The organism is Planktothrix tepida PCC 9214 (assembly GCF_900009145.1).
Taxonomy (GTDB): domain Bacteria; phylum Cyanobacteriota; class Cyanobacteriia; order Cyanobacteriales; family Microcoleaceae; genus Planktothrix; species Planktothrix tepida.
Window position 1 is genome coordinate 1 of the sequence record NZ_LN889801.1, and the last position, 55,879, is coordinate 55,879.

A 55,879-nucleotide genomic window follows, 5' to 3' on the forward strand; every position below is an offset into this window, starting at 1 on the left:
GTGTCAAACCGTCCAATCTTCTGTTTTCAAACCAGGAACTTTGCTAAAGTCCCTAACATTTCTAGTTAATAATATTAAGTTACGAGACTCGCTGTAGGAAACTAATGTGGTCGGTGTCGAGCAGATATTTCACAATTCTTGATTACCTTGAATAATGGGTTGATCAGCTTGACGAAAAGCAAAGATCATAAAAATATTTAATAAAAAAATAGGGAACAAGAATAAAATTTTTATTTTGAATTGTATTAAACTAAAAGTAACTCTTAGAAAAGGGTAATGGTAATGGTGACACTGCAACTCAAACAACTTAGCGTTCCCCCTGGACAGCGTGTGCTATTTGTGGATGTAAGCTGGCAAGATTTTGAGGCGATTTTAGCGGATTTGGGCGAACATCGGGCGGCGCGAGTCGCTTATTGTCAAGGAATTTTGGAGATTACGAGATAGGATAGAATTATAGCGTTGATAATATTCTATGAGAGATAAGAAAAGAGTTTGCCACTGATACAGTTAACATATAATAGAAAGGGCGATCGCATCATCTTTACCTGTTCATCTCAACTCCCACGCCCAAACAAAGCTATAATTCTTGTTAAAGTTATTACTAAAGTCTCTATTGATAGGGAAAATCTTTCTAAAACAGACATTTGAACTACTGATAAAATGGCTCGTAATGGAGAACGACGAGCTTTAAAAAGTATAGCTGTTAAAAAAATAGCTGAAAGTAAAATTATAAAATTTAGAGATAAAATTAGTGTGGTTTTATAGGAACGTTGATTAATACAATCTCCTAAAATATTTAAACATTGATTATCATCAGTATTGAAAATAACAATATTAAATACTAAGGCTACAATAGAGAATAAAATTCCTATAGAGAAGACAACCCATAATTTTGATTTATTATTTAAAAATTTAATATCCCATACTTTCACTGATTCATCAATACTGCTACTCGCTAATATCTGGTCTGTAGGACTAAACGCTAGAGAAGTAACAACCTGTGAGTGGCTCTCAATTGTGGAGATCAGGTTTTTCTTTTTAAAGCCCCAAATTTTAATCGTTTTATCAAAGCTTCCACTTGCTAAGGTTTTTTCATCACAGCTAATTGCTAAACAAGTGATGGAGCCTTGATGTCCCTTCATTTCGTAGATGAGATTACCTGTAATATCCCATATTTTAATCAAGTTATCATGACCACCACTAATTAGAACTGGCTTTTTAGAACTAAACAAAATACTATAAGTTCCACCGCGATGACCGAGAAAAGTACGATCAATTTTTCCTGTGCTTAAATTCCAGATTGTTATATTACCATCATCACTAGCACCAGCTAAAAATTTCCTATCTTCACTAAAACTAAGAGAACGAATACAGCTTTCATGACCTGATAACGTTAAGATTTCCGACTTTGACTTGATATTCAAAACTTTAATGAAGTTATCTACTCCTGCGATCGCTAATAACTGACTATCATGACTAAATTTAATAACTACAACAGAATTTAATTTAGATCCAAAATCAAAAAGTTTTTCTCGTTTATGTAGATTCCATAATTTAATCGGTTGATTTCCACTAGCAGTTGCTAAGAATCTTTCGTCTTGGCTAACATCAAGCGCAGTGATCGCTTGATCATAAAAGTTAAATTCAACAAAGTTTTTTCGTTGATCTTTATTGATTTTAACAACCTTACTGTTTAACCAGTCCCAAAAGGTTATAAAACCATCTCCTCTACTACAAATCAATTTTCTTCCTTGGTTTGTAAATGCAACCTGGAAAAAACCATAGGGTATAGGAGACAATAATTGATCGCCAATAAAAATTTCTAGGGTTGGTAAAACTGGCTGAGTGCTAGAAGGATAATTTCTAATAATTTTAGCTATATTTTCTTTGCCATTTTTCAGTGATTTATGAAGTGATTCAACAGCTTGAGAGGCTTTTTTCTGCATTTTTTCTGTTGTTTCAGTTGCATTTTTAGAAATAACATCTTGAACTTCTGAAATCTGTTTAACAGTCTCTTGAATTTCTTTAGTCTTGTCCCTAAATTTCTCAGCAATCTTTTCTGGAGATTCAGGAATTTTCGTTGTGAGTTTATCAACGCTATCATTCAGTTTTTGGGTAGCGTCGTTAACTGCATTTTCGCCTAGTTGTTTAAGTTTGTTTAAGGGATTATCCAAGATATTTGCCAGGGGAAGGAGATTTACATAACAAAGATTATAAAACTGAGCTATTGTATTCAGATTAAAACCTATACAAAACTTCAATATTGAGTGTTGAGAGACAGAATGAGATCCGACTAAAAAGCCTCCTGTGAATCAGAGGAGGGTTAGCAAAGGTATAAGAAAAAGAGCTTCTAAAGTTGCTTCACTTCCGAAACTAACAAGGATAATATATAATTGATAAAAAATAAGTTTCGCTACAACTGTTGATTATGTTCGGATTTTCAAAGCTTTTGGATCTCTCCGACTATGAAAAATTGCCGTTATAATCACCCGACTCGATACAATCCGATAGTAAACAAGATAAGGGAAGCGACGCACCACAGACCGCCTAACATCACGATAAACTATTGGATAAGACTCTGGCATCTGGCAAATGCGATTTAATACCTCGTCTATAGAATCCAAAAAATCATCACCTAGTCCGGTTTGCTGATTTTCATACCAATCATAAGCTTCATTAAGTTCTTCACGAACTTCTGGTCTAAATACTAGGACATAATTCATGATTTTTTTATTTTCTTTTAATTGAAGCTTTTATATCCTCCCAAGTCATCACATCATCTGGATTGGTTTCATAAGCAGTAATTCGATGATCAAGTTCTTGTTTCTCTACATCTGTCAAATCAAGATAAGTTTGCTCTTCTGCTATACTATCCCAAATTGCTTGTACAAGACGAATCCGGTCTACAATACTCAGAGATGTAATTTGATTTAAGGTAGCAGTAAGATCCATGTCCATTACCTAGATAGAAGGTTTTACAACTGATACACTCAAAATATAACAGAAATAATGTTAACTATCATTTCTTGTTTAACACTGGGTATTGATGACATCTGTTTAACCATTACTCTATTGTTGATTTAAGCGATCGCTTCGCTCTTAATCTTATTATAATTCCTAAATTAAAAACCCTCCCCGAAATTACGGAGAGGGTCACAAAGGATGTTTTTACAGTTGTTTTACTTCCGAAACTAACTTAGCAACAACATCCTTAGCACTGCCAAACAACATCATGGTTTTGTCTTTGTAGAACAAATCATTTTCCACCCCAGCAAACCCAGTATTCATACTGCGTTTAATCACAATGGTATGTTTAGCTTTATCGACATCCAAAATTGGCATTCCATAAATGGGGCTATTTTTATCTTCCCGTGCGGCCGGGTTCACCACATCGTTTGCTCCGATAACTAATGCCACATCGGTTTGATCAAACTGTGGATTAATGTCATCCATATCATATAACTGAGGATAGGGAACATTCGCCTCTGCTAACAGTACATTCATGTGTCCCGGCATCCGTCCCGCCACAGGATGAATGGCATATTTAACATCCACCCCATTACTTTCTAATTGATCCACCAACTCCTTAACACTATGCTGGGCTTGGGCTACAGCCATACCATAACCGGGGACAATGACCACAGAACGGGCATATCCTAACATCATCGCCCCTTCTTCGGGGTCAATACTGCGAACCGTTTGATCGGTTGCAGTGCCTCCACTGGCAGCCCCAGAACCGGCTTCTCCTGTGCCAAACCCAGCAAATAGCACGTTCGTTAAAGAACGGTTCATCGCCTTACACATAATCACCGTTAAGATAATCCCCGATGCCCCCACCAACGCCCCAGCAATGATTAACAGGTTGTTCATCACAACAAACCCGGCGGCAGATGCGGCTAACCCCGAAAAGGAGTTTAACAGAGAAATCACAACGGGCATATCACCGCCACCAATGGGGATGACAAATAACACGCCTAATATTAGAGAAATGAAAACTAACCCTAAAAAGACCGCCACATTAAACGGGGTTAGGCAAATATAAACACTACCCAAACCAAAGGCAACAAACAGCAGAATATTAAACTGTTGTTGTAGGGGAAATAAGATGGGAGAACCACTCATAATTCCCTGTAATTTGGCAAAGGCAATCATGGAACCTGTAAAGGTTACACCTCCAATTAATACCCCTAAAATAGCCGTAATGGTTGTGCCTAAAGGGGGAGATTCTGCTAAAGCTAAATACCGCCAAAATTCTCCCACCGCTACCATGGAAGAAGCTGCACCCCCTAAACCATTGAGTAACCCCACCATTTGGGGCATTTCTGTCATTTGAACTTTATACGCAATTACTGCCCCAATAACTGAACCAATAATTAAGGCGAGAGCGATCATTTCATAGTTCAAAACTTGCCGATCTAACAGGGTGGCAACAACGGCAATTAACATCCCAATAGCTGCCCATAAATTGCCGTTTCTGGCTGTTGCTGGAGATCCTAATTTTTTTAATCCAAAGAAAAACAAGGTGACAGCCACTAAATAGCTGAGTTGTATTCCCGTTAAACGAATATCCATTAGGCTTTAGCCTCCTTTTTCTTAAACATTTCCAGCATTCGATCTGTGACTAAAAAGCCACCGACAACGTTAATCATGGCGAGAATAATGCCAATAAATCCAAGAATCACGGTGACATTCCAATCGCGATCGCCCGCAATAATTAACGCGCCTAAAACGGAAATTCCTGAAATCGCATTAGCCCCAGACATTAAGGGTGTATGCAATGTCGGCGGAACTTTGGTAATCACTTCAAACCCCGCAAAGGTCGCTAAAACAAACACAAACAATGCGGAAATTAAGGTTTCAGTAGTCATAATTTCAGAACAATTGACAGTTAACTGTTTACAGGAGACTGTTGATGATTGAGGCTTAAGGCTTGTTTAACTCTTTCGGAACGAATTTCACCGTTATGAGTTACACAAGCTCCATCGAGAATATCATCTGCAAAATTGAGGTTGAGTTGCTTCTCTTTGTTAATCATTAATGTTAATAAAGCCGAGAGATTTTTGGCATAAACTTCGCTGGCATGAATGGGCATCGAAGACGGTAAATTAATCGGCCCAATAATCGTTACACCATGTTTAACCACATCTTTTCCCGGTTCGCTGCATTCACAATTTCCGCCTTGTTCGGCTGCCAAATCAACAATTACCGAACCCGGTTTCATGTGGGCTACCATGTCTTCTGTTACTAATACAGGTGCTTTTCTACCGGGAACTTGGGCCGTTGTCACCACCACATCAGAGGCGGCGACGTGCTGCGTCAGAACTTCACGGGTGCGTTCCTTGGCTTTTTCGGAGATTTCCTTGGCATAACCGCCTTCAGCAACGGTATCTTCCTCCAGGGACACATCCACAAATTTGGCCCCTAAACTTTGGACTTGTTCTTTAACTTCGGGACGAATATCAAACCCTTCGACAATAGCACCCAGCCGTCGGGCGGTAGCGATCGCTTGTAACCCAGCAACCCCGGCTCCCAAAATCAACACCTTAGCGGGACGAATGGTTCCGGCAGCCGTTGTTAACATAGGGAAATATTTCGGTAAAGCCGTTGCTGCAATTAATACCGCCTTATATCCCGCTAAGTTCGCTTGAGAAGATAAGGCATCCATGCTTTGGGCGCGACTGGTACGGGGGATCAGTTCCATACTAAAAGCGGTAACGTTCTGGGCTGCGAGTTTCTGAACTAATTCAGGATTTCCCAAGGGGTTTAAAAAGCTAATTAACACCCCCCCAGAACGCAGTTGAGACACTTCAAAGTCTTGCAAGACCCCCACTTTCAACAGCACATCTGCCTCACGCCAAACGGTACCTTGATCAGCGATTTTTGCCCCCACCTGTTCATAGGTGCTATCGGAAAAACAAGCCCGTTCCCCAGCCCCAGCCTCCACCCACACTTCCACGCCTTGTTTCACCAAACGAGCAACAACATCAGGGATGAGGGCGACTCGCCGTTCATCGACCTGACTTTCTTTAGCAATACCAATTTTCATAAAATCTCCTCATAATTGTGTTCACTGTTAACGATTAGCTTGACTGTTGACTGTTGATGATTGACTTTGAAAAGTCAGCGAACCCTGGTAGGCGTAGCATTCCTTCTCCTGTCGCCCCTACTTCCCCTACTCCTCCTCTCCCCCTGCGATCTTTCCTCTCTATCCCGAGTTGTGTAACAATAGAGTTCTAATTTTGCATCGTAAAGCTAAATGCCTGATTTGGATTCTTATCTTTAACTTGTCTTTATCTAGTTCAGAAAACTTAAACAAAATTTCACTGTGTTACGGGAGTGTGTATGCGACAACTATTTTCTGCGATCTTGATTACGGGTTTGGCGGTGACGGGTTTAGCTGAAATAACTCAAGCCCAAGGTTTACCGGGTATTACCTTACTCAGTGGCCCCGATAAAACCAATATTTTAAATTATTTTCTTGAAAGCGGACGTTCAGGGGAGTGGGATCGCTACAAACTCAGACTTCCAGCCGATAAGTTGAACTTAGCGATCGCAGAAGTTTCCATCACCTATCCCGACTATTACAAAGGGACGATAGATCCCGACCGGGTACAAATTCGGGTTCAAAATAAACCAATTCCCTTAGAAGAAGTGATTTGGGATAAAGAAAACCATATTATCCAAATTTATCCTCAAGAACCGATTCCGGCGGGTACGAAAGTTGAAATCGTGATGTCTAACGTCAAAAATCCCACCTTTGGGGGGGTTTTCAACTTTAACGCCAATATTCGTACCCCTGGAGATGTTCCCATGTTGCGTTATGTCGGAACTTGGATTTTGAGTATTGATGATTAATCTTCGTTGCCAGAGTGCCCATTGTTAAGAGGGATCAGTCCCGATTAACAGATTACTGTGAAGCCGGGAGAGAAAGTCCAACAATTGTGATATACTGAAAAATTGTGACTTTTGATTAAAAATTAACGAAAAGGCACCGGAGGTAAGCAATGGCTCAACAAACCCTGCAAGGAACAAACCGCAAAAAGAAAAGAGTTTCTGGCTTCAGGGTAAGGATGCGGACAAAAAACGGCCAAGCCGTGATCAAAGCCCGTCGCAAAAAAGGACGGGCACGTTTAACGTTTTAATTCCTTGCTCCGAATTAAAGACACCCTATTGCTATTCCCACGAACTCATGGCGATCCCGATGGTCAAGCTGAGGGAAATGGGTGAATTTGTGGGTGGCAGTACCTGATTCATGTTACCCAAAATCAATCGACTCCGACATCCCAAAGACTTCAAAGCCGTCTACAGCAAAGGACTGCATCGAAAAACCCCTCATTTGACCTTGAGGGCGTTACGAGGTCAACCTTATAGAACAGAAAAGAATTTAACAAACTCCGCCTCTGTTCACCCGACTCGGATGGGAATTTCCATTAGCCAAAAAGTCAGTAAACGGGCTGTTGTCCGAAATCGGATCAAACGCCAAATTCGGGCAGCTTGGCATCAGTTTTTACCCCAGGTATCCCCCGGTTGGGATGTGGTGATTGTCGTCAAACCAACAGCCGATCAGTGCAATTATGCAGAAATTCTGCAAGAATTAAAACAGTTGTTGGTAGAAGCAGAGGTTTTAAATGGGTATACGGGAGGAAAGTTTTTATGAAGGAGGCCCCGCTATCGGCGACCTCATTATCAATCTATTAATAGGGCTGACGATTATTGGCATCCCTCTCACCATTGGGGCAATTGTCCGGGCGTTATGGCTGCGCTATCGCATCACCAATCGCCGGATATCCGTCATGGGTGGATGGATGGGTCAAGACCGTACTGATATCGTCTATTCAGAAATCGCCAAAATCGCGAAAGTTCCTAGAGGATTTGGGGCTTGGGGGGATATGGTATTGACCCTAAAAAATGGTTCTCGTCTGGAACTCCGGGCTGTTCCTCGTTTTCGAGAAGTCTATGACTTTATCCTAGAAAAACTCTCGCCCCAAGCTCAAAAAGCCAGTGCTGCGATGAGCCGATGATCTTGATATGGGACAACATCGCCCTTAACAGGATTGAGTTCCTTCCTGTTGAGCCTCAACGCTGATCAATCAACTGGGTTGTCACCCGCCTATCGGTCAAGTGTTGGCGAATGGTTCTTAAAATTAATCTATATTCAATCCAAGCAGTTCAATAAACTCAAAAGAATGGACTTTGGTATCGGGTTTCTTTCCAACAATGTGATGTTGCCGATCCTAGATTTTTTCTACGGGATCGTGCCGAGTTACGGTTTAGCGATTGTGGCGTTAACCTTAGTGGTGCGCTTCGCGCTTTATCCCTTGAATGCGGGTTCAATTCGCAATATGCGGCGAATGAAAGTAACCCAACCGTTAATGAAAGAACGGGTTGACAAAATTCAACAACAATATAAAGATGACCCGGAAAAACAACGGGAAGAAATGAGTAGAGTCTACAAAGAATTGGGAAATCCCTTAGCCGGATGTTTCCCGCTTCTGATTCAAATGCCCATTCTCTTCGCGTTGTTTGCCACATTACGGGGTTCACCCTTTTCAGACGTTAACTATACGGTTGATGTTCAAATTTTTCCCCGTGAACAAATTCAACAAATTCAACCCCAAGCCTACGCCACTAAACCGCAAAACTATTATTTTGCTGATGGAATTCATGCCTCTGTTGTGGCAATGATTCCCAGTGGAAACCGTTTAGGCGTTGGAGATCAAGTCCCCGTTGAACTCCAAACCGTTGAGGGTAAACCCTTACAAACGGAATTAGCTCAATATCCAGATGTGCATTTAACCCCCACCTGGAAAGTTCTCAAAGGAGAAGACAAAATTCAAGTCAATGAAAACGGTCAAATCATTGCCTTGGCTCCTGGAGATGCCAGTATTCAAGTGGGCTTGAGAGGATTAGCATCGGATAAAGGATTCTTGTTTATTGATGCCTTGGGTCGCGTGGGAGCCGTTGATCCCGATGGTACGATTCACTGGGATATTGTCGGCATGATTCTAGCCTTTGGGGTGTCTTTATACCTCAACCAAGTCCTCTCTGGACAAGGGCAAGGTTCCAGTGGGAATCCTCAGCAAGATACAGTGAATAAAATTACTCCGGTAATTTTTAGTGGGATGTTCTTCTTCTTCCCCCTCCCCGCAGGTGTGTTGCTGTATATGCTGGTTGCCAATATCTTCCAAACCATTCAAGCCTTTATTTTATCGCGGGAACCCCTGCCTGAAAACCTGCAAAAAATTGTGGAAGAATCCAATAAAACCGCTAAATTGGCGACGGCGGAAGGGGAAGAACGAGAAGCGTTACCCTTTGAGCCGAGACGTTCTAAGAAAAAGGCGCAATCCTAGCAATGAACAACAGCGATATACAACAGGGTCAAGAGTGGTTGGAGGAATTGCTCAAATTAGGGGGCGTTCCTTCCACCGTCAAACCGAGTTTAGAGGCAGACTCCTGTTGGTTAACGATAGATGAAGTCAATCTCACCCCCGAACAAGTGGCTATTTTGGTGGGCCAGGATGGGGAAGTTTTAGATGCGATTCAATATTTACTTAACGCCATTCACAACCTAGGCAAAGAGGACGAAGAACGCACCTCTTACACCGTAGAACTGAACGGATATCGAATTCGACGTCATTTAGAACTACGGGCTTTAGCTGATCATGCCGCGAATCGTGTCCGTCAAACGGGCGGGGAAGTGGAAATTAAGTCCCTTTCCTCGGTCGAACGGCGTCTGATTCATCATTTTCTCGAAGAAAGCGATGATTTAGAAACCTATAGTCGGGGACAAGATCCCGACCGTCGTTTGGTGATTAAAATAAAGGGCTAGACGAGGACTTCTTGTTTAGCCTTGTTTATTGTTGGAGGGTTTGAAAGTAATTATGGACTCTATCTATATCCCTCATTTACTGAGAACACAAAACCGATCTTTAGAATTCGAGTTTCAAGAGTTTTTTCCAGACCTAGAAACCTTAACTCCGGTTCGGGGTCGGATGCGAGTGAGCCACAAAACCACTTATCTTGAAGTTGTGGTACAAGCTGAAACCATTGTCACTCTCACCTGTGACCGATGTTTAAAACAATATAATCATCGGTTAAAAGTAGATACGTCCGAATTGATTTGGTTGGATGTTTCGGCTGATCAACTGGATACTGCAACGGGTGAAGTGGAAATTTTGCTGGATGAACCAGTAGAAAGTTTACACCCCCAAGGTGATTTTTTAGCTGGGGATTGGCTGTATCAGCAATTATGCTTGGCTCTGCCTCTAAGACAACTCTGTGATGGCCCCTGTGAACCTCCAAAACCGGCTGCAATCGAACCCCAGACCCTTGTTGACGGGCGCTGGGCTGCGTTACAAGCTTTGAAGCAAAATCTACCAAGTTGAGGGATCTGTCCGTGGAACAGGCATCTTGCCTGTTAACCTATGAAAACCTGTTAATCTGTTAAAACCTGTTAATCTGTTAAAACCTGTTAACAGGCTGCTATTAACAGGCAAGATGCCTGTTCCACGGATTCTACACTCCTGTTCTTTCTATGAGCAAATTCAATGAAGAATTGAAGCTACTATTGCGATCGCGCTACGCGATTATTTATATCCCGACTTTAGAAGAAGAACGAGTTGAAACTGCGATTAAACAAGCCGCCAAAGAACAAGGAAATCGTGCGGTTTATGTTTGGGATTTTGTTGATGGATATCAAGAGGGAAATCCTAATGATTTAGGGGCTGGAAAGCGTAATCCTTTACAAGCGTTAGAATTTATAGAAAAATTACCGGAAGCAATGCCAGCAATTTTTGTTTTAAGAGACTTTCATCGATTTTTAGAGGATATTTCGGTTTCTCGGAAATTAAGAAATTTAGCGCGAAATTTGAAATCTCAACCTAAAAATTTAATCATTATTTCCCCTCAAGTTTCAATTCCATCTGATCTCAGTGAAGTTTTAACGGTATTAGAATTTCCCTTACCCAATAAAACTGAGATCAAAACAGAAGTTGAACGATTATTAATGGCAACGGGACATCCGATAGAGCCTCGGTTACTCGATGAAATGGTACGTTCTTTTCAAGGATTGTCTTTAGAAAGAATTCGGCGAATTTTAGCCAAAGCGATCGCCACCCATGGAGAATTACAAGCAGATGATCTGGAATTAATCTTAGAAGAAAAACGCCAAACGATTCGCCAAACTCAAATTTTAGACTTCTATGCAGCCCAAGAAAATATTTCCGATATTGGAGGGTTAGATAATTTAAAAGATTGGTTATTAAGGCGGGGAGGAGCATTTTCTGAACGGGCAAGACAATATGGTTTACCTTATCCCAGAGGATTATTATTAGTCGGAATTCAAGGAACCGGAAAGTCCTTAACTGCAAAAGCGATCGCCCATCATTGGCATTTACCGTTATTAAGATTAGATGTAGGGCGTTTATTTGCAGGGTTAGTGGGAGAATCAGAATCTCGTACCCGACAAATGATTCAATTAGCAGAAGCGTTAGCACCTTGTGTGCTGTGGATTGATGAAATTGATAAAGCCTTTTCAGGAGTAGATGGAAAGGGAGATTCAGGAACAACGAATCGGGTATTTGGTACATTTATTACATGGTTAGCCGAAAAAACCTCTCCCGTTTTTGTAGTTGCAACTGCCAATAATATTCAATCTTTGCCTGCGGAACTGTTAAGAAAAGGGCGATTTGATGAGATTTTCTTTGTGGGATTACCCTATCAAGAGGAACGAAAAGCAATTTTTGAAGTGCATCTATCTAAACTCCGACCTCAGAGTATTAAAAATTATGATATTGAACGGTTAGCTTATGAAACTCCTGATTTTTCGGGGGCGGAAATTGAACAAACTTTAATTGAAGCCATGCACATTGGCTTTAGTCAAAACCGAGATTTCACAACCGATGATATCTTAGAAGCCGCGAGTCAAATTGTTCCCTTAGCCCGAACTGCGAAAGAACAAATTCAGTTTCTTCAAGATTGGGCGGCGGCGGGAAAAGCGCGTTTAGCGTCTCGACAGAGTAGTTTAAATCGTCGTTTGTCCAGTTGATGAGATCAAGAAACCGGGTTTCTAACCTATTTTTTCCTGAAAAACCCAGTTTCTGTCCTTGTCCAGTTGATGTTATCATGGTTGTTTTTAATCCTGTTAAAAATTCATGTATAGACCTGCTCCCAAAACTATGAATCTTTATGGTGTTTTTAAATTTATCGTTGGCTTTTTTCTGGCTATTTTAATTTTAGCGGGTGCAACGGTAGCAACAGCTTTATATTTTGCAGCGCGTTTAGCAGAACTTCCAGAACGTCCCACCTTTCCCAATGATAACCCCAAGGCAAAGGTCGCTTCAAAAGCAACAACTCCTCAACCTCAAGCTACTCCCACACCCACCCCAACCCCAGCAGAAGAAAAGCTGGAACCCGGTGCTTATCGAGCAATTGTGACACAGCCCATTGGTTTAATTTTACGCGATAGTCCTAGTACAGACGCGAACCGAATTGGGGGAATTGCTTATAACGAAAAAGTGGTGGTGTTAGGAGAAAGTGAGGATAAAGGATGGCAAAAAGTTCGGGTTTCTCAGGATAGCGATCGCACCGGATGGGTTAAGGGAGGAAATACAGAAAAAATTGAATCAGAAAACTAATATTTAATCAAATATGGTGAATCAATCTCTAAATTTTCTCCTGTTGAGATGGAGGATCTTCTTCAAAGTTCTCCCCTTTGTTGTCTTATTTTGCCTAATGAAATGGATAACTCATCAATTAGGATGGCAACTGGGAACCTTTGATAGTCAGATGGGTTCCTTGTTAGCTGCGGTAACATTTATTGTCGCTTTTATGTTAGGTGGAACCTTAAGCGATTATCGCATTTGTGAAGATATTCCCATCCAGATCGTTAATGCTATTGAAACCATCCAAGATAGTAACCTTTATTTAGCTGCTAGAAAGCCAGAATATGATCCTCAACCTCTGACTCAAGGGTTATTTGATATTGTTAAATCTATTTTACTTTGGTTAGAAAAAGCAGAACCTCTTGAACAGATTGAAAAAAATCTAACCGATTTGAATCAATTATTTGTTACTTTTGCTATCAATTCTGATGCTCCCATTGTCGCTAGAATTCAAGGGGAACAAGCTAAAATTCGAGTGTTAGTTACCAGAATAGAACGAATTCGAGATACAGAGTTTATGACTCCAGCCTATTCCTTACTCAAAATTCTTTTAGTTTCTTCTCTCTTAGCTTTATTACTGATAGAAACTCCTGAATTTACCATTAATTTAATGATTTCTGGACTCATTAGTTTATCCTTATCCTATATTCTGGTTTTAATTTATGACCTCGATAACCCCTTTGAATATGATGGAAAATCGAGTGCGGATGTTGACTTATCTCCTCTAAAAAAACTGTTAGAACAGTTACAACCGAATCCGTTACAAGGTTTAGTCTTATCAAACACCTTAATAGGTAGTGCTATACCCGGAAACGAAAAATAATTAGTCTTCGGGTGTAATTCCTAATGCTCGTAATTGTTCTGCTAACCGTTCCGCTCGTTGGCGTTCAGTTTCCGCCCGTTGACGTTCAGTTTCCGCTCGTTGACGTTCAATTTCCGCTCGTTCATTCCCGGTTAATAACAAATTTCCTTCACTATCCCACCAGCGCAACCAAGGTAATTCTACATTTTGATATTCACCTTGCCAAATTCCTAATTCAACATTTAGGGACGGGATCAAATAATGTCCGCGTTCATTTTGGGGCAGAAGTTCAAAGCGATTTTCTATCAAATGATAGACTTCAATACTAGCTTTTTCAACTTCATAAATTCCGTAAAATGCTGGACGAATGACTTGCTCATAAATCCAAAATTTACCCGGTTTTTTGCCTTGCGGTTCTGCTGTCCATAAGGATGTTTTATCCCGTTCTTCTGAACCATCCCCAGAGACAAATTCTACAATAATTAAAGGGGCAACATATTCTTGCCAAAGCACATAGGAACGTCGCATTTGACCGTTTAAACTGGGGAGAACATTAGGAACATAAAACCAATCTGGTGCTTCTGCTCCCCGTTGAGGTGGGTCTGTAATTCGCCAATAAATCCCACTATCTTGACCAATACAATAGTATCCGTCGGGATGAATATTTTGCAGAATCGGGTTAATTGAGTCTGTGAGTAAAATACTTTGAGGATGTTCTTGAAAGTTTTTCACAAAGGTTCCGTCTGAGTCAGGGAGTTGGGTGTGGTCAGGTAAGGTTGTTGTGAGTGGTTCGGGGGGGAGTATTGTTGTCATCGTAATATTAAAAATAAGGTTAAATTTAGGATAGCAACATTAGGCGTTTATATAATTTTATAAGTTTACCACAAATTGGCTCAATTGTCTGATTTAGCAGGGAACAGTAAGCAGTGAATGAGTTTCAGGATGTAGAAGTGTCCTAACGGTAATCCGTAGCACTATATTATTGTCCTGTAGGATGATGTTTCTTAATATTAATAACCTTAAAATTAAATAAAAGATTCAATAATTTACAGGATTCTGTTATAATGAAATTCTATTTGAATAAAAATCAGTAATTCATCTCCGGTCATCATACTTTATTCTTAATTCAGCCAACCTGATGCAAATTACTAAAACCTTATTTCAAAATAAAATTCTCAATAATGCAATCCGAAATTTTACTTTTCCTGATGATTTGCTAGACCGCCATGAAATTCTTCAACGTTGGATTAATACCCTAAAAGCAGGAACACTCGAAAAAGTTAAAGAAACATCTTTACAGGGGGATTTTTTAAAAGATATTTTTCAGGATATTTTAGGATATCGGTCTGTGATTTCAGGAGAAGGGAAAACCTGGGAAATTCATGCGGAACAAATGATTTCTGATGGAGGTGGGTTTGCTGATGGTGCATTAGGATTATTTACTGCAAGTGAAGGGAAAGCAGGAAAGGTTAAACTTCAGGGTAAAATTATTGCACCCATTGAATTAAAAAGTGCTAAAGGCGATTTAGATCGACCTGCACCCGGACGCAAACTCTCTGCGGTTGAACAAGGTTGGCAATATGCGAATTATACAGAAAATTGTCGTTGGGTGATTGTCTCTAATTATCGAGAATTACGTCTTTATCAACTCACGAAGACACCCGCTTATTTTGAATGTTTTTTATTAAGTGAATTAGCAGAAATCGCTAATTTCAAAAAGTTTTATTACTTACTCTGTCGCACTAACTTTTTACCCAAAACCGGACAACAACAATCGATTATCGATCGGTTATTGGCAGATTCCGATACCGCACAACAAGAAATTACAGAACAACTTTATCAAGATTATTATAATGTTAGAATTAATCTTGTTAATCATTTTTGCTTTACTGGTCTTAAAAATATCCCAAATCGAGATAATATTTTAATTGAAAAAGCTCAAAAAACCTTAGATAGAATCTTATTTTTAGCTTTTTGTCAAGATCGAGGATTATTACCTAAAAATACCCTCAATAATGCTCATGATCACAAAGATCCTTATAACCCTAGACCTATCTGGGATAATTATAAATCAGTATTTTCTTGGGTTGATAAAGGCAATGAAGATCCACCGATTCCGGGTTATAATGGGGGATTATTTGAACATGATCCGTTATTAGATGAACAGTTAACGGTTCCTGACCCCCTTTGTACACAACTCAAAAATTTAACGAAATATGACTTTGAAACAGAAGTTTCTGTTGATATTTTAGGGCATATTTTTGAACAATCGATTACGGATTTAGAAGCTTTAAAAGCTAAAACTCAAAACCAAGATTTTAACCAAAAATCAGGGAAACGCAAAACCCAAGGGATTTTTTATACTCCAGCCTTTATTACTCAATATATTGTGCAGGTTGCCTTGGGAGGGTATCTCAAACAAAAAGAAGATGAATTGCGCGATCGCTTTCAATTAAATACTACCACAAAAATAACTAAAAAGCAACAAAAACAGGCAGAAATTGAATTTTGGCAAACCTATCGAGATCAAGTTTTAAAACAAACCAAAGTTTGTGACCCCGCTTGCGGTTCTGGAGCATTTTTAATCGCGGCTTTTGATTATTTATTCCAAGATTATCAACGAGTTAATCAAGCCTTATCTTCCCTAGTAACAACATCAGAACCAGAGTTAGAACGTTTAGATACAATGATTTTAACTCAAAATTTATATGGAGTTGATTTATCGGCGGAGTCGGTCGAAATTACTAAATTATCGTTATGGTTAAAAACGGCTGAACCTGGAAAATCCTTAACCGATTTAGATCATAATATTAAACAAGGTAATTCTATCATTGCTGATGCTGACTTTACGGAAAAACCCTTTAACTGGGAAACAGAATTTCCTGAAGTTTTTGCTCAGGGGGGTTTTGATGTGGTGATTGGAAATCCTCCCTATGTCCGACAAGAATTATTATCCTCGATAAAACCCTATTTAAAAGATCATTATCAATCCTATAATGGAGTGGCTGATTTATATGCTTATTTCTATGAAAAAGGGTTAAATATCCTCAAACCCGCCGGAAAATTATCTTATATTGTTACGAATAAATGGTTAAAAGCAGGTTATGGAGAACCCTTGCGTCGGTTTTTTATTGAAAATAGCATTTTTGAGCAAATTATTGATTTTGGACACGCCCCAATTTTTGAGGATGCAGATACTTTTCCCTGTATTATATCCGTTTATAAATCTTACCCTTCTCAAGAGTTAGCAACTAAAACAGAGGTTAAACTTTGTTCAGTCCCTAGAGAAAAATTAACCAATATTAACTTAACTCAATATGTCCATAATGAAGGTTATGATGTTGCTTGGTCAAGATTTACAGCCGAATATTGGAGTTTAGAACGTCCCGACGTTGAGGAGTTAATGAAGAAAATTCAGCGTGTGGGAATTCCTCTTAAAGATTTTGCAGGAGTTAAACCGTTATATGGGATTAAAACCGGGTTAAATGAAGCATTTTTAATTGATGATGAAACTAAAAATAAAATTGTTCAAGCTGATCCAAAATCTGCCGAAATTATTAAACCTTATTTACGAGGTCAAGATATTAAACGGTGGAGTCCAGAATGGCAAAATTTATGGATGATTTATACTAACTCCGAAGTTGATATTAATTCTTATCCCAGTGTCAAACAACATTTAAGTCAATATAAGGATAAATTAGAAAAGAGAGCTAGTAAACAAATTTGGTGGCAAATAGAAGCTTCTCCGACCTATTACCAGAATTTTTTAGATCCAAAACTAATTATCCAACGCATAGCATTTTATCCTAGAATAGCTTTTGATGATCAGAGTTTATTTATTAATGATTCAGCTTTAATTATTCCGAGCGATAATTATTGGATATTGGGATGTCTGAACTCTCCTGCTAATTGGTATTTAAGCTTTCGTTGTCTACCCCATAAAAAAGATGAAGCATTAGCAATGGATATTCCTTATGTTCAAAATTTTCCTATTGCACCACTGACTAATATAATGTCTGTCGAGTATGATTGTATTGTCCAAAGATTAATTGAAATCACAAAAATTAATCAAACTGCTAATGATGATGTTTTAACCTGGCTACAAATTCAATATAAAGTTAAAAAAATTAGTCGAAAACTAGAAAACTTTGCCGATCTGAGTTTTGAAGAATTAATCGAAGAAGTGATCAAACAATTACCCAAAAGTAAATCATCTGACCCTTTAGGAGTCAAAGGATTAAAATCCATACGAGAAGCTTATCAAGAATATGTACCCGCCATTCAATCTCGCAAACAAGAAGCTTTAACCTTAGAAAAACGGTTATCAGATTTAGTGAATCAAGCTTATCAATTAACCCCTGAAGAAATCGAATTAATGTGGAAAACAGCACCCCCTAGAATGCCTTTTTATCCCCATTCATAAATTGATCACAGGGAACAGAGAGCAGGTTTAAATAGATTGCTATATAGCAATCCTATTTGATTTGTGGTAGGGGTAATTCATGAATTACCCCTACAGTAAGGGTTTTAGTCATAGAGGTTATTACAACCAATTTAGGCTTGCTATAGTTTCTTAAAAAAATCTCGAAAATGGGAATGATATAACCGATAATAGATTTCATTATTAATCATTTCAATTTGCAGAAATTCGATCCAATTTTCTAAGATTAATTCAATATCATATTCATCCTCATTGAATTGTTGGGCGATCGCTTCTAGGGTAATACCTTGCTGATTTTGGCTTAAACCTGCAATGATTTTTAATTGTAATTCCGTTGGGTTTCCTGCGGTCATTTGTTGCCAAAGGCTTTGATAATAGGCGGTTAGCCGGGACGGGGTTATGTGTTGGAATAGATTTGCGGTTTCTGAATGCTCCTGAAGGGGAGAAAAAGAAGATAAATCGGACATCAAAAAAGCAATCCATTCTGAAATATATTTAAAGTTATTTTCGCTATTAATTTTGAGCCATTCTAATCCTAGTTCCGGTTGAATTTGCCATCGATTTAAACTTGCTTGAAAGCCAGGATTATGAATAAAAAGCTGTAAATAAGCTTGAATATCCTGTTGATTTTCTGAGGAATAATTGCTTAAATCTAAGATTTGGCTAGGGGTTTCGGTTAATAACCCCGATTTGATTTTTAGATAGGGACGACGGGAGAGAATAAAATAGACTTTTTCGGGTAAATAACGGGGTAAATATAAAAGATTTGACCCGACGGTTTGACGGGTGATGTCAATGCGATCAACTCCATCAATGGCAATGATTAACCGTTGTTCGGGGGATAATTTTTCGCTAATTTTTTGTAAAATAATTGAGAATAACCAACCGCCCTGGGGGGAATCTTCCAGTAAGGGAATATCGGTTAATTGATAGCGATTAATTAACTGATGGCAGAGAGTTTCCAAGGTGCGATCGCTGAAATTCGGGTCTAATTCTGTTGTCGTAAAAATTAGATCGGGATACAGGTTAAGCAACTGCACCAGAATGGCAGTTTTTCCCATACCTGGATAACCCACCAGGGTAAAATATCCCCGTGAATAGCGGTTAATAAACTGTTTGATGGCATCAAAAACAAAGTTTCTGCCTGTGAAATTCAGGCGTTTTTGTTGCAAAAATTCCCCCAATTCCGGTGAATTGGAATAGGCCTCAAGAGGAGTCGGAGAACGAGAGCGATTAGGATTGATCATTCTATTCAGCTAATAAAGACCCACAATTTCTAAAATGTGTATCTGCCCCAAGCTGTCACCCGCCACAATCTTTTGACCATCGGGTGTGAAAGCACAACAGTTAAAGCCACCATCGCCCCAAAAGGTGATCATCTCCTGTCCGGTAGCCACATCCCACAGTTTCAGGGTGTTATCGTCTGAAGCAGAAACCAACCACTCCCCTTTGGGACTGATGGCCACTGCCCTTACCCAATCCTGATGTCCGGTGAGGGTACGACTTGACACTCCCACCCCTGCGCTACGCTAAAGGGGTGGGATTCTCGTATCTAGTCCAGTCAAGCAGAGACAGTTGAATATACTCTTGTTTGACTGTATTCACCGAGTTCAGGGGTGTGCCAAGCACCCCATCAGTTAAACCGGATGAATCCATTACAGAAGCATCTCTCTGTAGGTCTAACTGACAAGAAAAACCGTCCCATTGAGCTAGGTTTTTCGCAGCATTCAAATCAGAGTTATGGTAGTGACCATTAGGGCAATTGAAATCATGTCGATTTCTTTTACCAATAAAACCACAGGTTGAACAGGATTTGGAAGTGTATGGCGCAGGTCTTTTAATTAATTTCAATCCTTTAAGAGCCAACTTATAATTAAGTTTCTGTTCCAAAGAATAATAAGACCAATTATGTCGAGATTCACCGGAATCAGAACGAGATTTTTGGCTCTGTTTCATTGTGCTTCGACATCCTTCTAAATCCTCAATAACAACATCAGCATTATGGTATTCGGCAAAACGAACAATTCGACGGCTGATTGTATGATTGATTGCATCCATCCATCGTCGTTCTTTTTTGTCCCATTTCTTTAATGCTCGAAACTTTTTAGCTTCTTGAAGTTGTTTTCTTCGTTGTTGAAAATAACGTCTCCGATGCTTAACGCTTTGACCATTAAAGAACTTACCAAAACCCTGTTTAGGTGCAACTACCGCTAAATTATTCTGTCCTCGGTCACATCCTAATCTTTTCTCCGTCTTAACTTCTGGAACATCCTCAGTAATTGACAGATAGGCATACCACTTATTTCGATGTTTAATTAATTTAAAAGAACCCCCTTGAATTGTTCCCTCTAACAATCCGTCTAAAACAGGTTGCCAATGGGGAGATGCAACTTCAATGGGAATTCTTTTTTCACCTTTAAGGGTTGGAAAACTAATTGAATAAGTATTCCCTTTTAGGGTTAACTTCCAGTTTTGGTTGTTAACTTCCACAGGAAGAACTTTATATTGTTTGGTTTTACGACCTGTGGGTGATGTGGTATGTCGGATTACTTGGTTAACAAGGGCAGATTTTAACTCGGACATAATTTTAGCTGTTGTCATTTTACGCCGTTCTTTAATCGGCAATGACAACAGCTTGTTGGCAACCCGTGTGTTTTCTGCCGTCATTTGCTCAAACACCTGAGCTTTACAACGGTTGAGATCCACGAATTTCAATTTAATCGTCCGAGTTATTTTTGTCATGTCATCCATGATAACATAAGGTTGATGAATCGTGTGTATCGACAATGACAGAAAATCAATATAGAAGAAAAAACACATCAGTTAGTCTGATCAACTATCATTTTGTCTTTTGCCCAAAAAGGAGGAAAAGGGTGTTGGTTAACGGAGTGAGCAGAAGATTAGAGGAAATTATCTACCAAAAAGCAAAAGAGCTAGAATGTGATGTCCTAGCTCTGGAGATAATGCCTGATCATGTGCATTTATTTATTAGTTGTCACCCTTTGATTGCTCCACATCAAATTATGTTCAGAATCAAAGGGGCATCATCAAGAATATTAAGAAAAGAATTTCCTCATTTACTTAAACTACCTTCTTTGTGGAGTCGAAGCTATTATTGTGGGACGGCTGGTTCTGTTTCTAGTGAAACTATCAAAAAGTATATTGCTAACCAAAACTCTCACTAGCCTTCACTCCGCCTAAAGGCGGGTATTCTACATCCCACGCTTGAAAGACGTGGGCTTTGAATACGGTTATTGTAAGCCTGTACCGGGAGGAGTTAAACTGGGGGTGAGGGGACGCAAGCAAGGGCTATCCTGAGATTGGCAAGATTGGGTGAGTAGGGATTGAATGGCAGGTAACGTCTGAAAAGGTTGCAACCGTCCCCAGAGTTGGCTGATCAGTTGATTTGGGTCTTGACGGAGGATATGGGCGGAGAGGGTGAGGGTTTCCTGAAGGCGTTGCAGGGCGGTGTCGGTGTTACGATCAGCGTCGGGGGCGTTGATTAACCCAGGTTGCGATCGCAGTTGATAATCCTCAATCAGAGAATCAATGCCAAATTCGGGATGGGCAATTTTAGCGGAGAGAAAATCAAAATCCGTTAAAATTCGATAGTATTTTTTCAGATTATTATTCTCCAGACTGATGCGAGGAGCTTGCAGTTGAATCCGTTGTTTACTGGGGGAAACGTGCGTAAAGGATTGGTAAAAATTACGCTTTTTTTTATTCTTCTTCATTGTTGTTATCCTCCCCCTCATTATCATCCCAAAAGCCATCTGTATAGCGATCTAAGAGTTGGTTCGCTTCTCGTTTAATCACCGTTTGTTTCGAGAGGAAATCCGCAAAACTTTTATGATAAAGGGTATAACAGATTTCGCCTTTGTAGGGATAACTTCTTAAAAATCCCATCCAATCTTTACTTTTTAAAACGTTCTCCACATCATAAACGGTTTGATTTTGGGTACAGTTTGCGATCGCTTCTGCACTCACAGGTTTATTAATTACAGACAGCATCGCTAAAACCACTGCTTTTAAACGGTTTCGCGGTTGATCCATTCCCAACCGTTGCCAATGTTTATAATAATATTCCTCTAACCCTTTTGGGAGTTCGTTGATCCTTAAATTAGGATAATATCCTTTACTGATGTCGGGCAAAACAAAGCGCAAATACATAAAATTATAATCACTTTTTTCCGTTAAAACCTCAATAAATTCTTCTTGAGTCATTCCGGCTTTGCTAATCCAATCTTGTAAATTTTGGCAATGTTCAGGATCATGGGTGATAAAACAACGAATATAGCCTCGAATATCATTTTTAGTTAACATTTTATATTTTTCCTCCCTGAGATCTAAAATCTGTTCGAGTCCTGGGGCGACAGAAAACCGTTTTTCTTCCTGAGAATAAGGGCGACGAGTCATCAGGAAATACACATTTTTAGGGAGGGTATAAGGTAAATAAAGCAGGTTTCCAGCACCTTCCTGTTGCACTTCGTCTAAAGCATCCACCACCAGAACTAATTTTTCATCTTTTAAATCGTTATTGTTAACAGTTTCTAATAATTTCGGTAAATCAAATTGTTCAGCATCTTTGAGGTTAAACCGTTGAATCAGTTGTTGACGAAATTCGGTTAAAAATAACTCAGGAGAAGTTCTCCCGCTAGACATATCATTAAAATAATGTATCGTTTGATAATCTATTGTATATTTAGCTGCGATCGCACTTTTCCCCATCCCCGGTTCACCAATAATAACAAAATATCCTCGCTCTTTCTGGGTTAAAAATTGCTGAAATTCATCAAAAACAAATTCTCGACCGTGAAAGTTTTTAACCTTCTCTTCAATTAAAGATTCAAACCCCGTTGTTAACTTTTGGGGAGGATGGGGAATAGGAGGATCATTTTGTTGATAAAATTGTTGTCTCAGATATTGATGTAATTTATTAGATTTACCTGCGCCTTTAATTTCCTTTAATTCAGGGAAAATATTATCGAATTTTTCATAAATTGATTGCATTCGTTGTTTAATAGCCTCTACACCATATTGAAGATATTTTGCCACAGATGCTTGATCAGATCTTTGTTCTTCCGATGGAAAATATTGTAACAAGGTTTCCCTTTCCTTAATTGATAAACCCTGTTTAATTGCAATATTTTTAATAAAAGTTTCCCACTCCATCACCCAGTTCCTCCGTTAGTCGTTTTTCAATCATAACATCAAAAGCCTTGAAATCAATTTCAGGCTAAAAGCTCCAACCCGTTAAAACGGGTTAAGAAAGACAAGTCTTGAGTTATCTTTAGATAACGTAGAGACGCGCCATGGCACGTCTCTACAGCCCGAAATGCAAGTTCAGGGCATGATAACTTAAGTTGACACTAATGTGTCCCACCTCGCCCCCACAAAGCTGTTTTAACAGGTTAATGAAATTTTGTATTTCATGACCTCACCTAGAATATTAGGTTAGTTTGCTAATTGATATTATATCTAGCAATTGGGATAAATTCTTGAAAATTAGCTGAGTTTACACTTTAATTACCTCTTGATTACACCTCAATTACCTTTACACTTTTTACACCTCAAATACATTAATTGCTATACCTTTTTCTATTGCTAATCCCTAATAAATGGATATGATAAAAATATAGAAAGCAGACCAAGAGGTAACACAATGGAATTTGAAAGCCTGAAAGAAATTTTAATGAAAGATCCCAGAGTGCAAAGATTAATTGCTCAACAAAGTTCTGATAAAAATAAAAATTCCCTAATCCTTCAACCCGGAAACTTACCGTTAAAACAGTTAAAAATTGCCCAGGTGATGCCCCATTCTATCCGTTTAATTATTCCTTCAAAAGATTGCAATTCTCAACCCATTCCCAACACCGAAAAATATCAGGAAATGGTCAAACATCGTTTTAGTCAATGGTCTGGAGGCTATACCGATAAATCCGGTGAAGGCGGTTATTGTTCTCAAAGCGGTGGTTTAATGCGGGAAAATATTACCGAAGTTGAAACCTGGATGACAGAAATGCAACTGTTACAGCATTTGGATGAGTTAGAAGGTTTAATGGCTTTTTTATTAACAGAAATGAACCAAGAAACCCTGATGCTGATTGTTGATCACTGCGCTGTTTTATTAGCGTTGTAAGGATTATGGGCGAGGTCTTCTCGCCTCTACAGTGACATTTATTTTAGCACTAATTGACTCACATCTCAACAGTAAATCAATAGAATTGATTGATAATAACAGGAGGCAAAACAATGATTTTAACAGTCAAAGATGATCAAAATCTTATCCGCAAAACTGATAACTTTCTCGAACAGTTAAACGAATTAAAACTCGATGAAAGCTTAAGCTTAATTGATCAATATTTGAGCCAATTTACAGCAACCGAACTCTTAGCATCGAAAGAATGGTTAAGACAGGAAAAGTTTTATCGTAAACCGATTTTACAATTAACATCTATGAGTGTGATTGCATTTTTATGGAATCCCAGTGATATCACAGAATATCACCGCCATCATAATTATCAAAATGGATTTTCCCATGCTTTTATTAAAGTATTAAAAGGAAAAGCCTTTCATGAAGTTGCAGAAATTGTTGATGAAACTAAACCCTTTATTAAACTTCGTCAATGTTATAGCGAAATTGTCAAACCAGGAATGATTACCCAAGTTCAACCCGAACAAGCTCACGCTTTAGGTAACTTTGGATGTGGACAAATGTTGAGTATTCACCTGTATATTACCCCTGTTAAAAACGTCGATGAACAATTTTGTTTAATTTCCTAAAACTTAGAAGTCTGGGTGAGATATTCCTCACCCCCAAAAACAAATTACAATCAGAAGGTAAAACTATCATGAAAAACAATAATTTTCAAACAGAATGTACAAGTCCTTTCTGTCTGTGGGTAGAAGATGTTAAATACCCTAATCAACATTTTGTTTGCTTAAAATGTACCCGTGAACGCTGGATTAATCGTCCCTTTGATTTCACAAATTTGGTTATTATTGTGAGTGCTATTTCTCTTTTAATCCTGTTAATTGCTCGTCCCCAGTCTCCGCAGCCTCAACCTCCCATTCAACCTAATATTGGAGAAGAAACCCTCAATCCTCGTTATCTTTAATCGTTAATTCTCCTACAGATTGATTAAGAAAAGTATCCAAATTTAAAGCTTAATTGCAATTTCAGTCAAAACTGATAAAATTTTTCGGTCTAAGTGATAGGGTTAAAGCCATTCAAACATAACGGCTTTAATCTTACTCACCTAGATTATGAACCCTAAACCTTCACAACGCGATCCCCTAGAATCCGCCGTCACCGCAGCATTAGGCGCGGGTGTAGCCACTTCTTTTGCCGTCAGTCAAGGTCAAAGTCCTTGGGTTGCTCTAGGAATTACAGCCTTTGCTGCTATTGTTGCGTTAATTTGCGATCGCGCAGGGCTAGTTTAAACCTCACTTTTAACCCTGATCTACAATGGGGGGAACAAACCCTTCTACAAAGAATTTTGTGGAAGGTTGAAGTTGATGAATAATTTTTCCCCCAAAAACAATGATTGAATCCTATGCGTTTCTAGCTTTAGCCTTAACCTACGAAGATCCAACATCTGATCCATTCCCAGAATTGAATTATGTTAATTGGAAAAAGCTTTCCAGCCAAACCTATCGCTATTTTCTCGCTTTAGGGGTAGCTTTTTCGGTCTTAACGGTCGCTCAAACAGCCCAAGCTTTGGTCATGTCTGGAGATTCGGGAACCCAAGTCCGCCAAATTCAACAACGTTTACAAGAACTTGGGTATTTTAATGCGAATGTCACAGGTTATTTTGGCAGCCTGACTCAAGATGCGGTGATTCGCTTTCAACGAAATGCAGGTTTATCCGCCGATGGCATTGTCGGCCCCCAAACGCTCAGGGCTTTGGGATTAGTCAGCAGCGAACCGTCTAATCCTGGCAGTAATCGAGACTTAATTGGTCTGGGACGGGGAGACAGTGGCCCCGGCGTTTCAGATTTACAGAGACGGTTACAAACCTTGGGTTATTTTAACCAACAACCCACAGGTAACTTTGGAACTGTCACGGAAAATGCCGTAATTCAACTCCAGCAAGACTACAATCTTCCAGCAACGGGTTTGGTCACAGAAGCTACCCTCGCTGTCCTCAATAGTGGCCTTAATTCTGGTCAGAATGTTGTTTTTCCTGGTACAACCTTACAACAAGGCGATCGCGGATCTGCGGTTGCCACATTACAACAAACGCTACAAAACCTCGGCTTTTATGATGGCAATATTACAGGATATTTTGATGACCAAACAGAAGTAGCTGTTCAACGGTTTCAACAATCTCAGGGGCTCTCTGCCACTGGAGTCGTTACATCCACAACATTAGTGGCTTTAAATCTTTATGTTCCTGGGGTTCCCTCTAATCCTCAGTTTGATAATATTCTTCGATTAGGGAGCCAAGGCTCTGCTGTTCGGATATTACAAGGACAACTACAAAGACTAGGATATTACACGGGGATAGTCGATGGTGTATTTGGTCGATCTACCCAACAAGCTGTGATCAATTTTCAACGCGCTTATGGGATTACCGTAACGGGAGAAGTGGGGCCGACTACTACGTTCTATCTAGCAAGTGCAAGAACAGCCAACACCTCTACTCCAATGTTCACTCCTCCCTCTCAAATCCCCATTGTTCAACATCCTATGGCTCCTGTAACCAGTCCTTTATCAACGGTTTATTTTGGAGATAGCGGAGCAGAGGTTAGAAAAATTCAACGGCGTTTACGCGAGTTAAACTATTATAATGGCCCCATTAATGGCTTCTTTGATACTGCAACTCAAGAGGCTTTAATTTGTTTTCAACGCTCCTCTGGAATTACAGCCACGGGAATTGCTGGCCCAACAACTCAAACCTATTTGTTTAATATTCAACCCCTTTCTGCAACCCCAACTCGTACCGTTTTAGTCGCACAAATGGCTCCGCCTATTTCCGGTTCAACCAACATTCAACAGTTGCAACAAACATTAAGAATTCAGGGACTTTATAATGGCCCTATTAATGGAATTTACGATAGTTCAACACAACAAGCTGTTGCACAAGCCAGAGCTTTTTATGGCCCTAGTGCAGATACCATTCTATTTGGAGGGCAATAAATAGTAACTCCTTTTGACAACAATTACACGGATTGAATACAGGTTTTAATAAGTCTTATCTTTCCCTAATCGTCCTAATTTAATCTGTGCAATCTGTGTAATCCACCTAATCTGTGTTCCCATTTTCCGTTAACTCATAATCCATTTCAAAATTACAATCGGCAATTGCTTTAGAACAAGTCCAATTACTAGAAATTAGCGACGGCCAACCCATGCGTAAAGCTTCATGACAAATGGTATGAATTGTTAATTGACAATCTAATAAATGAAACCCCGATTTCTCCGCTTGCTTCATGCTGGTTTTAGAAATGGAATCATTTTTAAATTCAATCGTTTTATTACACTGAACGCAAACTAAATGATGATGGTGATGGGGATAAGGTTGATTAATTTCATAATGTTTATGGCCTTCAGCCAATTCCAATTCGCGTAAAATTCCCATCCGGGCCATTAACTTCAAAGTGCGATAAATTGTTGATAAACTAATCGCTTCTCCTCGACTTTTTAATAAATTGTACAGATCCTCCGCACTTAAATGATTTCCTTTCGGTAAATTCTGAAAGACCTGCAAAATCGTTTCCCGTTGGGGAGTTAACCGCCAGCCTTTATCATTGAGTTCGGATTTAAACGAGACTGCTGTATATAAAGCCATACGTTAAACTGTTTTCAATAAAGCTTGCATACTGACAATAATACACAACAAATTTCCTGATTGTCAAAAAAAACCAGCTATTGAAAATAGCTGGCTTAAGAGTTCAGAGTAACAGATTTTAAATTCTGACTGCGGGCTGCTCTGGTGTTCTCAGATTAGCTCAGGGACTCCAGATAATCCCGAACCCGGTTACGACGTTTCGGTTGGCGTAGTTTTTGCAACGCTTTCGCTTCAATTTGGCGGACTCGCTCCCGTGATAATTCTAGCGCTCGGCCAATTTCAGCTAAGGAATAGGGATGGCCATCTCCCAACCCATACCGCATCAGAATCACATCCCGTTCCCGACTGGTTAAATCCGCTAACAGGTGTTGTAAATCCCGATGCAAAGATTCTCGCATCAGTAATTCTTCCGGTGTCACCTCTTCGGTTTCTAGTAAATCCCCTAATTCTGTATCTTTATCCGTCCCGACTTTTGTTTCTAAAGAAACAGAACGAGGAACCCGTAACAAGACTTCTCGCACTTGAATCGGAGTCATCTCTAACTCCATTGCAATATCATCGATGGTAGCGGTACGGCCTTTTTCTTGAGAAATTTTTCGTTGGGCTTTTTTAATTTTGTTAAGTTTTTCGGTAATATGAACGGGTAAACGAATCGTGCGGCTTTGGGTTGCGATCGCCCGCGTAATGCCTTGACGAATCCACCAATAAGAATAGGTGCTAAACCGATATCCCCGTGTGGGATCAAACTTTTCAACCGCCCGTTCTAGTCCTAAAGTTCCTTCTTGAATTAAATCGAGAAGTTCTAAACCCCTATTTTGATATTTTTTCGCCACCGAAACCACCAGACGCAGATTGGCTTTAATCATCTGGTCTTTGGATTTTAGACCTTCGGCTTGAATTTTATCCAATTCTTCAACTGTTAAACCCACAATCTCAGCCCAACGCCGTTTCCCGGCGGCTAAAATTGGCTTCAGTTCAGCCACATCAACCCCCCCTGTTGTCGCCCATCGTTCTAAAGACGGACGATGACCTAACTGGGCGGATAACTGATCCCGGGTTTTAATCAGGCGCACATAAACGTTGATTACACCTTCTTCTTGGCTGGCTGCATTATCCCGTAATTCAACTAACCTCAGATAACGCTGAACTTTTTGAGCTTCTGATACTTCTTCATCTCGTCCTAAAAGACGAACTCGACCTATTTCTTGAAGATACAGTCGAACCAAATCCGTCGTTCGACGATTCACTGATTTCTGGAGTTTAGCGTCGCTGGCATCCTCTATATCCAGATCAATTAAATCATCCACATCAGGCTCCAGGTGATTATTTATAAGATCTTCAGGTTCAGAATAGCCCTCAAAAGGCAGGTTCGAGTTATTGTCGGCATAGATTTTAGTGGCTGGCATAGTTTCTATCTCAGTTGATCTGGATAATTGAGAGGCTGCACTTACGGGGATTAGCTAACCAAGGAGATGCCCACTGCTGAATGACGAACTATCAAGGTTCTCAGTTCCCTTCTATAACTTATACTGCCCAAGGATCTATCGTTTTAGCTCAAGCCTACAAAACAATTCGATCATGGGCATTGACAAGCAAAAGGAGTAAGATCAGGTTAGCAATATTTATTTTTAAATGACTGCCTTGCTAGTTAGTATATTGGTTAGTATAGGAATAAGCTGGCACTTTAAAAGTGATTCCGGTCAAACCCTCAATTAATTGTCATCACCTCTTACAAGGGCTTCAGATCACTACAGATAAATTTTGTCTTTTTTGTTACAAAACTTAATGTTTACAATGGACGGTTGACGGATTACCCATAACCCCTCTTTACCTTGTCTTCTGATGCCCTTGTCTTCCCGACTTCCCTCTTCCTTAGAGTAACAGCTTAACGACTTCTCAGAGGTGGCAATTTCTGGTAGTTTTAACTATGAACCGCTAAACAGGATTCGGTGAGCCTGTCAGCCGTATTTTTACTTACTGCCAAGTCAAGTTGGGAGAAAAAAATGTTAACAATTCTATTTCAAGTTGTCCTTGCGGCACTGGTGATTTTATCTTTTGTGATGGTGGTAGGGGTTCCCTTTGCCTATGCCGCCCCTCAATATTGGAGCCAATCTAAGCCTTTGCTCTATGTGGGTTCTGGTCTTTGGTTCGCATTGGTCATTTTAGTGGGTGTATTAAACTACTTAGTGGTTTAATTCATCGGCGGAATTGGGGGTTAGAGGGTTTAGGACAATTCCCCTAAACGATTTAACCTACAATTCCGCATGGGTCTTTAAACAAAGGATAACAAGAATGACGGTTTTTGAGGGGAATTTTACCCAAACAGACTCCCTGCGGTTTGCAATGGTGATTGGTCGGTTTAATGATTTGATCACAACCAAATTATTAGAAGGGTGTCAAGATTGTTTAAAGCGACATGGCATTGATCCTGATCCCCAGGGAACACAGGTTGATTATGTTTGGGTTCCCGGAAGTTTTGAGATTCCATTAGTCGCCCATCAGTTGGCCTTAACCCGTCGCTATGATGCGATTATTTGTTTAGGGGCTGTAATTAAGGGACAAACCCCCCATTTTGATTATGTCTCGGCGGAAGTCTCGAAAGGGATTGCAGCAACGGCGTTTCAAACGGGTGTTCCGGTGATTTTTGGGGTGTTGACGACGGACACGATGCAGCAAGCTTTAGAACGAGCCGGAATTAAGGCCAATCACGGTTGGAACTATGCGATGGATGCGATTGAGATGGCAAATTTAATGCGTCAAATCAAGCAAAGTTCAACATTACCCGCAACAACGGTGGATTCTACAGCAATTTTATCGGCTAGTCCCAGTCCCGCTTTGACCGGGGAAACCTAGAAGCAGCAACCCGAAACACCTTAAACCCTAGGATTAAAAAAATTTTGGAATAGGGGTTGACAAATCTAAAGATTTTTGGAATCATAGAAAAGGTGAACGGTTTGCGGGTGTAGCTCAGTGGTAGAGCGTCACCTTGCCAAGGTGAATGTCGCGCGTTCGAATCGCGTCACCCGCTTAAAATTATAGAGTTGGTGCTTTAGCACCCTTACAACTCCTCAGATTAACTTTATCGAGTTAACTGGGGAGTTTTCATATTTATTCAAAAAACCTGGTTTTTTGTGTTCAGGGGTGTCAATAAAGTCTACATAAATGCTTTAAATACACTTGCTAAAATCAAGGAGGATCAACAACGATGAAAAGCTCTTATACCATCATTATTCAATGGTCAGAAGAAGATCAATGTTATGTAGTTAGCCTTCCTGAATGGGGAGAACATTGTCACACCCATGGGGATAGCTATGAAGAAGCGTTAAAGAATGCACAAAAAGTTTTAGAACTCCTGATCGAGTCGGCATTGAACAATCATGAGCCTTTACCCAAACCTCAACTTTTTGGAAAAACATTAGAGAGAGTATGAAAAATTATTAAATTGATTGAAATTATCGGCAATTTTGAATGAGAATCAACAAGCCAATAAGAGTGTGAAAGTAGCGATCGCTGGGTCTACAATAAACGAGTCTAAAAGCTGAGATCGCTTGCTTGAATGACGGGAAGTGGGGAACGAGGAACCCATACTAGCAAAAAATTAAGATGAGCTATCACTTAAGATAGAAAACACTAGATAGAGACAAAAATAAAAAAACTGAAGTGGTAGAATAGTCAGGAAGCTGAGTCGTGTTTAGATGATGAAGGGGTGAGACTCTAAAGGGTTGTGATATAATCTTTAAGAAGAGAGAATGTTAGCAAAAGCTAACCCTTTCGGTTCAAACTTAAAGTTGACTATCATTGATTTCAGTTGCATTTTCAATCCAAATTATTACAAAAATATTAACTTAATGAATCGCTTGTGCCATCTCAAAAAGCTCAAAAAATTGATTTGAATGGGGATTATCCTTGCCCTTGTCGGCGGCGGGGGCGACTGGTTCCCATTGCATTAACCGAAGCCTTTGGCTGCGATCGCTGCCAACAAATTTTTGTTGTCGATGAGAGCGGTTATTGTTTAGAACAACTCGCAACCCATTATCCTTATAAACAGGCTTGGCGTTGGACAGGTCATCAATGGAACAGAGCCAGTCCAGGGTTAAGGGCGCATTATTTACCGATGGCTTTGGGAATGCTATTAGTTCCGTTAGTGATCTGGTTGCCATTAGCTTTGTATTCACCGGGGCCAAATCTTGTGTTATGGGCGATGGTTGCTGTGCTGTTAGCGATGTTACCTGCACTGATGGTTTGGCTTGCTTACAGACGCGATTCTCGATGATCCTTGATAATTTCTCGCTTCCTCCTCCAGATAATTCCTAGCTTTGTGCTGACCTGGGTAGTTTTGAAGCAGCCAAAACCAGCGGCGCAGATCGAAGTCTCGCTTTGAAACTAATGGCGAAGGGATTGCGATCGCGCCGGGAGGAGTGAGGTTTTAGTTGATTATTTTTATTTAGGCTTTGTGGTTGCAGGTGTAGTAGTTGTAGCCGCCGGCTTTGTGGTGGGTGCGTGTCCAGTAGTTGCGGTCGCGGGCTTTGTGGTGGGTGCGTGTCCAGTAGTTGCGGTCGCGGGCTTTGTGGTGGGTGCGTGTCCAGTAGTTGTGGTCGCGGGCTTTGTGGTAGGTGCGTGTCCAGTAGTTGTGGCCGCCGGCTTTGTGGTAGGTGCGGAAGTCTCTGCAAATGCCGGAGAAGTTCCCGAACCGTAAGCAATACCCGAAATTAAGGCTGTAATACCAAGGGTGGTAGCCAAGACAGTCTTACCAAATTGAAATACCATAATCAGTAAGTCCTATAGGGATTGAGGTAACGTGGTATTGGTTTACCTTTGCCTGACAGTATCACGGGTTTTTATGACACCCATGTGTCAAAGATATGAAGAGTTGATGACTTTGGGATGCTCTTAATTCCGTTAGTGATCTGGTTACCATTAGCTTTGTATTCACCAGGGCCAAATCTTGTGTTATGGGCGATGGTTGCTGTACTGTTAGCGATGTTACCCGCACTTATGGTTTGGCTCGCTTACAGGCGTGATTCTCGATGATAATTGATGATTTCTCTCCCCTTGCTCCTGACCATCCTCTCCGTCGTGCTTACCGGGCTAGTTTTGAATTAGCAAAAACGAAAGGAATGGATCGGAGTCGAGCCTTGCAACTGATGGCAAAGGCCTTGCGATCACGGCAGAATGATATCCTAGAAGCCAATACCCTCGACTTAGAAGCCAGTCGAGATTTAGGACTATCGGAATTAATTACAGACTGGCTGAAACTGACTCCTGAACGCTTAGAAACCACCGTTCAGATTTTAGAACGTCTGGGACAATTACCCGATCCCATTGGTCGGGTGATGAGTGCTTCCTATCAACTCGAACAGGGGCAAACTTATTATCAACATATTCCGTTAGGGGTTGTTGCCTTAATTTATGAAGCCTTCCCGGAACTTGCGGCTATTGCAACGGGACTTTGTTTAAAAACAGCCAATAGTTTAGTGCTATTAGGCGGAACAGAAGCCACCCATTCTAATAATATGATTGTTCAGACGTTGCAAATGGCGTTAGAAGAATCAGGACTTCCTTTAGGTTGTTTAGAAATTTTGCCTTCTGAACAAAATGCCCCGATTCAACGGTTAGTGACTCAAGATCAATATCTCAATTTAGTCATTCCCTACGGACGCCCCCATTTTGTGCAGCAAGTCGTCAATCAATCTACAGTTCCCGTCCTACGTTCCGCCATGGGAAACTGTTATTTATATTGGTCATCAACGACGAGTGTAGATACGGTGCGATGGATGATATTAGATAGTCATGAAAGTAAACCCGATCCGGTTAATGCCATTGAAAAAGTTTTGATTGATCCCAATCAAAAAAGCTCATCCTTAGTTCGATTATGGAATAACTTAAGGGAAGCCGGATTTCAATTGCGTGGGGATGAAGCCCTGGCTCAAGAATTTACCGAATTAACCGCTTCCGAAACAACGGAATGGTCAAAGCCCTATTTAACACGAACTGTTGCCTTTAAAGTGGTGGAAAACTTAGAAAAAGCGATCGCCTGGATGAATACCTATAGTAGCGGTCACGCTAATTGTTTAGCGACCGAATCTTACTCTGAAAGTCGAAAATTTGCCCAAGATGTCAACAGTGCTTTGACCTTTATTAATGCGTCTCCTCGATTTTCCCGTCACTTAAACCGGGGAGACGCAATCTTTCTGGGGATTTCTAACCAGAAAGGATATCGTCGTGGATTAATTGGTTTAGAAGCCCTAATGACCCTGAAACACGTTGTTCAAGGAAATCGGCAGTTTTAAATGCGTTGAGCTTCAGCATTGGCGGGGGGTAATTTCACTTTTTGGGCTAACCCTAACGCTTGTAACAGCGAAATTGTCATCCAGGTTAAATCAATTTCCCACCATTGCAAACCGTGACGGGCCGAATATTGGAAAGCATGGTGATTATTATGCCAACCCTCACCATAAGTGACAACCGCAACCCACCAACAGTTACGCGAAGAATCTCCCGACTCATAGGTTTGATACCCAAATTTATGAGTGGCGCTATTGACAAACCAGGTGCAGTGAAACATCACCACAACCCGAAAGAAAATACCCCAAACAACAAAAGACCAACCGCCGATCAGATACAGTAATACTCCAAAGATGACCTGAATAACCAAAAAGTATTTTTGGAAAAACAGATAAACTGGATCGTCTGCAATGTCTTTGGTATAACGGGGAATTTGTTCATCTGCTGGAGTATGGAACAACATCCAGCCGAGGTGACTCCACCAAAACCCTTTGGTAGAATCATGGGGATCTTGCTCTTGATCAGAATATTGATGATGGAGACGGTGTAACCCGATCCAATCAATCGGCCCCCCTTGGCAAGCTAGGGTTCCGCAAAAGATTAAAAAATATTCTAACCATTTGGGAGCTTCAAAACTGCGATGGCTCACTAGGCGGTGAAAGCCTAGCGTAATTCCTAAGCCTCCAGTCACCCAATGTAAAAATAGAGCTAGACCTACGGCAGCCCAGCTAAAGTTACTCGGCAAAAATGCCAACAGTGCGGCAGCATGGAGAAACACCATAAAAGCAATGGTGATCCAATCGGGCTTATATTGAGGTGAAGTTGCAATCGTCATGAAACGAAAATTCGAGCTTTTTTAAACGAAAGAGTCCTATTGGCATCTATAATATGCACCGCCCACAAACAAAGTGAGTTCGGTCATCATATCTAGCATGGAACAGCTAAAAGAAGCAGAACAGGAACTATTTCCGATTTTTTCTGGTATTGACACGCAGGTCAAGCATAATCTTCAACGAGTTTTAGATGCCTTTCGTCGTTACCGAGTGGGAACCCATCACTTTGCAGGCGTTACAGGTTATGGTCACGATGATTTAGGACGTCAAACCTTAGATCAAGTCTTTGCGGAGATTATGGGTGCAGAAGCGGCTGCGGTACGAGTGCAGTTTGTTTCTGGAACCCACGCCATTACCTGTGCCTTATTTGGCTGTTTACGTCCAGGGGACGAAATGCTGGCGGTGGCTGGCACTCCCTACGATACCCTGGAAGAGGTCATCGGTTTGCGCGGTCAAGGTCAAGGTTCATTATTAGAGTTTGGCATATCTTACCGTCAATTGGATCTAACTTCTGAGGGAAAAATAGACTGGGAAGGCTTAAACACTGCAATAACCGCAAAAACTCGTCTCGTTTTAATTCAGCGTTCCTGTGGCTACTCCTGGCGTTCTAGTTTGTCTATTAGCGATATTGAGCAAATTGTTCAGAGTGTTAAACAACAAAATCCTAATACGATTTGTTTTGTCGATAATTGCTATGGAGAATTTATAGAAACTCGTGAACCGCCTGCGGTTGGTGTTGATTTAATCGCAGGTTCGTTAATTAAAAATCCAGGGGGAACTATTGTTCAAGCGGGGGGTTATGTTGCTGGAAGGGAAGATTTAGTTGAAGCCGCAACTTGTCGATTAACAGCCCCCGGAATTGGTAGCAGTGGGGGTGCAACATTTGATCAAAATCGGATTTTATTTCAAGGGTTATTTTTAGCTCCTCAAATGGTAGGAGAAGCCATTAAAGGAACCCATTTAACCTCATATATTTTTCATCAATTAGGATATCGTGTTAATCCTTTACCCTTTGAACCGAGGCGGGATGTGATTCAAGCGATTGAGTTAGGTTCTCCTAATAAATTAATTGCTTTTTGTCGGGCTATTCAACAGTATTCTCCGATTGGTTCTTACCTTGAACCTGTTCCCGCAGAAATGCCGGGATATGAAAGCCATTTAGTCATGGCGGGAGGTACATTTATTGATGGGAGTACCTCGGAATTTTCCGCCGATGGGCCGTTAAGAGAACCTTATATTGTGTTCTGTCAAGGGGGAACCCACTGGACACATATTGCTTTAGCGTTAGAAGCTGCAATTGAAGCGATCGCACAGGTTTAAATGTTCTGATTATATTTCCGAAAAGGGAGATCTTAAAACTGACGTTAAAATCCTAGCACCTCACCCCAAGTTATTTACTGAAAGGTTTATAGATTAGCCTTTGTAGAGCTTGAGTACAGCGTTAATCAGTTAAGGGGTTTGAAATTGCCATGTTCTACAATTCTGATATACTACTGTTGCCAGAATAATGCCTGTTTCTAAGCCACAAAATCAAACCCAAACTTCGCCAGTCCCAAATGCTGATGGATTGTCATGGTATACCGTCCCTGAAACCGTCAAACAATTGCTAGTGCTGGCATCTACTCATTGGAATAATCCAGAGCTTGCAGATGGTTATATCAATCAGGCGCTCGCCATTGCTGATGAACATCCTGATGTATTGGTGTCAGCCTATCGCTATTTTTTTTACACTCATAACGATCCTTTAGCCTTGCAAGTGGCGACAAAAGTGCTAGAAATGGTGAAACGCATAGAAGTGCTACCTGAAGATTGGTTTCAATTAAAACCGATATTAACCGCACGTTTAGATGATCCCAATATTCGGCTTTATATTAATGCTTATGCAGCATCAGGACTGATTAGATCTCGATTAGGAGACATTGAAATAGCTAAACAAATTGCCACACAAGTCAGTGAGATTGAAAAAAGTAACGAATTTGGCGGAAATGTAGTGCGGAATATTTTAGAAAATCCTGATGAGGATTGATGCTCCTAACTACCTCTTAGAAACCGGGTTTTTCTTTTATCTTTGGGTTTCTAACCAAACTTTCTACAAAAACCCGGTTTCTCTTTGGAGTTTAGAAGTGCTTTTGATAATAGTCTTCAACAGCACCCACAGCACTCAATAAAGGAGAATCTAAAGATTCAATCCAGTCTGCGACTTCCCTTGCCAGCCCTAAAGTTGCAGTTCCATGAGACGGTTGAAGTTGACCTGAGATTACGGTTTGTTTGAGGTTTTTCAAGACCGCAATTAAATTATCTAAACGATCTGATTGTTCCTCTTGATCAGTTTGTTCCGCAGAATCAATCGCTTGATCAATTAACTGAGTAAATTCGGTAATTTTGGCATCCATGTTAATATCCGGTGAGGGAATTGAGTTAAAAAGAATTAAGGACAATAAAAAGATTCAACACCAATATTTTGACCAGCCGACCATTTAATATTGGGATCTTTAGAATCTTTAATAAAGATTTGATGACCCATCCCAGGATAACATTCTGTTGGCGGTTGTGGGGCTACAATGCCTTTATAAATTATTGTTCCGGCTGGTAATGTTACCGTTTCGATTATCGTTGCTTGATTTCCCCAAGCTTGGTTTAAGGCTAAATTTCTGATCACATCAACATTCTTAGTATATTGATCCGTCGTTAAATAGCGCCCATATTTCATATTATCGGTGCTATAATAACGGTAAAAATCTTGAGATTCTGATAATTGAATCTCTTTACATTCAGAGTTTAGAAATGTATTGGCAATATCGACGGGTAGAGGGCAACTACTGATAACATCTTGAGCGAAAGCTGGTGAGGCATTAAAGACAAAAAACTCAGATGCAACGGCAAAAAAGACGCTAATCAGCAAAGTCAATCCTAGACCCGTAAAAACAGATTTAATTTTCATCGCTTGTGTTCTCAAATCGATTTCTGAAGCAATTTTATCAAACAGGGGATGGCATTGCTAATTTGATTAAAATTTTTAAAACAAATTCATATAAGTTTACTTGAGATGAAGGGGGACTCAGAAACCGGGTTTTTTATCCCCTCTTTCGGTTTCTCAACAAGCTATCTATAAAAAACCGGTTTCTCCAGCTAGTAGGGACTCAGAAACCGGGTTTTTCTTTTATCTTTGGGTTTCTTAACAAGCTATCTACAAAAACCCGGTTTCTAATTTGATATATTCCCTAATTACGGGTGATATTGTAAATAAGGTTAATTGTTCTTGTGTTATCTTTTCAATTAATGAACGTCTTCCTAGAGATTGAATAGCAGTCAATAACTCAGATGAGGATAAAGATAAATTCTGTAAAAGTTCTGTCACTGTTACGGGTTGATTAATTTGGCTTAATTGCAATATTATTTGTTTTTCTAATAAAGATATTCGTTGAAAATTTCGGTTTAATTGATTGATGATTTCATCTCCCAAAAACAGACTGTTATATTTTAAATAATCTCCGATTTTACCATTAAATAAGTCTTGAATCATTCGAGCTATAGTTTTTAACTCGTCAGGATGACCGCGATAGGTATTAATTAATTCTAGCCAGTGTTCTTCATCGGATAAATTGTATTCTTTAAAAATTTCTATCGCATTTTCTCCTATTCCATTTAATGATAATAGTTTTACGGGGTTACTTAAACCTGTTAAATTGATGAGTTCTAAGGGTGCTTCCCAACTATTTAAAATTAAACAGCTACTATGAGAAAGTTCACCCATATTTTTTAAGAATTCACCATAATTTTCAAATTGATTTTTATAATTTCCGGCTAATTTACTTTCTGCTAATATTTCTTGAACATTATCCAATATAATTAAACAACGGTATTTACGCAAATATTCAAACAATATTGATAATAATTCAGCAAGTTCTAAATCTAATATAGAATTAATATCTGTTAATAAAAAGTTACTATTAGTTGGATAATATAAGGAGAAAACTAACTGTTTAACTAAGGTTGGTAACAAGGGAGAGTGATACAAATTCTTCCAAATAATATAGTCAAAATTAGTGCTGATTTTTTCGAGGAGATGACGGGATAATGTTGTTTTACCTATACCGCTTATTCCTAATATTCCTACTACTTTAATGTTTTCTTGTAATATCCAATGTTCTAAAGTTGATATTTCATTAACTCGACCCCAGATTTTACCAATATCCGGTGCTTCTCTAAGGTCTTGAAGGGGTAATGGGTTTAGATGAGTTTCGGGTTGATTTTGTCCGGGTGTTTGTCTATTTTTTCCATTCCTGCTATTCTCTAAAGGTGTGATGCGATCGCTACATAAACTTAAATTATTCGTAATTCCGATAACGTTACCAAAACCAACGCTTGAAGAAACAGAAAATTGTAATCTTTCTAAAGCTGAACGAAAATTCGATTTATTAACATCTTCTCCTGAAAAATTTGATAAGATTTTCCATAAATCTGAGGCGGTATCTCTAACATAACCTTCACTACAATGGATATTATCTGCAATATCAGTATATTTTTTACCTTCCCAAACGCCTTCAAGTACGGTTTTTTGCAGATCATCTAAATGTTTTCCTGTATGATTAAAAACCAGATGATCAGCGATTTTTAAAACCTCTTGAATATCCATATTCTTGATGGGTGTAAAAATTTTTCCGACATTTTCCGACAATATCTGACATTAAATTCCCGACATTTTCCGACAATATCCGACTGACAAAAATTCGATGATCAAAAATAATATCAATATTAATAGTTACAATTACTTTTTTTGAGTTTGAGTTAGTGGCGATCGCTATATTTTGGCGAATCGACAAAAGTTAAAGGAAGCTTGCAAATATCAGAGGGAAATTCATGAATAGAAAAGCCGTGATATTGGTACTCGGTGCTGCTTTAGCTATGAGTGGAGCTATTATTAAAGGCACTCCCAATGCTAATGCTAATCTATCAGAAACCCGTAATCCCAATATTAATCAGAGTAGTATTCCTCCCAAGTTGAACAATGTTGGTATTATAGCACAGTCTGGGGATAGTCCTTGGAATCAAAGAATTTCCTCTCAAACCTACAGGAACCCTGATACGGGTCAAGAATTATGTTTTTATTATAACTCATCCCGTTGGGCACCATGTCCAGGTCAAGGAGATTATATCATTGTACCTGAAAATGCCAAATGTCGAGGGGCTGCAACATCTGATGATCTTAGACTTAATTGTCCAGCACTTCAATGTAGACTAAGTAGGTAGGCTCTATAAAACCCTACTATGTAAACGATTGTAAATCGTTCTAACGCTCTCTAATGGCTGATCTAAGCCTCCTTTACATATTGTTATATGGAAAAGTTTAATCCTGCCTACCTACTTAGACAAATTGGGTGATCTCAATATGGGTATGATTACTGGTAATTCTGGTAATACACCTCCCTGTGAGGGTTTACCGTAGTTAATCAATATTTGTGAATGAGAATCAGATAAATTTTCGATTCATCATACACAGGGTTAGAGATAGTTTATAGAGCAAGTTTCAATCTTATTGAACAATCTTAATGCTCAGGATTATTAATTCTAAAAAATGGTTACACCCCTTGTAGGGGCGAGGCGCGCCTCGCCCCTACGATGAATTGGGTTTTAATAAATTTGTCGCTAGTGTTCTCAGAAACCGGGTTTTTTCTCCCATCTTTGGGTTTATCAACAAGCTATCTATAAAAACCCGGTTTCTAATTGGGGGGACTCAGAAACCGGGTTTTTCTTCAATCTTTCGGTTGCTAATAAAGCTATGTACAAAAACCCGGTTTCTAATGGGGGGCTGGGTGGCTATAAAAACCCGATTTCTAATAGATTTAAGATTGCCAACGGACTCGCTCGGCGTGACCCCAAAAGGCTTCTAATTTATAGAAATCTCGTTCTTCGGGTAATAAAATATGGACAATTACATCCCCATAATCCATTAAAACCCAGTTACCATCATTTTGACCTTCAATTCTGAGGGGAGGCCGTTGTAATTCTAATTCGACTTGATCTGAAATAGCTTGAGAAATTGCCCGGAGTTGAGCTTGAGAAAAGCCCGTTACAATCACAAAATAATCAGCTAAATAAGATACTTCTGATACGCGCAGCACCAGAATATTATCCGCTTTCCGATCATCGGCTGCTCGTGCGGCGACTAGGGCGGTTTCCCGGCTGGTATCTTCATCCCCAGAAAGGGCAGAGATGATCACTTGATCAGAGGCGTATTTGGTTTTGGCGTTATCAAACATTAAGCTCTTGTATTCCTCGTATAATAATCGGTTGCAGTTGGTTAATCCTGAATGGCTAAGATTGTAGCAAGGGGTGACAATGCCATAGAGATCTACTGATTATTTTAATCCTTGTTTTCGATTTTGGATGGTTCGGATTTTGCGAAAGCCATGAAGGAAATGCCAGAGTTTCCCGTAACCGATCATTCGAGTTTACATTCTATTATCATCTAATAGATTTGGTCAAGGGTTCTGGGATAGGTGTAGACTTCGCTACTACTTCTGTAAATAACTGTTCATACTTGTTCAATGCTTGTTCAATGCTAAAACAGTCTTCTGCATATTTTCGACCTTGTTGACCTAGAGTTTTGACCTGCTCTGGATTTTTGTAAAGATCGACAATTGCATTGGCTAAACTTTCTGCGTCTTCAGGCGGAACAACAATTCCTCCTCCACTATTAAGAATTGCTTCTTTTGCGGTTCCCGTATCAGGAACAGAACCAACAATAGCACAGCCACTAGCTAATAAAACCGGAATTTTTGAAGGCAAATTAAAAGCAGTAACTTCTCGTTTTTGCACCACTAATCCTACATTTGCAGCCGATAACATTTCAGGTAATTTTTCACGGGGTTCCAGGGGAATTAATAAAATATTCTGGGTTTGATAGTTCTGGCGTAAATTCTCTAACTCTTGTAAGGCTTTCTGTTCTCCGGCAATCACAAAAGAGATTTCAGGAATATACTCTAATAAAGTTGCTGCTTTAATCACCGTTTCTAAACCTTGGGTTAAAGCAATATTCCCTGAATACAGAACAACAAATTTATCTTGAAGCTGATACTTTTGGCGAAAGGAATTATCAATTTTGGGTAAGGGACGAATAAATTTTGTATCGACCCAATTGGGAATATAAACAATTTTTTCTTCAGGAATCCCGTGTTCAACTAACTTATCAATAAAACCTGTCGCAATGACAGAAATTCGATCCACCTTTTCATAGGTCAATTGTTCAACGGCTTGGGCTGTTTTAACTACAATTCCATCAGGATTCACTAATTTAACCCGTAGGGCGGCTTCTGAAACAATATCCTGAATATTCAGAATCACCGGACAACGACGAACCCCAGCATACAAACCCACCGGAACACTGACTAATAAAGGCGGAACCGTTGCAAAAATAATATCAGGTCGCCACCCCTTAAATGCCTGAATAATACTTGTGAGCATGAAACTACTATCGAGGAGGAGACGATCTAATAACCCCGGTTTAGGGCCGCGTACCCAAATATAGCTACGCTGAATCACCACTCCATGACGTTCTTCCGTCAGATAAAATTTATTCTGATATCCTTCATAAATCCGGCGTTCAGGATAGTTAGGCATTCCGGTAATCACCCGAACTTGATGACCTCGTTGAACCAAGCCTTCAGCTAACTCTGTCATCAAAGGAGCAATCCCGATAGGTTCAGGATAGTAATTATACGAGTAAATTAATATACGCATACGCTTTGGATAGACCTAAAAACGGTTTTAGCATGATTTGTAGCTAAAGCAAGGACTCCTGAGTCATGTTAAGAAAACATTTTTATGCTTAGTCTAATGGTACTCACATCGGCAACCAAAATACTAGAAAAGGCTTGAAAACCTTTATCTCTTAGGCTTATGTTCCTTTTTTTAGCTTTTCGGCTTTAGCACCAATACCATTTCCACCTCAACGGTGGAAACATCAGGAAACGTGGCACTGATACCCAAGCCTTGAATTGAATTGAGCATCGTCATGCGGTTAGGTTGCAGGGAAATAGCTGGGGACGCTAACAAATATCCCATCGCCCAAGCCGTAATTTTTTCCATATCTAAATAAACATAGCTATGGTGGGGACTGGGTAAAAATTTACTAATCGATTGAAATTGTTGGCTTTGATTTAGGGGATGTTGGGGTTTCTGGGTGATTGCTTCCACCACTGGCCCCCCAAAAGCAACAAACATTAAATTCGGACTCAACCATCCATGTCCAAATAAGGTTCCTTGCTTAGGATCGTTCCATTCGGTGACTTCAATTCCAGCTAGAACATTTTGTTCAATATTAATCGGCGGATTACTATTAGCAATAATAGCATCCAATTTATTTAACATTCGTTCTGCGGCGGGGCGATCGCTGGTTTCAATTAATAACACGCCTCCAAGTCCCAAAGCAGCTAACACGCCTTTTTCCGAAGCGATCGCACCCAAGGCAAATTCCCCATCCATCCAGCCAAAGACATCTGTATCAGCATCTAAATCAATCGCTTGTAGTCCCAAACGAATTTGACGGCTCAGGTTCTCAAGAGCGGGATTGTTTTTTCCTAAGCTTAAAAATTGTAACCACAGTTGATGTAGATCATGGCTATTGACAAACGCGAGGGTTTCTGTAGGAAAACGATTGACCATTTCCCCAAATTCCGGGGAACGCCGGGATATAGTGGCAGTGGGACGTAACTGGGCAATTGCTTTTACGCGAAGTCCTTCCGGTTCTACCCCAACTGCCAAAATAATAGATTGAATGGAGGTCAAGGGAGATAAGGAACTCAGGGATAAAGGGGAAGCCTCCGGCCAAGTCGTCGCCATCTCTTTTGTAAACCGATCATAGTCCCCTATTAACACGGTGACTAAGGGATGGGAGAGGTTAGCACTTTTCAAGAAAAGGTGGGATTGTCCTGATAAACTTACTAGAGATGGTGATCCTCTAAAGGTATCGATCGCCCGTTTCACAGGTTCGGCACTGGCTGCAATCACTAATTGATCATTAACAACCGCAACATGATATTGTTTTCCACTTTTTTCGAGATAATGGGATAAGGTAATTCCTCGATATTGACTTTGTTGAGTTTGAATATCCGATGAAGCCTTTAATTTTTGGGCAAATAGCCAAGCTTTCCATTGATTTTTAATCCCTACCACCATTAACAGTTGAGGTTCAGAAGCGGGTTTAACCGGATCACGAGGCAATAACGCCACCATCACTCCGCCAATCCAAGGTTGAATATCTCGATTGAAATTAATCGCTGTGCCTGCTAAACTTTGCTGTTGAAAGGCTTGAATTCCCTGCCGGATGAACCCTTGGGTTTCTGGGGTGCCAAAATTTTGTAATTCTGATAAAGCGCGAGGGGTGGGAGAAACAAAGGTTGCCATGATCGCTTCACCCGGTACAACTTTGCCCGTTTCTACGGAACTATAGGCTTTGTACCGTTGATGAGTTAAATAAATGAAGGTGGCGATACTCCCAACACAGGCGATCGCTGCAACAACTAGGAAAAGCTTTGATTTTTTCTGGATCAGCATGATGATTTTCAAGCGGGGGTTTTCAGGAATGTTTCTGATCAGAAAGATTGAGGTTATTTCCCCCCATGTTAGCTTGCTACCCGCACTAGGGAAGTGGCGAAGATTTGATAATCTAAAGACACAGGTGCGACCATTCAGCCATTAAGAGTTATTTTAATGAAAGTAGCAGTTACAGGAGCAACAGGATTTGTCGGAAGTCGTTTAGTAGAACGACTCCAAGAGGACGGACATTCGGTGTTAGTCCTGACCCGCAACCCTGAGCGGGCTAAACGAGTATTTCCCAGTTCTGTCTCTTCCCAGTTAGAAATTGTGGGTTATACTCCAACGAAATCGGGGGCTTGGCAACAGGCGATTTCTGGCTGTGATGGGGTCGTGAATTTAGCCGGGGCGGGAATTGCTGATGAACGCTGGACGCCTCAACGCAAACAGGAAATTTTAGAAAGTCGTTCAACGGCGACTCAAAAGTTAGTCGAAGCGATCGCCCAAGCTAATTCTAAACCCAGCGTTCTGGTCAGTGCTTCTGCGGTTGGATATTACGGAAGCAGCGAAACGGCTTTATTTGATGAAAATAGTCCCAGTGGACGGGATTTTTTAGCCAATGTCTGTTTAGCTTGGGAAGCCGCCGCCCAACAGGTGCAAGAAGTGGGCACTCGGTTAGTCATTTTGAGATTAGGAATTGTTTTAGGAATGGGGGGAGCATTAGGAAAAATGTTAACTCCTTTTAAACTGTTTGCGGGGGGGCCGTTAGGTTCAGGACATCAATGGTTTTCTTGGATTCATCGGGAAGATTTAGTCAATTTAATTCTATTCAGTTTAACAAATTCTCAAGTGGAAGGCGTTCTGAATGCCACCGCACCCAACCCTGTAAAAATGGATCAGTTATGTCACGCTTTGGGTGAAGTTCTTCATCGTCCGTCTTGGCTTCCTGTTCCTGATTTTGCTTTAGAAATGTTATTAGGAGATGCGGCGCAGGTTATTCTCCAAGGTCAACAAGTTATCCCAAAACGCACGTTATCCTACAATTTTAATTATCAATATCCTACGGTTAAACCTGCCCTAGAAGAAATTTTGTCTTCTTCGTAAATGGGATGATTTTGTCAGAGATAAAACTTTTGTCTGGGCGAGGAGACCTCGCCCCTACATTTCAAGGATTGCTGATTATTAATTTCTGATCATTACCTATTGTTCCTGTCCTCAATCCTATTAAACATCGCTAAATAATATAATACGTTCTATAAATACCTAAACATAATTATTGCCTATTCCCTGTTCCCTGTTGCCTGTTGCCTGTTCCCTGTTCCCTTTCTCAACTCAGTAATTTATTCTGCACAACCACTTATATAATGAACAATCATTTTAATCAAGCACGTTCTAGTTTAAAACAAACCTTAACCCGTTATAACCATTTACGACGTCAACGGCGCAGTTCCCATCCTGAATTACAAGCCACATTACAAAAACAGTTAGAAGTTCTATCAACTAATTTAGAAAAGCTTGAACAAGGAGTCATTAGAATTGCAGTATTTGGGTTAGTCAGTCGCGGCAAATCGGCGGTTTTAAATGCGTTATTAGGGGAAAAAATTCTGCAAACTGGCCCCTTAAATGGGGTGACTCAATGGCCCCGTTCTGTGCGTTGGAGTATATCATTACCACAAATTGAAGAACCTAACCGCATTGATAATATTGAGGAACAAAATTCGATTCAAGTTGAATTAATTGATACCCCTGGATTAGATGAAGTGGCGGGACAAGTTCGGGGAGAGATGGCAAAAGATGTAACTCGCCAAGCGGATTTAATTTTATTTGTGGTATCGGGGGATTTAACTCGAACGGAATATGATGCCCTTTTAGAATTACAAAATGCCCATAAACCTTTAATTATTGTTTTTAATAAAATTGATTTATATACAGAATCAGAACAAGATAAAATCTATCAAAATTTACAACAGTTAATCAAGAGTAAAACCTTAGAAGGAGATGATTTTTCTCCAGCTTATTCCGTTGACGCTCCGCAAAAATCAGCCCCGTTTGAAATTGTTAAGGTATCGGCTGAACCCGCCCCCATCCGATTAAGAATTGAATGGCCTGATGGTAAAATCACCCATGAATGGGAATCTCCACCGCCTCAAATTGAGGAATTAAAACAAATTATTGTAAAATTATTAAATCGAGAAGGGCGATCGCTTTTAGCGTTAAATGCGTTAGTTCAAGCCAGAGAAGCAGAACGAATTATTGCCCGTCAAAGTATTCAATTACAAGCGTCAGAAGCAGAAGAATTAATTTGGAAATTTACCCGTTATAAAGCCTTAGCAGTGGCGTTAAATCCCATTGCTATTTTAGATGTATTGGGGGCAACAATCAGTGATTTAATTTTAATTCGTTCTTTAGCCCGTTTATATGGTTTACCCATGACCAGTTATGAAGCGGGAAAATTATGGAAAAAAATTCTATTAAGTTCGGGAGGATTATTATTAGCCGAAATGGGAAGCGGTTGGATCTTAGGATTTGGTAAAAGTGCCGCAGGATTAGCAACGGATCTCGCAAATTATGCCGGAATTGCCATTACTCAAGCGTCAATTTCTGCCTATTTAACTTATACCATCGGTCAAGCAGCACAAGTGTATTTAGAAAAAGGTTGTACTTGGGGTGAAAATGGAATTGATACCGCCATTCAAGGGATTTTAAGTCAAGTCAATCGAGATAGTTTTATTACTCGATTAAAACAAGACATTGAAGGCAGTTCTCAATCCCCTTATTTAGAAGCAGATTGAGAAGTTTTTGGGTCTTTTGTAGGAAAGGTTACAAAGTTACCAAATCCTCCTAATGTTTGATATTTATATCCCATAATTTCGGTTGTATAAACACTGAATAAAAGAGCATTTTGTTGGATTGTGGATTTATTAATCGTATCTTTAATTAAGTCTCGTTGAGTCGTAACTAAGGTATTACAAGTATTGACTAATGTATTAGATAGTCCTTTTAAAAATTCAGGGACTTGAGATTCTTGACAAATGGATTTTTTAATTTCTACCGATAATTGATCAGAGGCATAATTGAGGTATTCTTCCCGCTTGGGGTTTGTAAATATCATTGTTCCTGCTAAAATGCTGAGTAGGATTACCCCTTTTCCGATATAACCCGAAGACGGTTTAGCTTGAATAGTGTCAAGTTTCATCATGTTAGTTACTGATTGAGTTAGAACCTATACTAGAATATCTTTATTGTATCTTTCAAGAGTTCCTGTGTCGATTCAGGATTTCTGAATTTAGAAAGTGCGATCGCTATCAAAATAGATTATAAAAGATGGCGCACTACCAGAAACCGGGTTTCTGTATTAATCGGGATTTTATATCATTAACTCTGAAGGAGAAACCCGGTTTCTTAAGTTAACCCAAATTTGAAAGAACAGATTGTCTGAAGATGGGAGAAACCCTAAAGCGGGTTTGCTGTTGCTGTTCTTCGGGTTCAATGTAAGTCATATAAATGTTTCCTTGTATTGGCAAAAACCAAGTTATCAGCTACAATACTTATCAAAGCGATTAATATTCCTGATATGCCTTGAATTTAACAAACACCAAAGGCAGTCAGATCGACATGAAAAAACTCAATTAGTTGATCGAGGCAAACTATGACAACGCCAGCCTTATCTTCCGCCCAAGCTAACTTAAAATTAGCTCTCTGGCAAGTCGATGCAGATTCCATGAGTAGCAGTGATTTGTTTGTTTGGTTAAATGATAGCGGTTTACCTTTAGAAGTGACAACTCGTCTGCATCAATTTGTTACCTATACGAAAAAAACTGGCCATAAAGTAATTGCAATTGGCAAAATTATTCTGATTAAAATTATCGAATTTGTGCAAGCCAATCGAAATTTAGTGATGGGAATGGCTGTGGGTGTGGCGGCGGGATTTTTAGCAAATGCGATTCCATTTGTTGGGCCGTTTTTAGCCCCCATTGCTACCCTACTAGGGGTTACTATTGGTGCGATCTCAGGTCATCAATTAGATCAAGGACATCGCCAATATGACGGTATTACGGGAGTAGCTCAAAGTCTGATTGAAATTGCTCAAGAATTCTTTAAGCTATTTATTGATGTTATTAACATAGTTTTTAACAACGTTGTTACGGCTTAATTTTTAAGATTCATTTATTTAGTAATTGGACAAAAAATCATCATGACTACAAATAAAGAACCGACAAAAGAACAAATTATGAAAGCAATTGAAAATTTAGAAAAGAATCCCAACGATAAGTTAAATATTTTAACTACTATTGGAATTTTTGGTGTCGGTGCGGCTGGTGCTGGTTATGCTGCGAGTATTTTGGGAGCGAGTGCTCTCTTTTTTGGTTTATTACCCGTTACAGCACCTTTAGCAGTAGTTGTTGGAGGTGCTGCGTTAGGCGGTGCAGCCCTTGTGGGAGTTAAAAGAATGTTTGAAGGCAATTTTGACGAAGGTAAAAGACAAACAATGTTAGAGCAGCTAAAACAACAGAAAAACGAAATTGAAGCGAAAGAAAGAGCTTCCGAAATAGGAGAAAGTGACAAAACAAAATTCATTGTTTGCCTAAAAGAACCTATTAAGCTTAATCTCATTAGTCCTAAAGATGCCCAACAATTAATCGCTGCTGTTGAATCTGGTCAAATGCCAATTAAGGAAGCCATTAAAATGGTTCAGGATGTTGTAGAAGCAGCCAAAGTTTAATGATTACAGTGACTTTTCGTTGGTTTATTTTCTACTATTGCTCACTATTTTAATTGGCAATATACTGGTATCGCTCCTTTTTTATTAGGGGCGATGATTTTTATTTAGAAGATGCGATCACGTTTTTTTCCCAAAGTGCGATCATCTTACAATTATGTCAAATATATTCAATCCTCCCGATCATTTCTTCAGGCGCATACACTTCATAAATTAAAATCAGACTACGGATAATAATGAATTTGTTCACTCACCTCTAATTGCCCTCAATTTTTCTTGTAACGGAGAGGGTGGACTATTGCGCTTTAATTCTTCCACCCTAGCTCGACTTTCAGCAGTGCGACGATCAATTTCTTCTCTATGATCATAATAATAAGTCATTGCTGCATGAACCGAGGCTAGAGACAAATCATACTTACCTGCGATTTCTTCTATAGAAATTCCCATTTTGAGATACATTTCAGCGATGTGTGCTACAGCAATTCGATGACCGGAAATGCACGGTTTACCACCAAGCACCCCAGGGGTGATTTCAATATGTTCTGTGATGACAGATTCCTTAGACATTATAATAAAAGACTCTGAATAGTTAATGTTTAAGCTCTTTAATATTAGCACAAATAAATGTAGTGTGATCGCTCCTAAAAACTTAATTCCTTACCAATAGCATGAATCGAACTCTAATTAATGAATAAAGGTACTGGTATCGCTCCTTTTTTATTAGTGGCGATCACTTTTTATTTAGAAGATGCGATCGCCCTTCTTTCTAGTAGCAGAGCCACTAATATTTTATTTCTACTAGAAGCTAGAAACGAGGATGAAGATTGTTATTTTCACCATAATCGCTCTATCTCATAACTATCAAACTTTTCATCAATACTAATAATGACTAATTTTTCGCTTTTAGCTTGAGCGATTAATAAACGATCAAAAGGATCTCGATGATGGTTAGGTAGATCACTGAGGGCATAAATATGAGATAAATCAATAGGCAATAATTGAATTTTATTTCGCTTAACCTCATCCTCAATCAGTTGAGGTAATGCCCTTTTAAACTGAATCTTACCCAAAGATAACTTAATTTGCATTTCCCAAATACTGACAATACTTAAAAAGACTTCAGTATTCGGATCACAAAGAAGATTGTAAACGGAAAGCGAAAGATTTTTATAATCGCTTGTCCACCAAATAAACACATGAGTATCAATCAAGACTCTCATCAATCTTCACCCAACCAAAATGTATCAGGTAAAGGATCATTAAAATCATCGCTGATCCAGATTTCTCCTTGATGTAAGCCGGGAATGCGTGGTAAACTCGATGAATTAGAAACTAAATTACTATCATTTTTTGCAGCTTGGATCAAGTTAAAAATCTCTAATAGTAATGTTTCTGGTGCTGTTGACAATTCGTGGATGATGGTTTCTAAGATAGTCATTTTCATAATGTGTGAATTCTATACTCCTATTTTGGCATAACGTTCTTTGCTTTACCCAGAAACCGGGTTTCTACCCCAGAGTTAATGATATTAAAGCTAGATTAATACAGAAACCCGGTTTATTGACAATATTATTTAGATTTCATCCGATTAATTTGATTTTGTAACTCCTCAATTTGGCGACGTAAATCATCAACTTCATCTGTAGGTTTTTCGGCTTTAACATTAACTGAACCTTCGGCGGTTGCTCGTTGATATTGACCGGATCGAATTTTCTGATATTCCGCAGAATTAGCCCATTGTCGTAAATATTGAATGCGTTCAACGGGGAAGGGATGACTTAACATCATGCCTTGACCGCCATTATACAATAAAAATTTATACACTTGATTCAACCCATCTTGATCTAAATCTCGATATTGTTCTGATTGACGAATAAATTCATCTAAACTACATTCATGGGCATATTTTGTACTCACTCCTGCTAATTCCATCATAGATTTCATCACGCATTTGAGATCATCTGTAACTAATAATGCGGCTCTATCTGCCGATAATTCGGCTTTTCTTCGCCATTCATAAAAGGCATAAATTAAGCCACTACTAACTAAATTTCCCAAACCAAAGGTCATTTCTCCAATCATAGAAGCCACACCCATTGCCCAAATTGCCATCTGATTTAAAATCGGATGACCGCATTTAATATGCCCTAATTCATGGGCTAAAACCGCTCGTAATTCGGCTTCATCTACTAAGTCTAAAAGACCCGTATTCAGAATAATATAAGGGTGTTCTTGTCCTAAAGCATAACTATTGACTTGAGGATTTTGAGAAACAAATAAACCGGGTTCAGGAAAAATATCTAAATCTCGAACACATTCTCGAAAGAGATGATAAATACTGGCATATTGTCTCGGCCCAACTTGTAGAGCATTTCCCATTAAGTAAACATATTGAGGGCGTTCATAGACGAACTCGACAAATTTACTGGCAATTAAATCAAAACCTGGAACGCTGCGGAGAGCAACTTCTGCTTCTTTATCCAGGGGATGACGAAAGGCTTCGCTAGAAATTCCGGTGTAAGTTGGCATAATAATAATTTACAAGGTTAAATTAAAAAGTGGATTTACAATGTTTTGAAGCCCTGAAGGACTTACTACGGTTTGGATGTTCCGATGATGAAATTATCTCCTGTTTCTATTTTAGGGGTTGCTGTTATTTTGGGGGGGTGTGTGACTCAACCTGACCCGATGCAAGGTCATGCTCAGAAAGTAGTATCTTATTTGACGGGGGTAATGGAGACTTCAGCACAAGCTAAAGCCATTCCTGATGCGCCTAGCGTTCGGATGACGACTTGTGAGGTTAAGTTGAATTCTACAGAGGGTTCTGTTAAACCATCTGAAGGGGTTTTTCTCTATCAAGAACAAGCCTTAACTCGCAATTTATCAAAACCCTATCGTCAGAGAGTTTTAGAAATTCTGCCGAGTGCGGATAAAAACAGTATTGAGTCCGTTAGTTTTAAACCTATTAATCCTAAAAACTGGATTGGTTTGTGTCAGAAACCTTTGTCAGAACGGGTTATTAGTTATCAAGAAATACAGAATGCCAATTGTCGTGTATTTTTAAAACCTGTGGAAACTCAATATATCGGTGAAACTCAACCGGGAGGCTGTGCTACTAATTTTAAGGGGGCGGTTAAAATTACAAATACGATTAAATTAGATCAACAGGGAATGGAAACTCAAGATCGGGGATTTGATGCTAAAGGTAAACAAGTTTGGGGGGCTGAAAACCGTTCCTATCAATATAGGAAAATTGGGGAACAGGGAACAGGAAACACTTCGACAAGCTCAGTGCTTCGCAGGGAACAGAAATAAAAGAAACTTTACCCTGGTTTTTGGGGTGTTCTATTCTTTGAAATCACCTATTTACGGGACTGTAATCAGCTTTAAACCTTGGAATTTTTATTAAAATGATACTTAACCTTTTAATCATTAGTTTATTTTGGTCAGTGGGACTTTTACTTAATTTATGGGATATTGCCCGAAATGTTCCCACTTTCGATATATTCACCTCAGAATTGCTGCAAGAACGGGTTATTATGGCTGCTGCTTGTGGATTAATGGGGGGGTTAAGTGTGGGATGGGGTTTGAAACAAAGGGTTCCATCTTTAAGTGGAATTCAGGTGATTATTATCGGCTTCATGTGGGCGATCGCTTTAGCCATAGGAGTTCAACTCAGTGCTTATATTAATGAATATGATATTGCGTTTAATCAGTTCCATTTAACATCCTTTACCTTGGGTTCAATTCGTCAATTGATTAATTTTACCATTGCGGGGTTGATTGGCGGTTGTTTCATGGGTGTTGTTGCTAAGAAAATTCAACCTGAAATTTCTATTTTCAAACTTCTTTTAATCAGTGGCTGTTGGTGGATCAGTTTCATCCTAGCAACCGGGATTATTTTTATCATTCCTTGGTCGGGTGGAAGTGGAATTTTACGTTCATTTTTAGCGGGATTAAGTATTGCAATGTTAGGGGCAGGAATTATGTTTTTACAGGTTAAATCTTTTCCTTTTGAAGAAATATCTTCTTAGATTATAGAGATAATACTGTAGCAACAGTTAGTATAAAAATTAATAATAAAATTAAAATATATCTACCTTTAGGGATATGTTGATTCCTGATAAAACTGGATAGGATTTAACTTTGAAAGTGGTATTATTCATGCCTCTAACATCGGGATGTAACCTTATTAAACCCTCTCCCCTGGAGTCAACGCTATGTATATTCCTTTATGGCCAGGTAAACCTTATCCATTAGGTTCTCATTGGGATGGAAAAGGAACAAACTTTGCTTTATTTTCGGAAAATGCGACAGCAGTTGAACTGTGTTTGTTTGATGAAAATGGAAAAGAAACTTGTGTATCTTTAACAGAAGTTAGTAATTTTGTTTGGCATGGTTATGTTCCTAGTATTGGGCCGGGTCAACGCTATGGTTTTCGAGTCCACGGCCCCTATAAACCCGGAGAAGGTCATCGTTTTAACCCTAATAAACTATTAATTGATCCCTATGCTAAAGCCCTTGATGGAGATATTCAAGGGGGGATAGAAACTTTAGGATATATTGCAGAACATGAGGCTCAAGATTTTTCTTATTCTGAAGAAGATGATGCCCATTTAGTTCCTAAATCTGTTGTAATTAATGAATCCTTTGATTGGGAAGATGATCAACTTTTACGCACCCCCTTTCATGAAACCATTATCTATGAAGCTCATGTCAAAGGATTTACAAAGCTACATCCTGATATTCCTAAACAATTACGGGGAACCTATGCCGGAGTCGGACATCCCGCTAGTATTTCTTATTTACAATCAATTGGGATAACAGCTATCGAATTAATGCCTGTCCATCATTATTTAGCTTGTCCCGGTTATTTAGTGGATAAAGGATTAAAAAATTATTGGGGCTATGATTCCATTAACTATTTTGCTCCCTATTCAGGCTATAGTGCTAGTGGTACATTAGGGGAACAAGTAGCGGAATTTAAACAAATGGTCAAAGCCCTCCATGCAGGAGGAATTGAAGTTATTTTAGATGTGGTTTATAACCATACCGGAGAAGGCAATCACATGGGGCCGACTCTATCATTCAAAGGTATTGATAACGCAGCTTATTACCGTTTAGTGGATGAAGAACCCCGCTATTATATGGATTTTACAGGCTGTGGCAATTCCCTGAATGTTCGCCATCCGCAAGTGTTGAAATTGATTATGGATAGTTTGCGGTATTGGGTGTTAGAAATGCACGTCGATGGGTTCCGATTTGATTTAGCTTCCGCTTTAGCGAGGGAACTGTATGCGGTGGATCGATTAGCTGCATTTTTTGATATTATTCACCAAGATCCGGTGTTATCTGATGTTAAATTAATTGCTGAACCTTGGGATATCGGAGAAGGGGGATATCAAGTCGGTGAATTCCCCTTATTATGGTCAGAATGGAACGGGAAATATAGAGATAATGCTCGCAATTTTTGGCGAGGAGAAGACCAAACTTTAGCAGAATTTGCTTATCGTTTGACAGGAAGTTCAGATTTATATCAATTTAATGGTCGCCGTCCCAATGCCAGTATTAATTTTATCACGGCTCATGATGGATTTACGTTGAACGATTTAGTCAGTTACAACTATAAACATAATGAAGCCAATGGAGAAAATAACCAAGATGGAGATCAACATAATAGCTCTTGGAATTGTGGGGAAGAAGGGCCTACAGATAACCCTGATGTGTTGAAACTTCGCAACCGTCAACGCCGTAATTTTTTAACCACCTTAATGTTATCTCAAGGGGTTCCAATGTTGTTAGGAGGAGATGAAATTGGGCGATCGCAACAAGGAAATAATAACCCCTATTGTCAAGATAATGAAATTTCTTGGCTAGATTGGAATTTACAAGAAGAGAATTCTTCTTTATTAGACTTTAGCCGTCAATTGATTTATTTTCGTCGTCAACATCCCGTTTTTCGACGTCGTAAATGGTTCCAAGGTCGGGCAATTTATGGTTCAGGAGTTACGGATATTGGATGGTTTAACCCCGATGGTGCGGTCATGACCGAAGAACAATGGAATATGGGGTTTGCAAAAGCCATTGGTGTGTTTTTAAATGGAGAAGCCATTATAACACCAGGAGAACGGGGAGAACGCATTATTGATGATAGTTTCTATATCCTGTTCAATGCTCATTATGAACCCCTAGATTTCTTCCTTCCTGAACCGATGGCAAACCGAGAATGGCAAGTTGTGATTGATACGACTTACTCTCGTTTTATTAAAGATGATATTCGTTATACTGAAGATAAAGCCATTACGGTAACTGAGCGATCGCTAATGGTTTTAAAACGGTTATAACCTTTGTTGGGGGGTAAAAATACCAAGGTCATACAAATATTCTTGCAGAGTTAGTTGCCAATTCCCTCAAAACTAGATTATCTTGACGGATGCAACGCTTACAGTTCTGACATCTTGAACCTCTTCTTCAACTCTAATCCCTCTCCCGGCCCAACAGCCAATCCTCGTTTCACAGGTTGGTCATTACAGGATCGTGATCCTGACTATATCCGATCCTTAATGCCAATTTTAGGTTGGTTCTATGACCATTATTTTCAGGTCAAAACCACCGGTTGGGAAAATCTCCCCCCTCAAAATAAAATGTTATTAGTCGGTTCCCATAATGGGGGGTTAGCCGCCCCCGATATGTTTATGGGGTTGTACGCTTGGTGTCGTCGCTTCGGAACAGAACGCTTACTTTACGGACTCATGCACCCGAAAGTTTGGCTGGTTTCCCCAGAAGTCGCAACTTCGGCGGTGCGTTG

At 39.6% G+C, this 55,879-nt stretch carries 62 protein-coding genes and 1 tRNA gene (1 of these 63 cut by a window edge); 36 read left to right on the top strand and 27 right to left on the bottom strand.

The window, feature by feature from the left end; translation table 11 throughout:
- Positions 1-282: 282 nt before the first annotated feature.
- On the top strand, positions 283-444 hold the full coding sequence (locus PL9214_RS30610) for a hypothetical protein (RefSeq protein WP_245824242.1): 162 nt from the start codon (positions 283-285) through the stop codon (positions 442-444).
- 110 nt (positions 445-554) lie between these two features.
- Here PL9214_RS30610 and PL9214_RS12795 read toward each other — a convergent pair whose 3' ends face one another.
- The 6 genes from PL9214_RS12795 to PL9214_RS12820 form a co-directional block, all read right to left on the bottom strand.
- Complete coding sequence (locus PL9214_RS12795) at positions 555-2,174, bottom strand: WD40 domain-containing protein (protein ID WP_072719202.1); 1,620 nt, start codon at positions 2,172-2,174, stop codon at positions 555-557.
- Between the two features lie 252 nt (positions 2,175-2,426).
- Positions 2,427-2,723, bottom strand: coding sequence for a type II toxin-antitoxin system RelE/ParE family toxin (locus tag PL9214_RS12800; protein ID WP_072719203.1), 297 nt, complete (start codon positions 2,721-2,723; stop codon positions 2,427-2,429).
- A 7-nt stretch (positions 2,724-2,730) separates the two neighbouring features.
- Complete coding sequence (locus PL9214_RS12805; RefSeq protein WP_072719451.1) at positions 2,731-2,952, bottom strand: addiction module protein; 222 nt, start codon at positions 2,950-2,952, stop codon at positions 2,731-2,733.
- Positions 2,953-3,168: 216 nt separating this feature from the next.
- Positions 3,169-4,572 carry an NAD(P)(+) transhydrogenase (Re/Si-specific) subunit beta gene (locus PL9214_RS12810; protein WP_072719204.1) on the bottom strand — a complete coding sequence of 468 codons (1,404 nt, stop codon included), beginning with the start codon at positions 4,570-4,572 and terminating at the stop codon, positions 3,169-3,171.
- The gene (locus PL9214_RS12815) at positions 4,572-4,868 is read right to left on the bottom strand and encodes an NAD(P) transhydrogenase subunit alpha part 2 (RefSeq protein WP_072719205.1); all 297 of its coding nucleotides are present in this window, start codon (positions 4,866-4,868) and stop codon (positions 4,572-4,574) included. Before PL9214_RS12815 ends, PL9214_RS12810 begins: the two co-directional genes overlap by 1 nt.
- 20 nt (positions 4,869-4,888) lie before the next feature.
- Positions 4,889-6,046 (bottom strand): Re/Si-specific NAD(P)(+) transhydrogenase subunit alpha, encoded by a 1,158-nt coding sequence (locus tag PL9214_RS12820; protein ID WP_072719206.1) that lies wholly within the window; start codon positions 6,044-6,046, stop codon positions 4,889-4,891.
- Positions 6,047-6,342: 296 nt separating this feature from the next.
- On the opposite strand from PL9214_RS12820, the gene PL9214_RS12825 reads away from it, so the two are divergent.
- The 10 genes from PL9214_RS12825 to PL9214_RS12870 all read left to right on the top strand — a co-directional run bounded on the left by PL9214_RS12825 (position 6,343) and on the right by PL9214_RS12870 (position 13,485).
- Positions 6,343-6,855, top strand: a complete 513-nt coding sequence (locus PL9214_RS12825) for a DUF2808 domain-containing protein (protein ID WP_072719207.1) — start codon at positions 6,343-6,345, stop codon at positions 6,853-6,855.
- A gap of 149 nt (positions 6,856-7,004) precedes the next feature.
- Positions 7,005-7,142, top strand: coding sequence for a 50S ribosomal protein L34 (rpmH, locus tag PL9214_RS12830; RefSeq protein ID WP_071783091.1), 138 nt, complete (start codon positions 7,005-7,007; stop codon positions 7,140-7,142).
- Positions 7,143-7,252: 110 nt separating this feature from the next.
- Positions 7,253-7,657 carry a ribonuclease P protein component gene (gene rnpA / locus PL9214_RS12835; protein WP_072719208.1) on the top strand — a complete coding sequence of 135 codons (405 nt, stop codon included), beginning with the start codon at positions 7,253-7,255 and terminating at the stop codon, positions 7,655-7,657.
- Positions 7,629-8,021: a PH domain-containing protein gene (locus PL9214_RS12840; RefSeq protein ID WP_072719209.1), complete on the top strand. Its 393-nt coding sequence runs from the start codon at positions 7,629-7,631 to the stop codon at positions 8,019-8,021. Before rnpA ends, PL9214_RS12840 begins: the two co-directional genes overlap by 29 nt.
- Before the next feature lie 165 nt (positions 8,022-8,186).
- Complete coding sequence (yidC, locus tag PL9214_RS12845) at positions 8,187-9,350, top strand: membrane protein insertase YidC (RefSeq protein ID WP_072719452.1); 1,164 nt, start codon at positions 8,187-8,189, stop codon at positions 9,348-9,350.
- A gap of 2 nt (positions 9,351-9,352) precedes the next feature.
- Positions 9,353-9,829, top strand: coding sequence for a Jag family protein (locus tag PL9214_RS12850; RefSeq protein WP_072719210.1), 477 nt, complete (start codon positions 9,353-9,355; stop codon positions 9,827-9,829).
- Between the two features lie 52 nt (positions 9,830-9,881).
- Complete coding sequence (locus PL9214_RS12855) at positions 9,882-10,385, top strand: YceD family protein (protein ID WP_072719211.1); 504 nt, start codon at positions 9,882-9,884, stop codon at positions 10,383-10,385.
- A 149-nt stretch (positions 10,386-10,534) separates the two neighbouring features.
- On the top strand, positions 10,535-12,046 hold the full coding sequence (locus tag PL9214_RS12860) for a Ycf46 family AAA ATPase (RefSeq protein WP_072719212.1): 1,512 nt from the start codon (positions 10,535-10,537) through the stop codon (positions 12,044-12,046).
- Between the two features lie 130 nt (positions 12,047-12,176).
- Entirely contained in the window at positions 12,177-12,635 is a 459-nt protein-coding gene (locus tag PL9214_RS12865; RefSeq protein WP_072719453.1) for an SH3 domain-containing protein, read from the top strand.
- 97 nt (positions 12,636-12,732) lie between these two features.
- Positions 12,733-13,485, top strand: a complete 753-nt coding sequence (locus tag PL9214_RS12870; protein WP_072719213.1) for a hypothetical protein — start codon at positions 12,733-12,735, stop codon at positions 13,483-13,485.
- On the opposite strand, the gene PL9214_RS12875 is transcribed toward PL9214_RS12870, so the two are convergent.
- Positions 13,486-14,277 carry a Uma2 family endonuclease gene (locus tag PL9214_RS12875; RefSeq protein WP_072719214.1) on the bottom strand — a complete coding sequence of 264 codons (792 nt, stop codon included), beginning with the start codon at positions 14,275-14,277 and terminating at the stop codon, positions 13,486-13,488.
- Positions 14,278-14,602: 325 nt separating this feature from the next.
- Between PL9214_RS12875 and PL9214_RS12880 the strand changes: the two genes are divergently transcribed.
- Positions 14,603-17,887 (top strand): Eco57I restriction-modification methylase domain-containing protein, encoded by a 3,285-nt coding sequence (locus tag PL9214_RS12880; protein ID WP_072719215.1) that lies wholly within the window; start codon positions 14,603-14,605, stop codon positions 17,885-17,887.
- Between the two features lie 140 nt (positions 17,888-18,027).
- Here the strand turns inward: PL9214_RS12880 and PL9214_RS12885 are convergent, their stop codons facing one another.
- The 3 genes from PL9214_RS12885 to PL9214_RS12895 are packed head-to-tail and all read right to left on the bottom strand — an operon-like array spanning position 18,028 to position 20,656.
- The gene (locus tag PL9214_RS12885; RefSeq protein WP_083580000.1) at positions 18,028-19,152 is read right to left on the bottom strand and encodes an ATP-binding protein; all 1,125 of its coding nucleotides are present in this window, start codon (positions 19,150-19,152) and stop codon (positions 18,028-18,030) included.
- A gap of 9 nt (positions 19,153-19,161) precedes the next feature.
- Complete coding sequence (locus tag PL9214_RS12890) at positions 19,162-19,416, bottom strand: WD40 repeat domain-containing protein (protein WP_072719216.1); 255 nt, start codon at positions 19,414-19,416, stop codon at positions 19,162-19,164.
- Positions 19,417-19,429: 13 nt separating this feature from the next.
- Complete coding sequence (locus PL9214_RS12895) at positions 19,430-20,656, bottom strand: RNA-guided endonuclease InsQ/TnpB family protein (protein ID WP_222425192.1); 1,227 nt, start codon at positions 20,654-20,656, stop codon at positions 19,430-19,432.
- A 35-nt stretch (positions 20,657-20,691) separates the two neighbouring features.
- Between PL9214_RS12895 and tnpA the strand changes: the two genes are divergently transcribed.
- Positions 20,692-21,090, top strand: coding sequence for an IS200/IS605 family transposase (tnpA, locus tag PL9214_RS12900; RefSeq protein ID WP_072717176.1), 399 nt, complete (start codon positions 20,692-20,694; stop codon positions 21,088-21,090).
- A gap of 66 nt (positions 21,091-21,156) precedes the next feature.
- Here the strand turns inward: tnpA and PL9214_RS12905 are convergent, their stop codons facing one another.
- Positions 21,157-21,639 (bottom strand): hypothetical protein, encoded by a 483-nt coding sequence (locus PL9214_RS12905; protein ID WP_072719217.1) that lies wholly within the window; start codon positions 21,637-21,639, stop codon positions 21,157-21,159.
- Complete coding sequence (locus PL9214_RS12910; protein WP_072719218.1) at positions 21,626-23,077, bottom strand: P-loop domain-containing protein; 1,452 nt, start codon at positions 23,075-23,077, stop codon at positions 21,626-21,628. Before PL9214_RS12910 ends, PL9214_RS12905 begins: the two co-directional genes overlap by 14 nt.
- A 490-nt stretch (positions 23,078-23,567) precedes the next feature.
- Here PL9214_RS12910 and PL9214_RS12915 point away from each other — a divergent pair, with 490 nt between their 5' ends.
- The 5 genes from PL9214_RS12915 to PL9214_RS12930 all read left to right on the top strand — a co-directional run bounded on the left by PL9214_RS12915 (position 23,568) and on the right by PL9214_RS12930 (position 27,047).
- Positions 23,568-24,044: a hypothetical protein gene (locus PL9214_RS12915; RefSeq protein ID WP_072719219.1), complete on the top strand. Its 477-nt coding sequence runs from the start codon at positions 23,568-23,570 to the stop codon at positions 24,042-24,044.
- Positions 24,045-24,157: 113 nt separating this feature from the next.
- Positions 24,158-24,688, top strand: a complete 531-nt coding sequence (locus PL9214_RS12920) for a cupin domain-containing protein (protein ID WP_072719220.1) — start codon at positions 24,158-24,160, stop codon at positions 24,686-24,688.
- 68 nt (positions 24,689-24,756) lie between these two features.
- Complete coding sequence (locus tag PL9214_RS12925; RefSeq protein ID WP_072719221.1) at positions 24,757-25,023, top strand: hypothetical protein; 267 nt, start codon at positions 24,757-24,759, stop codon at positions 25,021-25,023.
- A 148-nt stretch (positions 25,024-25,171) separates the two neighbouring features.
- Positions 25,172-25,348, top strand: coding sequence for a hypothetical protein (locus PL9214_RS31250; protein WP_186440354.1), 177 nt, complete (start codon positions 25,172-25,174; stop codon positions 25,346-25,348).
- A gap of 100 nt (positions 25,349-25,448) precedes the next feature.
- Positions 25,449-27,047 carry a peptidoglycan-binding domain-containing protein gene (locus PL9214_RS12930; RefSeq protein WP_072719222.1) on the top strand — a complete coding sequence of 533 codons (1,599 nt, stop codon included), beginning with the start codon at positions 25,449-25,451 and terminating at the stop codon, positions 27,045-27,047.
- Between the two features lie 106 nt (positions 27,048-27,153).
- On the opposite strand, the gene PL9214_RS12935 is transcribed toward PL9214_RS12930, so the two are convergent.
- Both PL9214_RS12935 and sigC read right to left on the bottom strand, forming a co-directional pair.
- The gene (locus PL9214_RS12935) at positions 27,154-27,699 is read right to left on the bottom strand and encodes a ferric uptake regulation protein (protein WP_072719223.1); all 546 of its coding nucleotides are present in this window, start codon (positions 27,697-27,699) and stop codon (positions 27,154-27,156) included.
- Positions 27,700-27,854: 155 nt separating this feature from the next.
- Positions 27,855-29,105: an RNA polymerase sigma factor SigC gene (gene sigC, locus PL9214_RS12940; protein WP_072719224.1), complete on the bottom strand. Its 1,251-nt coding sequence runs from the start codon at positions 29,103-29,105 to the stop codon at positions 27,855-27,857.
- 597 nt (positions 29,106-29,702) lie between these two features.
- On the opposite strand from sigC, the gene psbZ reads away from it, so the two are divergent.
- The 6 genes from psbZ (at position 29,703) to PL9214_RS12975 (ending at position 33,989) form a co-directional block, all read left to right on the top strand.
- Positions 29,703-29,894, top strand: coding sequence for a photosystem II reaction center protein PsbZ (psbZ, locus tag PL9214_RS12945; RefSeq protein WP_072719225.1), 192 nt, complete (start codon positions 29,703-29,705; stop codon positions 29,892-29,894).
- Between the two features lie 97 nt (positions 29,895-29,991).
- Positions 29,992-30,552, top strand: a complete 561-nt coding sequence (ribH, locus tag PL9214_RS12950; protein WP_072719226.1) for a 6,7-dimethyl-8-ribityllumazine synthase — start codon at positions 29,992-29,994, stop codon at positions 30,550-30,552.
- Positions 30,553-30,655: 103 nt separating this feature from the next.
- Positions 30,656-30,727, top strand: a tRNA-Gly gene (locus tag PL9214_RS12955).
- Between the two features lie 177 nt (positions 30,728-30,904).
- Positions 30,905-31,129, top strand: a complete 225-nt coding sequence (locus tag PL9214_RS12960; protein WP_072719227.1) for a type II toxin-antitoxin system HicB family antitoxin — start codon at positions 30,905-30,907, stop codon at positions 31,127-31,129.
- 429 nt (positions 31,130-31,558) lie between these two features.
- Complete coding sequence (locus tag PL9214_RS12965) at positions 31,559-31,972, top strand: hypothetical protein (RefSeq protein WP_072719228.1); 414 nt, start codon at positions 31,559-31,561, stop codon at positions 31,970-31,972.
- Positions 31,973-32,726: 754 nt separating this feature from the next.
- Complete coding sequence (locus tag PL9214_RS12975; RefSeq protein ID WP_072719230.1) at positions 32,727-33,989, top strand: glutamate-5-semialdehyde dehydrogenase; 1,263 nt, start codon at positions 32,727-32,729, stop codon at positions 33,987-33,989.
- Here the strand turns inward: PL9214_RS12975 and PL9214_RS12980 are convergent.
- The gene (locus PL9214_RS12980) at positions 33,986-34,819 is read right to left on the bottom strand and encodes an acyl-CoA desaturase (protein WP_072719231.1); all 834 of its coding nucleotides are present in this window, start codon (positions 34,817-34,819) and stop codon (positions 33,986-33,988) included. The two genes, PL9214_RS12975 and PL9214_RS12980, sit on opposite strands and share 4 nt — an antisense overlap.
- 97 nt (positions 34,820-34,916) lie before the next feature.
- On the opposite strand from PL9214_RS12980, the gene PL9214_RS12985 reads away from it, so the two are divergent.
- Positions 34,917-36,137 (top strand): methionine gamma-lyase family protein, encoded by a 1,221-nt coding sequence (locus tag PL9214_RS12985; protein WP_072719232.1) that lies wholly within the window; start codon positions 34,917-34,919, stop codon positions 36,135-36,137.
- Between the two features lie 187 nt (positions 36,138-36,324).
- Positions 36,325-36,843: a hypothetical protein gene (locus tag PL9214_RS12990; protein ID WP_072719233.1), complete on the top strand. Its 519-nt coding sequence runs from the start codon at positions 36,325-36,327 to the stop codon at positions 36,841-36,843.
- Positions 36,844-36,934: 91 nt separating this feature from the next.
- Here PL9214_RS12990 and PL9214_RS12995 read toward each other — a convergent pair whose 3' ends face one another.
- The 4 genes from PL9214_RS12995 to PL9214_RS30615 all read right to left on the bottom strand — a co-directional run bounded on the left by PL9214_RS12995 (position 36,935) and on the right by PL9214_RS30615 (position 39,640).
- A complete protein-coding gene (locus PL9214_RS12995; RefSeq protein WP_072719234.1) occupies positions 36,935-37,210 on the bottom strand; it encodes a hypothetical protein in 276 nt (91 codons plus the stop codon).
- Positions 37,211-37,245: 35 nt separating this feature from the next.
- Positions 37,246-37,758, bottom strand: coding sequence for a hypothetical protein (locus tag PL9214_RS13000; protein WP_072719235.1), 513 nt, complete (start codon positions 37,756-37,758; stop codon positions 37,246-37,248).
- A gap of 246 nt (positions 37,759-38,004) precedes the next feature.
- Positions 38,005-39,453 carry a helix-turn-helix domain-containing protein gene (locus PL9214_RS13005; protein WP_072719236.1) on the bottom strand — a complete coding sequence of 483 codons (1,449 nt, stop codon included), beginning with the start codon at positions 39,451-39,453 and terminating at the stop codon, positions 38,005-38,007.
- A complete protein-coding gene (locus PL9214_RS30615; RefSeq protein ID WP_139295050.1) occupies positions 39,422-39,640 on the bottom strand; it encodes a hypothetical protein in 219 nt (72 codons plus the stop codon). Before PL9214_RS30615 ends, PL9214_RS13005 begins: the two co-directional genes overlap by 32 nt.
- A 37-nt stretch (positions 39,641-39,677) precedes the next feature.
- Between PL9214_RS30615 and PL9214_RS13010 the strand changes: the two genes are divergently transcribed.
- Positions 39,678-40,067, top strand: a complete 390-nt coding sequence (locus tag PL9214_RS13010; protein WP_072719237.1) for a hypothetical protein — start codon at positions 39,678-39,680, stop codon at positions 40,065-40,067.
- Between the two features lie 593 nt (positions 40,068-40,660).
- On the opposite strand, the gene rsfS is transcribed toward PL9214_RS13010, so the two are convergent.
- The 3 genes from rsfS to PL9214_RS13025 form a co-directional block, all read right to left on the bottom strand.
- Positions 40,661-41,077, bottom strand: coding sequence for a ribosome silencing factor (gene rsfS / locus PL9214_RS13015; RefSeq protein ID WP_072719238.1), 417 nt, complete (start codon positions 41,075-41,077; stop codon positions 40,661-40,663).
- 205 nt (positions 41,078-41,282) lie between these two features.
- On the bottom strand, positions 41,283-42,557 hold the full coding sequence (locus PL9214_RS13020) for a WcaI family glycosyltransferase (RefSeq protein WP_072719239.1): 1,275 nt from the start codon (positions 42,555-42,557) through the stop codon (positions 41,283-41,285).
- A gap of 171 nt (positions 42,558-42,728) precedes the next feature.
- Positions 42,729-44,372: a DUF3352 domain-containing protein gene (locus tag PL9214_RS13025; protein WP_072719240.1), complete on the bottom strand. Its 1,644-nt coding sequence runs from the start codon at positions 44,370-44,372 to the stop codon at positions 42,729-42,731.
- A 156-nt stretch (positions 44,373-44,528) separates the two neighbouring features.
- Here PL9214_RS13025 and thyD point away from each other — a divergent pair, with 156 nt between their 5' ends.
- Positions 44,529-45,455 carry a thylakoid membrane protein ThyD gene (gene thyD, locus PL9214_RS13030; RefSeq protein WP_072719241.1) on the top strand — a complete coding sequence of 309 codons (927 nt, stop codon included), beginning with the start codon at positions 44,529-44,531 and terminating at the stop codon, positions 45,453-45,455.
- Between the two features lie 260 nt (positions 45,456-45,715).
- Positions 45,716-47,143 (top strand): GTP-binding protein, encoded by a 1,428-nt coding sequence (locus PL9214_RS13035; RefSeq protein WP_072719242.1) that lies wholly within the window; start codon positions 45,716-45,718, stop codon positions 47,141-47,143.
- On the opposite strand, the gene PL9214_RS13040 is transcribed toward PL9214_RS13035, so the two are convergent.
- A complete protein-coding gene (locus PL9214_RS13040; protein ID WP_072719243.1) occupies positions 47,125-47,550 on the bottom strand; it encodes a DUF4359 domain-containing protein in 426 nt (141 codons plus the stop codon). The two genes, PL9214_RS13035 and PL9214_RS13040, sit on opposite strands and share 19 nt — an antisense overlap.
- Positions 47,551-48,000: 450 nt before the next feature.
- On the opposite strand from PL9214_RS13040, the gene PL9214_RS13045 reads away from it, so the two are divergent.
- A complete protein-coding gene (locus tag PL9214_RS13045; RefSeq protein WP_072719244.1) occupies positions 48,001-48,504 on the top strand; it encodes a DUF2273 domain-containing protein in 504 nt (167 codons plus the stop codon).
- Between the two features lie 42 nt (positions 48,505-48,546).
- A complete protein-coding gene (locus PL9214_RS13050; RefSeq protein ID WP_072719245.1) occupies positions 48,547-49,074 on the top strand; it encodes a hypothetical protein in 528 nt (175 codons plus the stop codon).
- Positions 49,075-49,317: 243 nt separating this feature from the next.
- On the opposite strand, the gene PL9214_RS13055 is transcribed toward PL9214_RS13050, so the two are convergent.
- Entirely contained in the window at positions 49,318-49,638 is a 321-nt protein-coding gene (locus PL9214_RS13055) for a DUF433 domain-containing protein (protein WP_072719246.1), read from the bottom strand.
- A gap of 120 nt (positions 49,639-49,758) precedes the next feature.
- On the opposite strand from PL9214_RS13055, the gene PL9214_RS31255 reads away from it, so the two are divergent.
- Positions 49,759-49,929: a hypothetical protein gene (locus PL9214_RS31255; protein ID WP_186440355.1), complete on the top strand. Its 171-nt coding sequence runs from the start codon at positions 49,759-49,761 to the stop codon at positions 49,927-49,929.
- On the opposite strand, the gene PL9214_RS13060 is transcribed toward PL9214_RS31255, so the two are convergent.
- The 3 genes from PL9214_RS13060 to PL9214_RS13070 all read right to left on the bottom strand — a co-directional run bounded on the left by PL9214_RS13060 (position 49,905) and on the right by PL9214_RS13070 (position 51,600).
- Positions 49,905-50,291, bottom strand: a complete 387-nt coding sequence (locus PL9214_RS13060; RefSeq protein ID WP_072719247.1) for a type II toxin-antitoxin system VapC family toxin — start codon at positions 50,289-50,291, stop codon at positions 49,905-49,907. The two genes, PL9214_RS31255 and PL9214_RS13060, sit on opposite strands and share 25 nt — an antisense overlap.
- The gene (locus tag PL9214_RS31975) at positions 50,291-50,509 is read right to left on the bottom strand and encodes a hypothetical protein (protein WP_222425235.1); all 219 of its coding nucleotides are present in this window, start codon (positions 50,507-50,509) and stop codon (positions 50,291-50,293) included. The genes PL9214_RS13060 and PL9214_RS31975 overlap by 1 nt, the downstream gene beginning before the upstream one ends.
- Before the next feature lie 131 nt (positions 50,510-50,640).
- Positions 50,641-51,600: a M48 family metallopeptidase gene (locus PL9214_RS13070; protein WP_072719249.1), complete on the bottom strand. Its 960-nt coding sequence runs from the start codon at positions 51,598-51,600 to the stop codon at positions 50,641-50,643.
- An 84-nt stretch (positions 51,601-51,684) separates the two neighbouring features.
- Between PL9214_RS13070 and PL9214_RS13075 the strand changes: the two genes are divergently transcribed.
- From PL9214_RS13075 to PL9214_RS13090, 4 genes are all read left to right on the top strand, one after another.
- Positions 51,685-52,386: a chromophore lyase CpcT/CpeT gene (locus PL9214_RS13075; protein WP_083580002.1), complete on the top strand. Its 702-nt coding sequence runs from the start codon at positions 51,685-51,687 to the stop codon at positions 52,384-52,386.
- Positions 52,387-52,481: 95 nt separating this feature from the next.
- Complete coding sequence (locus tag PL9214_RS13080; protein WP_072719251.1) at positions 52,482-53,105, top strand: hypothetical protein; 624 nt, start codon at positions 52,482-52,484, stop codon at positions 53,103-53,105.
- A gap of 186 nt (positions 53,106-53,291) precedes the next feature.
- Complete coding sequence (gene glgX, locus PL9214_RS13085) at positions 53,292-55,415, top strand: glycogen debranching protein GlgX (RefSeq protein WP_072719252.1); 2,124 nt, start codon at positions 53,292-53,294, stop codon at positions 55,413-55,415.
- 114 nt (positions 55,416-55,529) lie between these two features.
- On the top strand, positions 55,530-55,879 hold the 5' portion of the coding sequence (locus PL9214_RS13090; RefSeq protein ID WP_072719253.1) for a lysophospholipid acyltransferase family protein. It continues 508 nt past the right edge of the window; 350 of the gene's 858 nt are visible here — the first part of the coding sequence; the start codon lies at positions 55,530-55,532; the stop codon falls past the right edge of the window.

Excerpts from the sequence above, each read along its gene's own strand:
- PL9214_RS12865 (WP_072719453.1), top strand. The coding sequence starts at position 12,177 with ATGAATCTTTATGGTGTTTTTAAATTTATCGTTGGCTTTTTTCTGGCT.
- PL9214_RS12895 (WP_222425192.1), bottom strand. The coding sequence starts at position 20,656 with ATGGATGACATGACAAAAATAACTCGGACGATTAAATTGAAATTCGTG.
- PL9214_RS13040 (WP_072719243.1), bottom strand. The coding sequence starts at position 47,550 with ATGATGAAACTTGACACTATTCAAGCTAAACCGTCTTCGGGTTATATC.
- rpmH (WP_071783091.1), top strand. The coding sequence starts at position 7,005 with ATGGCTCAACAAACCCTGCAAGGAACAAACCGCAAAAAGAAAAGAGTT.
- PL9214_RS12980 (WP_072719231.1), bottom strand. The coding sequence starts at position 34,819 with ATGACGATTGCAACTTCACCTCAATATAAGCCCGATTGGATCACCATT.
- PL9214_RS13045 (WP_072719244.1), top strand. The coding sequence starts at position 48,001 with ATGACAACGCCAGCCTTATCTTCCGCCCAAGCTAACTTAAAATTAGCT.
- PL9214_RS13010 (WP_072719237.1), top strand. The coding sequence starts at position 39,678 with ATGAATAGAAAAGCCGTGATATTGGTACTCGGTGCTGCTTTAGCTATG.
- PL9214_RS12930 (WP_072719222.1), top strand. The coding sequence starts at position 25,449 with ATGATTGAATCCTATGCGTTTCTAGCTTTAGCCTTAACCTACGAAGAT.
- PL9214_RS30610 (WP_245824242.1), top strand. The coding sequence starts at position 283 with ATGGTGACACTGCAACTCAAACAACTTAGCGTTCCCCCTGGACAGCGT.
- PL9214_RS12815 (WP_072719205.1), bottom strand. The coding sequence starts at position 4,868 with ATGACTACTGAAACCTTAATTTCCGCATTGTTTGTGTTTGTTTTAGCG.
- PL9214_RS13050 (WP_072719245.1), top strand. The coding sequence starts at position 48,547 with ATGACTACAAATAAAGAACCGACAAAAGAACAAATTATGAAAGCAATT.
- sigC (WP_072719224.1), bottom strand. The coding sequence starts at position 29,105 with ATGCCAGCCACTAAAATCTATGCCGACAATAACTCGAACCTGCCTTTT.
- PL9214_RS12885 (WP_083580000.1), bottom strand. The coding sequence starts at position 19,152 with ATGATCAATCCTAATCGCTCTCGTTCTCCGACTCCTCTTGAGGCCTAT.
- glgX (WP_072719252.1), top strand. The coding sequence starts at position 53,292 with ATGTATATTCCTTTATGGCCAGGTAAACCTTATCCATTAGGTTCTCAT.
- PL9214_RS13070 (WP_072719249.1), bottom strand. The coding sequence starts at position 51,600 with ATGCCAACTTACACCGGAATTTCTAGCGAAGCCTTTCGTCATCCCCTG.
- thyD (WP_072719241.1), top strand. The coding sequence starts at position 44,529 with ATGAAAGTAGCAGTTACAGGAGCAACAGGATTTGTCGGAAGTCGTTTA.
- PL9214_RS12990 (WP_072719233.1), top strand. The coding sequence starts at position 36,325 with ATGCCTGTTTCTAAGCCACAAAATCAAACCCAAACTTCGCCAGTCCCA.
- PL9214_RS12800 (WP_072719203.1), bottom strand. The coding sequence starts at position 2,723 with ATGAATTATGTCCTAGTATTTAGACCAGAAGTTCGTGAAGAACTTAAT.
- PL9214_RS13055 (WP_072719246.1), bottom strand. The coding sequence starts at position 49,638 with ATGTCTAAGGAATCTGTCATCACAGAACATATTGAAATCACCCCTGGG.
- PL9214_RS12820 (WP_072719206.1), bottom strand. The coding sequence starts at position 6,046 with ATGAAAATTGGTATTGCTAAAGAAAGTCAGGTCGATGAACGGCGAGTC.
- PL9214_RS12870 (WP_072719213.1), top strand. The coding sequence starts at position 12,733 with ATGAAATGGATAACTCATCAATTAGGATGGCAACTGGGAACCTTTGAT.
- PL9214_RS12915 (WP_072719219.1), top strand. The coding sequence starts at position 23,568 with ATGGAATTTGAAAGCCTGAAAGAAATTTTAATGAAAGATCCCAGAGTG.
- PL9214_RS13005 (WP_072719236.1), bottom strand. The coding sequence starts at position 39,453 with ATGGATATTCAAGAGGTTTTAAAAATCGCTGATCATCTGGTTTTTAAT.
- PL9214_RS12805 (WP_072719451.1), bottom strand. The coding sequence starts at position 2,952 with ATGGATCTTACTGCTACCTTAAATCAAATTACATCTCTGAGTATTGTA.
- PL9214_RS13075 (WP_083580002.1), top strand. The coding sequence starts at position 51,685 with ATGATGAAATTATCTCCTGTTTCTATTTTAGGGGTTGCTGTTATTTTG.
- PL9214_RS13060 (WP_072719247.1), bottom strand. The coding sequence starts at position 50,291 with ATGAGAGTCTTGATTGATACTCATGTGTTTATTTGGTGGACAAGCGAT.
- PL9214_RS13035 (WP_072719242.1), top strand. The coding sequence starts at position 45,716 with ATGAACAATCATTTTAATCAAGCACGTTCTAGTTTAAAACAAACCTTA.
- tnpA (WP_072717176.1), top strand. The coding sequence starts at position 20,692 with ATGACAGAAAATCAATATAGAAGAAAAAACACATCAGTTAGTCTGATC.
- PL9214_RS12850 (WP_072719210.1), top strand. The coding sequence starts at position 9,353 with ATGAACAACAGCGATATACAACAGGGTCAAGAGTGGTTGGAGGAATTG.
- PL9214_RS12995 (WP_072719234.1), bottom strand. The coding sequence starts at position 37,210 with ATGGATGCCAAAATTACCGAATTTACTCAGTTAATTGATCAAGCGATT.
- psbZ (WP_072719225.1), top strand. The coding sequence starts at position 29,703 with ATGTTAACAATTCTATTTCAAGTTGTCCTTGCGGCACTGGTGATTTTA.
- PL9214_RS31255 (WP_186440355.1), top strand. The coding sequence starts at position 49,759 with ATGAATAAAGGTACTGGTATCGCTCCTTTTTTATTAGTGGCGATCACT.
- PL9214_RS12925 (WP_072719221.1), top strand. The coding sequence starts at position 24,757 with ATGAAAAACAATAATTTTCAAACAGAATGTACAAGTCCTTTCTGTCTG.
- PL9214_RS31975 (WP_222425235.1), bottom strand. The coding sequence starts at position 50,509 with ATGACTATCTTAGAAACCATCATCCACGAATTGTCAACAGCACCAGAA.
- rsfS (WP_072719238.1), bottom strand. The coding sequence starts at position 41,077 with ATGTTTGATAACGCCAAAACCAAATACGCCTCTGATCAAGTGATCATC.
- PL9214_RS13080 (WP_072719251.1), top strand. The coding sequence starts at position 52,482 with ATGATACTTAACCTTTTAATCATTAGTTTATTTTGGTCAGTGGGACTT.
- PL9214_RS12975 (WP_072719230.1), top strand. The coding sequence starts at position 32,727 with ATGATAATTGATGATTTCTCTCCCCTTGCTCCTGACCATCCTCTCCGT.
- rnpA (WP_072719208.1), top strand. The coding sequence starts at position 7,253 with ATGTTACCCAAAATCAATCGACTCCGACATCCCAAAGACTTCAAAGCC.
- PL9214_RS12960 (WP_072719227.1), top strand. The coding sequence starts at position 30,905 with ATGAAAAGCTCTTATACCATCATTATTCAATGGTCAGAAGAAGATCAA.
- PL9214_RS12920 (WP_072719220.1), top strand. The coding sequence starts at position 24,158 with ATGATTTTAACAGTCAAAGATGATCAAAATCTTATCCGCAAAACTGAT.
- PL9214_RS12875 (WP_072719214.1), bottom strand. The coding sequence starts at position 14,277 with ATGACAACAATACTCCCCCCCGAACCACTCACAACAACCTTACCTGAC.
- PL9214_RS12910 (WP_072719218.1), bottom strand. The coding sequence starts at position 23,077 with ATGGAGTGGGAAACTTTTATTAAAAATATTGCAATTAAACAGGGTTTA.
- PL9214_RS12935 (WP_072719223.1), bottom strand. The coding sequence starts at position 27,699 with ATGGCTTTATATACAGCAGTCTCGTTTAAATCCGAACTCAATGATAAA.
- PL9214_RS12985 (WP_072719232.1), top strand. The coding sequence starts at position 34,917 with ATGGAACAGCTAAAAGAAGCAGAACAGGAACTATTTCCGATTTTTTCT.
- PL9214_RS31250 (WP_186440354.1), top strand. The coding sequence starts at position 25,172 with ATGAACCCTAAACCTTCACAACGCGATCCCCTAGAATCCGCCGTCACC.
- PL9214_RS13025 (WP_072719240.1), bottom strand. The coding sequence starts at position 44,372 with ATGCTGATCCAGAAAAAATCAAAGCTTTTCCTAGTTGTTGCAGCGATC.
- yidC (WP_072719452.1), top strand. The coding sequence starts at position 8,187 with ATGGACTTTGGTATCGGGTTTCTTTCCAACAATGTGATGTTGCCGATC.
- PL9214_RS12825 (WP_072719207.1), top strand. The coding sequence starts at position 6,343 with ATGCGACAACTATTTTCTGCGATCTTGATTACGGGTTTGGCGGTGACG.
- PL9214_RS12880 (WP_072719215.1), top strand. The coding sequence starts at position 14,603 with ATGCAAATTACTAAAACCTTATTTCAAAATAAAATTCTCAATAATGCA.
- PL9214_RS12840 (WP_072719209.1), top strand. The coding sequence starts at position 7,629 with ATGGGTATACGGGAGGAAAGTTTTTATGAAGGAGGCCCCGCTATCGGC.
- PL9214_RS12810 (WP_072719204.1), bottom strand. The coding sequence starts at position 4,572 with ATGGATATTCGTTTAACGGGAATACAACTCAGCTATTTAGTGGCTGTC.
- PL9214_RS13020 (WP_072719239.1), bottom strand. The coding sequence starts at position 42,557 with ATGCGTATATTAATTTACTCGTATAATTACTATCCTGAACCTATCGGG.
- PL9214_RS12860 (WP_072719212.1), top strand. The coding sequence starts at position 10,535 with ATGAGCAAATTCAATGAAGAATTGAAGCTACTATTGCGATCGCGCTAC.
- ribH (WP_072719226.1), top strand. The coding sequence starts at position 29,992 with ATGACGGTTTTTGAGGGGAATTTTACCCAAACAGACTCCCTGCGGTTT.
- PL9214_RS12905 (WP_072719217.1), bottom strand. The coding sequence starts at position 21,639 with ATGAAGAAGAATAAAAAAAAGCGTAATTTTTACCAATCCTTTACGCAC.
- PL9214_RS13000 (WP_072719235.1), bottom strand. The coding sequence starts at position 37,758 with ATGAAAATTAAATCTGTTTTTACGGGTCTAGGATTGACTTTGCTGATT.
- PL9214_RS12855 (WP_072719211.1), top strand. The coding sequence starts at position 9,882 with ATGGACTCTATCTATATCCCTCATTTACTGAGAACACAAAACCGATCT.